Genomic DNA, 57,671 nt, shown 5'->3' on the forward strand with positions numbered 1-57,671 from the left:
TTCTAAATACTTATTCTTCCAATCGTGCAGAGTAGAGATATGCATACCTTCATTATCTGCAAACTCCCGCAAGGATAAACCACTTTCAACAAACCTGCGAATAGTTGCTTTCTTATGCTCTTCTGAATAACGCTTCACTTAATTAAACTTACCGCTCCCTGTTTTACTTTTATTGAGGATTAAGGGCGACAACTATCCTGACACAGGGGGTTGATGATGGTGATAAAGGCAAGAATGGCCATGAGAATCACCGAGATTGCTGCAGCAAGGTTCGGTTCTAAGAACAAATCGCCAGACACCAAACTCGCAATTCGTACCGTAATCACATTGTAGTTACCGGTTGTTAGTGCGTAGACGCTCGCATACGCGCCCATGGCATTGGCGACGAGAATAATGAAGGTGCCAAGTAGAGCTGGTGATAACACCGGAAGGGCTATTTGAGTCCAATATTGATGCGTTTTGGCACCGAGCAACGCAGATGCCGACTGCCAATCATCTTGCAGCGCATCAAAAGCAGGATAAAGCAGCAACACACCAAGTGGGACCTGGAAATAGATATAGATAGCCAGTAGTCCCCACCTGCCATACAGGTTGAAACCTTCAATCAACCCATATTGCTTCAGCAGCAGCGTGACGGCACCGTTAACCCCTAAAATAATAATGAACGCAAATGCCAACGGCACACCAGCGAAGTTGCTGCTCATATTAGTAAAAGCAATCACGCCATCACGAAGCTTGCTGTCCACTCGGCGCAGTGATGATACCAACAGAGCAGCGATAGCCAACCCTATGACACTCGACCAAATCGATAGCCAAATACTGTTGCTAAAGGCCTGCATCATAAAACTCGAATCGATGACCTCTGCATAGTTCTCAAACGAAAACACGCCATCATATTGAAAACTATTGAAGAAGACCCAAACCATGGGAGCAAGCTGAAACAGGTAGAAAAACAGCACAAATGGCGCAAGCCAGAGTAGCGGTTTGAACTTGTTCCACAGTGATTGTTTTCTGCTTATTCGCTGCTCATCTGAACAAGCAGGTGTTAATGCTGCGCCACTCATAATGCAATCAATTCCGGTGAGTAAGGCTTGCGATGTTCTAGTCCAAGCAACTGACAACAGATGCCACAAAGCTCCGTTTGATTCACATCCGTTGCGGCATGGGTAAACTGATCACCAATAACAAACAGTGGCACTTCGCGCTCTTCAGGCAAAATACCGCCATGCGACAAGTCATTATTCATACCGTGATCACTGGTGATCATCACTTGATAGCCCGCCTCTACCCACGTCGTAAGGTAGTTAGATAGAAAAATATCGGCGGCTCTCGCACTGTTTCGATACTGCCTAGAATCGAGACCATGCTTATGCCCAGTATTGTCGATGTTCATAGGATGTATCAGTAAAAAGTCGGGGTGATATTTCTGCCTCACGGATTCGGCATCAAGGAACAGAGCTTCGTCAGGATAATGATCCCAATGATAGAAACGACCATATTGAATGTTCAACGATTCATCATCAGTGAATCTATCGCGCACTGCATTATAGGGCGCACGGTTATAGAGTTCGCTAACCCAATGATACGCTGCGGCCGCGGTTACTTTGCCCTGAGATTTCGCCAAGCTGAATACCGATTCTTGATTCGACAAACGAACGATTTCATTATTTACGATGCCACTTATGACGGGAGGAACTCCGGTCAAAATGCACTCATAGAGTGGTCTAGACATGGAAGGGAGTTCGCATTGAATGGGGTACAACGTCGCTTTTTGTTGCTCGATTAAGCCATTCAAGTAGCCCATGCAATCACGGGCTACTTGATAATTGAGACCATCGAGGACAACAAGGATAACCTTATTGCTCATACTTACCTCTGTATAAAAGTCTCAAATTACTGTTGGTGAATCAGTACGTTTTCTTGCCACTGGCGAGGCAGACGACGCGCTGACTTTTCCCAAGCTTTAAAGTCTGTGACTGGATGAACGTTACCGTATTGGTCGTTGGCAATCAGTTTAGCTTGTACCGATTCAGGTAACTTGACGTTGGAACGAATTGGACGTGCGTAACCTTCAGCTAGGTTGATCTGTCCTCGGTCACTGAAGATGTATTCACGAGCTAATTTTGCAGCGTTAGGGTTTTTCGCATACTTGTTGATGATCGTGGTGTAACCGGAGATCACTGAGCCATCTTGCGGAATATTGACGCTAAAGCGTGAGCGGTCAATTTGGTCACGATAACTAAGCGCATTGAAATCCCAAAGGATTGCCACTTCTACTTCACCTTTCTCAAGGTTGGCAATACTAGGGTCAGTGAATGATAGACGCCCTTGCTTGGCAAGCTTAGAGAAAAAATCAATCGCTGGGCCAAGGTTAGACTCATCGCCACCGTTAGCGAAAGCTGCCGCCAATACGGCATTATTAGCCTGCGCTGCCACACCCACATCGCCGACCGTCACTTTGTAGTCGCCCTCAAGAAGGTCTTGCCAGGTTTTTGGGGCATCTTTGACCAAGTTGTTGTTTGAGATAAACGCGATAGTCCCTGTGTATGCCAGTGCCCAGTGGCCGTCTTTATCTTTAGCCCAATCAGGAATCTCGTCCCATGTGGTAGGCTTATACGCTTGCGTTACGCCCTTTTGAACCGCCACTCGAGCAAACGCAAAACCGACATCGCCAATATCGGCAGTTGCATTTTTCTTTTCCGCTTCAAACTTAGCAATTTCCTGTGCCGAGCTCATATCCGTATCTTGGTGCTTAAGTCCATAATCAGACTTAAGGTCGTTCCAAGTATCTTTCCAGTTTGCCCAACTATCAGGCATCCCCACACTGTAAACCGCACCTTCCTGCTTCGCCGCTTCTGTAAGAGCAGTGACGCTATCGTTAGAAAAAGCAGTGGAAGAAATCGCAGTGGCAATAAGTGTCACAGCACTGAGTTTTGCGGTGATACTTGCACGGTTAAGCAAAGTTTTCATTGTCTCTATCCCTCTGGACTAGGTCAGTAAGTTCACTTTTTATGCTATGTGGGGAATGTGACAATTTATGTGCCTGTATTTGACGTTTTTATTGAGGTTAGATGGCAGTTATGCGTCAACTTTATGAAAACCAGTGACTGATAAGTCAGTTTCTGCTGTCATGAAACTGTTACTCGCCTGTCGTATCTTGTTGATGCCGATGAATCATGGACTAGATCACTCAATGCCAATCCAAACCACACAGCTCAGTAAAATAAAGACGACCATTCGAGAACAAATCCAAAGTAATATCATGATTGCAGGCCAGAAACTGCCATCCGAGCGAGACCTTAGCGAGCTGTTTTCTACTACGCGTATTACCATTAAAGATGCGCTGACTTCACTAGAAACTGAAGGATTGATTTATCGAGAGGAACGTCGAGGTTGGTTTGTCTCTCCAGAACGTATTCGCTATAACCCATTGTCGCGCAGTCACTTTCATCAGATGATCCGCGAGCAGCATCGTATTGCGGAAACTAAGCTAGTCAGTGTAAGAAGTGAAATGGCGAGCGGAATGTACGCCAAGGCATTGGCCGTAGATACCATTACACCCATCCATATTGTGGAACGCTTAAGGTATATCGATGGTCGGGTCGTGCTGTTTGTAGAGAACTGTCTGATCGCCGCCCTATTCCCCAAAATATTGGAACAGAACCTGACACTATCGCTCACTAAGTGCTACCAAGAGAAATACCAATTTAAGACCCAACGTTCACACTTTGACGTCATCCCTACGTCCGCTCCAAGTCATGTGGCACGAGCCCTTAACTTGGTGGAGGGACAACCCGTTGTCAAAATCTGCCGAGTGAACTTTAACCAATATGGGGTATTAATGGATTGTGAGTTTGAGTATTGGCGGCCCGACGCCATGATGATTTGTATTGATAGCGAATCGCAATGATCAAGAAAAGCGCTTTCTATATTGTGAAGGGGAAACACCTTGTAGGCGTGAAAAGGCATGCGTAAAAGTGCTTTGTCCTGAAAAGCCCGTTAACTCAGCGACTTGACCAAGGTTTAAGTTGCCTTGCTCAATTAAGCGTTTTGCCGCATCGACACGTTTGTTCAATACATATTGATGAGGAGTAATACCAATTTGCTCTTTAAACAGCATATGAAATTGGCTTTCGCCTAAAAATACGCTTCCAGCTAATTGAGCCACAGAGATCTTATGACACAGGTGCTGTTCAATGTAACGATCGATCTGTTCAAGATCGAATCGTGAGTCGCGAAGTGATGTTTTAAGATCCGAGATATGGCGCTGCAATAATGCTACGACCGTGTCATTACATGCGCGACTTAACAGCAAATCATCAGGGCTGCTTTTCATTTCCGCCACTAACAGTTGTATCAGCTTTTGAATTTGGATATCCAACTGAAAATACGTTTGGGATTGAGATAACTCGTTGATTCTATGAAGAAGTATCGGATCGTCATTGTTAGGGAGAGGCATATTCAACACCAGAATATCAGGCTGATCAATCACCCCACCGAAAGCATGATCAAGGCCTGAGGTAACGACGCACCCTTGCCCCGGGCCAACAAGATTACCCAAACCACCGACTTCAAACTCCGATTTCCCCTTTAATCCAATCACCACTTGGGTGTATTGGTGTTCATGGGAGTCCATATGTGACGGCAACCGAACGATTTCGGCTGGTTTTGGGGAAGCATGATCAAGGATGTCATTGTTTCGTGTCACCATGTTTCCGGCCATCTTGTAAAATGAGATTCGATCCGCCGAGTATACCCATTTCAATAGCAATTGGAAAAAGTAATCACCACCAAGCTTCTGATAACGGGCACGGAGTGATGATTTTGTATCCCGCTTAGAACTGCGAAAAAGGATCTTTACTTGATCAAGCTTCCGGAACCATGATCATGAAGCGATAAGTTACGGTGGTTGTAATTTGTGCGATATCGATGATTGAGGCATAAAAAAAGCTGCGAAAACCGCAGCTTAGAAACAATATTTGCGCTAATGGTTACGGAGCGAGTCGTTCTGCATCCCATTGACCTTGACCATCTTTACTAAACAAGAAACGATCATGCAGTCGGTGTTCACCACCTTGCCAGAATTCAATAGATTCAGGACGAATACGGTACCCCCCCCAAAATGACGGTACCGGGATTTCGCCTTTAGCGAATTTCTGCTTTAGCTCAAGGAACTTACCTTCAAGTACTCCACGAGTTGAGATGCGGCTACTCTGCCTACTCGCAATGGCGGCTAATTGGCTTTCTTTAGGGCGAGAGGTGAAATACTTCATGTTTTCCATCGCCGTAAGTTTTTCCGCAACACCAGTAATATGCACTTGTCGTTCCAAAGGATGCCAAGGAAAGTGCAAACTCACCTTACTATTATGTTCAATGTGTTGCGCTTTGCGGCTGCCTAAATTGGTGTAAAAAACAAAACCTTCGTTATCTAAGTTTTTCAGCAGTACGATACGTTGAAACGGCATTCCGCGTTCGTCAACCGTTGCCACTGTCATCGCCGTAGGATCGGTCAATTTGGCGTCGACCGCTTGTTGCAACCAAAGATTAAATTGAACTATCGGATCGCTATTCAAGTCCTTTCGACGTAATCCCCCTTGAGAATACTCTCGGCGGATATCTTCAATTCCCATAACCACTCCTCACGTTTTTCTTAAATTCTGCGCTCTAAACTACGAGAAAACAACCCGCTAGCGGGATGTTATTATCGATTTTTGAATCCAATCCCCTAGTTTGTATCTATGCCCTCTGTTATCGGCAGCCAAATAGACAAATTTTCGATTATTCATTACGTTATATTCATGAGTCTACTGCTAAACTTCTGAATAGTATTAAAAATTAATGACCAGATACCATTCTTGAGATATTCGTTTATTGTGAAATGTGCAGAGTAGATCGACTCTTTGTTATTGAAAAGGTTACATTTCATTAACGATGGTAATAAAATCAGATTATTAGATAAGTCCTAGCCATTTGGGTTTCGAGTTAAACATGGATAAAAAAGAATACAAAAAGGTTTCTGACGCTGAACTCGACTACATCGACGATAAAACAGCAGCCTTACTCCTCAATACCCCTACCAGTGCTCGGATCATGTTGTGGGTCATGGTGCTCTTTTTTATCTGTGCAGCGGTCTGGGCATCCTGGGCTGAGATAGATAAAGTAACTGTCGGACAAGGTAAGGTGATTCCTTCGTCACAAGTTCAGGTAATTCAGAACCTTGAAGGTGGCTTGGTCAAAGAGATTTTGGTCAAAGAAGGCGACAACGTGAAAAAAGGCCAACAACTGTTGCTTATTGATGACACACGTTTCCGCTCAGATTACCGAGAACGCGAACAACAAGTTCTCAACTTAACCGCTAACGTTTTACAACTATCCGCATCATTAGACAGCGTTAATATCAATGAGAACGTCAAAGATGAAGATTGGCAAAAATCAGTGACTTTGGACTTCAACAAACTCACCTTTCAGCCGTCATTTGAAGAAGAAAATAAAGCACTGGTCGCTAGGCAACGAGCTGAATATCGCCAAGACCTTGATGAGCTAAGCAATGAACTTTCCGTTATTGACCAACAAGTTCGTCAAAAACAGCAGGACCTGATAGAAATCCAAGCACGAGTTAACAACCTCAGAGAAGGCTATAATCTTGCACGTGATGAGTTGAATATCACTAAGCCCCTTGCCGACGAGGGTGTTGTTCCCAAAGTCGAATTGTTAAAACTTCAGCGTCAGGTTAATGACACTCGACGTGAGTTAACCTCCACAGAACTGAAGGTCCCTGCTTTAAAATCCGCTATTCAAGAGTCCATGTTAGGTCGCATTGATATTGCACAAAAATTCCGTTCAGAACAACAAGAAAAGCTCAATCAAGCCCAAGATAAACTTTCTTCTATGACCGAATCAGCAATTGGCTTAGAAGATCGTGTGAACCGCACCGTTGTAGTCTCTCCCGTTAACGGCACGGTAAAAACCTTAAACGTCAATACTGTAGGTGGCGTTATTCAACCTGGAATGGATATCGTGGAGATTGTACCAACCGAGGACAGTTTGTTGGTGGAGGCAAAAATTGCGCCACAAGACATTGCTTTCTTGAGACCCGGCCTTCATGCCATCGTCAAGTTCAGTGCCTATGACTTCACCAAGTACGGTGGATTAGATGGCACTGTGGAGCATATCAGTGCCGACACGACTCAAGACGAAGAAGGTAACAGTTTCTATATCGTAAGAGTAAGAACCGACAAAACCAATTTCGGGCATGATGAACAACTTCCGATAATTCCAGGCATGACGGCTTCTGTCGACATTATTACGGGTAAGAGAACGGTTCTTGATTATCTACTCAAACCAATATTGAGTGCGCAAAATAACGCGCTGAAAGAATAAAGGATTGTAGTGTTACGAATCGAGCGGACGGGAGGTCTGCAAACTAAGTTCAAAACCGCACTGTTGGTATGCGGGGTAATCACAGCTATTTCTTTGGCTGGGCACAGTGACGCCTATACCAAGCAAGAGCAGCGTTGGATAAGCACCGTAGCAAAAACGTATGGGCCTCGAGCCGGTAAACGTGTCGAAACTTGGCGCACTGTTATCGAAGATTTACAGGGTAAATCGGAGAAAGAGCAACTTGCTGGAGTGAATCAGTTTTTCAATCAACTCAACTTTGTCGACGACATACATTTATGGGGTAAGAAAGACTACTGGGCCACACCACTAGAATTTTTGGGCAGTAATGCAGGTGATTGTGAAGACTTTACTATTGCTAAGTACTTCTCACTACTTGAACTCGGTATTCCAGACAAAAAACTGAGGCTTGTGTACGTCAAAGCCATCGAATTGAACCAATTTCACATGGTACTCGCTTACTACGAGACACCGCGTTCACAACCGCTGATTTTGGATAACCTGATTGGTGAGATTAAACCCGCTTCTAAGCGAGGCGATTTACTACCGATCTACAGCTTTAATGGTCGCAACTTGTGGACCATGAAAACCACCCAAGGCAAATTAGCCGGAAAGTCGTCGAGACTGAAATTATGGAATGATTTGCGAAGCCGAGAGCGTTCATTGACGTTAAGGAAACCTAAGGTAAATTACGACGAGTAAACAATTATGACACTATACAGACAGCTAGTGGTCGGCATGATAGCAGTATTTATTATGCTATTGACGTCGGTGTTTATCATCGAGTTCAACACGACTAAAAACTTCCTAGAGCAGCAACAACGCTCAGAGGTGAACAACACGATTAACACCGTGGGCTTAGCCTTAGCACCTTACTTGAAGACACAAGACAAGGTTGCGGTTGAATCTGTGATTAATGCGCTATTTGATGGCAGTACTTATTCCACGGTAAAACTCGTTTTCCTAGAGACCGATGAAAAGATTGTTCGCAGTTATCCAATCAAACCCAACGGAGTACCTGATTGGTTTACCAACCTGAACCTCTTTACGCCCATTCATGATTCTCGCGTGGTTACTAGCGGTTGGCTACAATTGGCGGAAGTCGAAATCATCAGTCACCCCGGCGAAGCTTACGCTCAGCTTTGGCAAGCGTTTGAGCGTCTTGCTGGCGCATTCGTTGTTATCTTTACCTTAGGTTTGTTATCTATAGCCCTTATCCTGAGACGAGCTCTCACACCACTTAGAGCTATCGTAACCAAAATGGAGCAGGTAGCGAATAAGCAATTTGGTGAACCTCTACTTCGCCCAAATACTAGAGACTTAATCGCGGTCGTTGATGGCATTAATAGCATGTCTGCTCATGTTGAAGAATCATTTAAACAACAAGCGAAAGAAGCACAGAAGCTCCGTGAACGCGCTTATATGGATCCAGTCTCTCAACTTGGTAACCGCGCCTTCTTTATGGGTCAGCTAAATCAGTGGCTTTCAGAATCTTCGCTAGGCGGTGTGGCTATCTTACACGCTGAATTCATTAAACAAACCTACAAAGCTGATGGCTACGAGGCTGGCGATGGATTAGTAAGAGAGCTGTCTGACCTGTTATCAATGACGATCAATATTCCAAACACTGTCATTTCCCGTATATCAACCGATGAGTTTGGTTTTGTATTCCCTAATATTGATGAAAGCGAATTGAAGTTCGCGGCAAATAGCATCATTACTTGTATTCAAGATCTAAACGCAGATCCTACAGGTCTGAGCAAAGCCAACGCATCGCTAGGCGTTGTCTTTAACGAAGAGCGTAAGAACTCAACGCAAATGCTCTCCGTGCTTGATAACGCATTGACCAAAGCGAAATCCAATCCGGAAATCGATTATGGTTATATCTCTAGTGAGCATACTGGCGTCATCATGGGTAAACAGCAATGGCGTTTACTGGTGGAAGAAGCAATCAGCAACGATGCAGTCACCTTTAGATTCCAAGCAGCAAACAGCAGTGGCGGCGAGACATATCACCGCGAGGTATTCTCCGCAATCGAAATGAATGGCGAACGCTATACAGCCAATCAATACCTACTCGCTTTAGAGCAGCTTGATGCCAGCCATATCTTTGATGAACACGTTATTATGTCGGTGATTAACAAGCTCGAACGAGAAGAAATGTCCGATTCAATGGCGATTAACATCACTCCAACTAGTATCGCTCAACCAAGCTTTATTCGCTGGATTAGCCAAGTGCTCGCCAAACATCGTGATATTAACGATAAACTACACTTTGAGATCCCAGAAAGCTGCTTTATCAATAATCCGCACCATACCGCACTTTTCTGTAACGCTATTCGCAATGAAGGTGCCAAGTTCGGTGTTGATAACTATGGTCGGAACTTCCAGTCACTGGAATATCTCAACGAGTTCAGACCGGATTATGTGAAACTGGATTATCTCTATACCCACCAGCTTGACGATGAGAAACAAAAATTTACGCTAACATCGATTTCGAGAACGGCGCACAATTTGGGTATTAAAGCTATTGCCTCACGAGTGGAAACACAAACTCAGCTCGACTTCTTGTCTGAGCACTTTGTGGATGTATTCCAAGGCTTTATCGTGGACAAATAATAGGTGCAGAATCCATGAAGGATCCGTTACTAAACTCGCTTATCTATATCAGCCGATACTACGGCTTAGCTAATTCTCCAGAAGCATTGGTGAATGGCTTACCCCTGTCGGAAGGTAAGCTCACACCGTTCTTACTTCCTCGCTCAGCCGAGCGCGCTGGATTGGTCGCGAAAGAGAACCGCTCTGATATAGAAAAAATCCCAAGCATAGTATTCCCTGTCATACTGCTTTTAAAAGGTGGCGATGCTTGTGTACTAAACAGCATTGACTCCGATGCCAATGAAGCGGAAGTGATCACACTCGAGTCCGGCATGGTCCCCATTTCCGTTCCGCTCGAGGATTTAAGAGAACAATTCACAGGCCGCTACTTCTTGGTTAAGAAGCAGTTCCGATATGACGAGCGCTCCCCGGAAGTTCTAAAAACTCGTGACGGTCACTGGTTCTGGGGCACTCTATGGGAATCGAAAAGCATCTACCGTGATGTGCTCATTGCCTCGCTACTGATCAATATATTTGCTGTAGCCGCACCACTGTTCACTCGTCTTGTTTATGACAAAGTAGTACCTAACCTTGCATTTGAAACACTATGGGTACTGGCGGCAGGGATATTTATTGTCTTCGGATTCGATTTAGTACTTAAGCTTATGCGTAGCTACTTCATTGATGTGGCTGGGAAAAAGTCGGATATTTTGATCTCATCAAAGCTCTTTAGCAAAGTCATGGGCATCAGAATGGAATCGCGTCCCCCATCTGTGGGGGCCTTTGCTCGTCACTTACAAGAGTTTGAATCGATTCGCGAATTCTTTACCTCTGCAACGATTGCTTCATTAATCGATTTGCCGTTTGCCTTGCTATTTTTGGTACTTATTTGGCTCATGGCGGGCAATTTAGTCATTATCCCAATCATCGGTGTGTTGATATTGATCATCTACTCGATGTTGATACAAGGCCCGCTGCGTAAAACGATTGAAGAAGGCTCACGCCTTGCTTCTCAAAAATACGCCAACCTGATTGAAAGTTTGGCTGGTCTGGAAACGGTAAAAATCTTCGGTGCCCAAAGCCAGTATCAGTATCGTTGGGAAGAAGCCGTCGCACACATGGCGAACTGGAATATCAAAAGCAAACGCATTACTGATGGAATCCAAAACACCGCAGGATTTGTTCAGCAATCAGCCAACATCGGTATGATTATTCTTGGGGTTTACCTTATAGCCGAAGGTGAACTCACCATGGGCGGCCTGATTGCCGCGACTATGCTAAGTAGTCGAGCTATTGGCCCTTTGGTTCAGCTTTCACTGCTTTCTACACGTTACAATCAAGCGAAATCGTCCATGACCATCATTGAACAAGTGATGGCAATGCCCGACGAACAAGAAGAAGGAAAACGCTATATTCATCGCCCAATTATCCACGGCAAAATCGAATTGGATCGCGTAACCTTCCACTACCCAGAGTCTCCAATGGCATCCATTCGAGATCTAAGCCTAACCATTGAACCTGGTGAAAAAGTGGCGATTATTGGACGTATTGGCTCAGGTAAAACCACGCTAGAGCGTCTCATAATGGGCCTCTATCAGCCAACAGAGGGTCATGTGCGAATTGATGACACAGACATCGCTCAATTGCATCACGTCGACGTACGACGCAATATAGGCTGTGTGCCGCAAGATTGTGCCTTATTCTATGGCTCTATTCGCGACAACATCACACTAGGACGACCATTGGTCGACGACCGTGATGTAATGGATGCTGCAAACCGTGCAGGGGTGACTGTATTTACTCAGCAAGATCCTGCGGGTCTTGAGCGTCAGGTTGGCGAGGGCGGTTTGCTGTTATCTGGCGGTCAACGTCAAGCCGTTGCTATTGCACGAGCGTTTTTAGCACGTCCACCGATATTGATTATGGACGAACCGACAAGTTCAATGGATAACCGCTCTGAGCTGCATATTAAGACCCAGCTAAAACAGCTCAAGGAATCTGAGACTCTTCTTTTAATCACTCACAAAACATCGATGCTGGATGTGGTGGATAGGGTGATTGTTATGGAGAAAGGAGCAATCATTGCAGATGGTCCTAAGGTGCAGGTGTTGAGTGATTTGAGACAAGGTAAAGTTCGCGCTGCAAGTTAACTAGCTATCGGCGGATAATAACGTTTATTGTTAATCCCCAAAGATGTAGAACTCATCTTAAATGGTTAATATCTAGGATTATGAGTTTAAGCAGAAAGGGAGCTCATTCAGCGCGTCGCGAAGATCAGGTCACTTAAGTGATTTAGTCGAATATTTTCAGTCATCCACATGCTGTGGGAGATCCTCACTTTCGTGAGGATAACGGTTAAATAAGGCATGTAAAAAACGAACGGACGTAGACAATTTCTGTCCAGTAGTTTGCAAGAAGTTGTTTAAATTTTTCGTAGTTTAAAAATCGCTTGAAAAGGCACATTTCATAAAAAGTTTACTATCCAATGACATCAAAAAAAGACCGCAGCTATCACTTCAAACTGCGGTCTCTCTATGGTTATTCGCTCAAATTAGCTATCGAGAACAATAATCTGGTTTAATTTGACCGCGTCCCAATTGTATATACCTGTGACACCCTCAAGTTCGATAGTCACATTTTTCTCACCCTTGGTGATATTAACTAAGGTGCTGGTGTTGTCATCGTTTTCCGTGAGTGTAATCTTGTCTCCGCCGCCGGCAACATTCTTTAACAGATCTTCTAATGACGTGTTGCTGCCTTCAAATACCTCTGACAAGTCGATTACATCTCGATTTCCTTCAACTTGAGAGAAATCAGTAATCACATCATGACTGCCGTCTAAGTCACCTTCACTCCATTTGAAGGTATCATCTCCAAGTCCACCAGTTAATACATCATTACCAAGTCCACCGGATAGAACATCGTCACCATCCGTACCATGGATAACTGTGACGCCACTGCCTCCTTGCACTGCATAATCGACTTCTTCAGACTCGTCCACATTACCATTTGGCATGATATTGACGTTAACGGTTGCCGTTTCTAGGCTTGGAAGTCCATCTGAATCGATAGCTCTATAATCAAATTGATCCGCTACCTCGCCACCTGTCACCTTCACACTCTGAAGCACAAAACCAGCCTCTTTGCCCTCTGCGTTAAATGGCATAATGCGCATTTCATCAAATGGTATATCCGATGCTACCTCAATAATTGCTTGATGGTCGGCGATAATGCCGTTATCCATCACGATTGGATTATCATCTAATAAAACACCACCAGCATATAGGTAAACAAAGACTTGAGCCGCACCATTACCGTTAGCCGCAGCACTAAATTGTCCAGTTAAGCTTCCTACGCCGACAAGAGCTCTTGTCATCATGCCTGCCGTAAATTTAATGGACATAAATTCACTTTGTTTGGCTTCCGTTTCTTTCCCCTGACCTCGCTCATCATCACGCTTGGTGTAGAAACCAGATTGCTTAGCTGCGCCTGCGCTATCAAAAGCTATCTCTTCCATTTCTACGCCAAGATGAGGTTTGTCACCATCGTATGTGCCTCCGGTAACAACAATGTCATTACCAAACGGCTCATCTCCTTGAGGATTATAGCCCAGCGCGGAAACATCAAAACCAACTTCTAGGTCGTAAAATATATCGACACTATCTTCCACCACATCGCCAACGTCTAAGTCGAAGCGCTCACCAGAATTGCTCAGGAAATAAAGCTGACCATACTCTGGCTCCTCAGTGATTTCTACAAGAGTTGCTTTTGTATTACTAGCATCATCTTCACTATCCGTAGCAAAGTCTGCAAAGTTGAGTGGAATAGTGTCATCCGGCGCAAAAAACTCAAAATCTATGACTTCAGGAGGTGTATTTGGTGCCGACGGCTCTGGGTTATCTAAGACGATAAGGTTAATCGATTCCGAGACAACCTCATCTACCGGAGAGTAGGTACCATCCAATTCAGAGGCAATCGCTTTGATTGTAATAGGATAGGTTCCAACATCAGCCACTTTAATCTGCAGATCATTCAGGTCACTCCAATCAGATATATCGATTTCTCCAGAAGGTCCTATGATCGAAGTTTGAGTGCCGTTGCTGACAAATGCACCTTGTGGTAGCCCTTGAATCAGTAAAGTCAGTACTTCTGAACCATCGGTATCATTTAGACTGGCAGAGATATCACTAATATCAATGAAGGTATCCTCATAGCCTACATTGCTTCGTGTCGAAAGCACTATATTATCAAGTAATGCCCCATAGCTATTCTGCTCAGGTGACTCAAAGACGACTCGATAATTAAAGCTATCCAGAGTTTGGAAGAAGAGCTGTTCATCTTCAGACCAGTCTTTTACCACTAGGTTATGATCTTCTCCACTGCCATAGGAACGCAAGGTTTCCACTTCAACCCAAACACCCGGTGAGGTCTCTTTTTCAAGCTTAATATCCATCGGTGAATCGCTACGTCTAGCCGCAGCATCGAAGTTTAACTCGTAGAATTGGCCTGGAGTCCCTGCAAAGCTAGTAAATAAAGAGTCTTGTTGGCCTCTACGCCCTTCTATTTCAAAGATCTGGTTTTGCTCACCATTCCCCAGATAAACGCCTTCTTTACCGACTTCGCCTCTATTTGTAATAACGCCCCAATCACCACTATTTAAGCCATCAGGAGTATCGACACTGAGTTGCGCTCCACTAATATTGCCTTTCCAGCTGCTATTACCCAGATTAACATTTTCAAAATTGATTGCAGAAACAATGTCCTCGCCGGACACAATTAATGTTGGGCTATCTGTTACTGGTCGGACTGTAACCGCTAAATCATGCTGCTCTACCACATTATCATTTGCATCACGACCGGACACCGACAAAGTGAAATCGACATCGCTATCTTGTGGTGGCTTAATGGATAAATTAGCTAATTGTGATGGCATAATATTTGCCGCATTGTTGGTCACGACTATCTCATCAGTACCTGAGAATAAGGTTGCTCCTTCAGGAATACCACTAATCACAACTTCTGTTGCATCACTGTTCGCAGGCAGTTGTATATCCAACGCAATCTTGTTGTCTTCATCACCAATCGCGGCGGCAACAACTAGATCAGCGATTGCAGTAAAGTTAATGGTAGAAACTGCTGTATTTGATGGTTGCATTGCATCATCAAATGTCGTGATTTCAATGACTCTGTCCTCATCATCCGGAGATTGTGAGGAGTTGGAGAATTCAATTAGCTGAATAGCAGCCTCATAATCGGCAGGTGTTGCTTCTCCGCTTAAAGTGATTTTAATTGCACCAGAATCGAGTACTTCTGTTGTATAACTAATCCCACTAAGCAGCGGGTTAGTCGCACCATCAATCCCAAAATTGTCACCCGCTTTTGGATTGGTAAAGACAATTTCGGCCTCATGAATGACATTTTTCTCGTCAAAAATGGTGATGTCACTATCGACAACCTCAATAGCACTATCACCTTCTTGGTAATTCGTATCGAAGCTTGTACCATCAGCACTCAAGTCAAGATCGAGCGTTGGTGGCATATTGTTTTCACGCTCATCAACGATGGTAACAATAGATTCAGGACTTTCACCTTCATCGGAGTCAACTGCTTTGTATTTAAAACTGTCGTTCAGGGCAGTTTCTAGATAGCGTAACTCCCAGTTACCTCGGCCATCAGTACCAACGCTTACTCCCGCAATTAAGGCTCCTTCTTCGACATCGCCTAAATAATCAATTGAGAAGCTCAGCTCATGGAATAAAACGTCATTTCCTGACGTATCTTTTTGTACATCAGGTGTGTAATTGACGGTATCGCCATTACTGAGTGTGACCTTAATCGTAACAGCCGATTCGTTTTGGCCACCTAAGCCACTATAGAAATAGCCTCCCATGCCATCTAAGCCAAGGGTGACGTGTGTGGCTGGACGATCCGCAAAGTTGATAGATAACAGCTCACCTTCATTAATACCTTGGCCGCCACCAATACCTAAGCCATGACCAACATGATTATCTTGGACATCACCTCGATACTGAGTGAGATTGCCTTTGTTACTGTTAATGGTGATATTGTCTGTGCTGCCGTCACTGTTAGAGAGCTCTAATACTCGATTCTTACCATCGACTTCAGTACCCCAGTTGTAAAACTCATCTTGAGTGCTTTCCATATCACTTGATGTTGGCACTACTTTGGTACCAAGGATAAAGCCTTGAGCATCTGAATCAGGCTCATAGGTTATCTTAGTTGGATCAAACGTATCACCGTTGGCGACATTTGTTTGAGTGATTTCCTCGCCATCATGATAGAGAGTACCGCCAATCGGAAGCTCCGTAATTTTGACTTGCACTTGCTGACCATTCATATCATCTTCGATGTCGGAGATATGATCAGTTCCATCGCCTTCAATAGAGCCCGTTCCGGTATCAAAAATGACGGAAACAGGATCGTTACCCGACACGCTAAAGCTAAAGTCTTCCGACTCAGGTAGCTCGTTGACTGGTACAACCGCTATTGTTGATGTTGCAGTGTTCGATCCCACACCTTGATCATCAAATACTTGAATGGTTATTGAGCGAGGATCGGTATTGGGGTCTTCGCTGTCATTACTAAATTCGAGAAGTTGGAGTGCTGCTTCGTAATCTTCCGCCGTCCCTTCACCACTTATGGTTAAGATTAGAGCCCCTGCAACAGTGCTAGAAATGTAGCTTAAGCCATTTGGTAATGTACTATTAACAACAAAAGAGTCATTCGCTTGAGGATTAGTGAGTTTAATTTCTGCACTGGTGATAACATCAATGTCATCAGTAATGTCCATATCACTATCAACGACTTTAATCGGAGCGTCCCCTTCCGTGAAAGTCGCGTCATAGCCAGTGCCGCTTTCACTCGTATCCAAATCTAGAATTGGAGCATCATTATCATTGTCACCACCAGGTTGCCCATCTATCTGACCATCGTCAGAGATAGTGGCATCAGCTGATACGCCAACGTTACCGTTGACGGTAACACCCGCTGGCTCTGTTACTTTTAACGTAAAGTTTTCATCCTGCTCATAGACATCGTTATCTGGGATACCTACTTGGATATTAACGTTGGTAACCCCAGCAGGAATGGTGATCTCGCCATTAATGATCGGCAGTCGAACATCAGTACTTCCATCGTTATAGCTCGCCGTCGTGGTAGAGAAATCATCATCTTCGGTATCTACATCGATTCGATCGAGCGCTACCGTAAGAGCAATATCAGAAGGATTACTTAAAGACAGAGTGAACGGAACACTTCCTGCGTCTTCGCTCACTTCCCCACCACCAGTCAGTGAAAGGGTAATTGGATCGTTATCTAGAATATCTCCAGCGGCAGATTGACCATCGACTACCAGAGTAAAGCCTTCATCACCATCATAACGATTATCGTCGATTGTCGGTAACGTAATCGTAAAGTTAGAAACATTAGCTGGAACTTCAAGTTCTCCGGTCACCTCGTTATAAGTGACCCCATTGCCGAAAGTCATAGTCGATGGGTCAACATCATTAGCTGAAGCCTCATCGCCATTAGCACCAAACTCAATGTCAAAGAAAGTCTTCACATTGGTAGAACCGTCCAGAGTCACGTTATAGGAGAAGCTCTCCCCTTCTTCAACACTAGCCGTACCTATCTCAAACCCGCTGACTGAAATCGGTCCAGGGTTGACCAGAACATTCACTGTTGCAGTGTCAAAGCCACCTTTATCGTCGGTAATTTGGTACTGGAACTCAGTGCGACCCGCAAAGCCTTCAGGCAAATCGAAAATGACATTACCACCTTCAATACGCGCATCACCTTGTGTCTCACCGAACACGTAAGTGATACGAATATCATCACCATCCACAGCATCGTCGTTAGATAAAAGCTCTGAAAGCGGAATGACGACAGGTTCATCATGGTCAAAGACATAAGCGCCCGCACCGACCACTTCAATGCCCTGAAGGAAATAATCATAAGAGTCAGTGCCACGTGCAGGGCCACCTGTAAAATCAACAGACTCAAATACCAATTTGTCGTAGGCAAAACCGCCCGTTTCAATATCAAACGTGCCTTTATTACCTGACTCATTATGGAAATAATCACTGGCAACCAGAGTATCGCCTAAATAAGCGCTCCACTTACCTTGTTCATGACTACCTGCCCCGCCCTCATTAGCGAACAAGTTGGTTACAGAAAAAGCCCCATCTACAGCTGGCTCTTTGAGCGTAATAATGAGCTGCTCAGACTCTTCTTCATTTCGGTTATATTGAATTTGAGATTCAGGGCCACCGTTGGTAGTGCCGTCAGGAATACCAATACGGTCAGTACCGTCGATATTGTAGTTAACAGTTTGGCCATCATATTTCGCCTGAATGCTGTCAACCATATCCCAACCTTGATCGCCCGCTCCCATATCACCTTGAACAAGGCTATAAGACTCTGGATCATCAATCGCATCGGGTGCTAGGTTGGTACGTTGATCATCGATAGTCACTGTTGATTCATCACTATATGCGCCATCAGAATCAAGTGCTTTATAATCAAAGGAGTCTTCTAAACTCGTCTCTAGGTATCTTAGTTCCCAGTTTCCATTACCTTCAGTTCCAACCGTGACACCATATATTTGTAACCCTTCCACGTCAGAAAGATCATCGATTGATATCGTAATGTCTAAATCAAGATCGCTATTACCAGACGTCGTCTTTTGAATCGGATCTAGAACTCTCGTTGAACCATCGCTTAAGGTAACGGTAACTAGTACTGATGACTCGTTGGCATTGTTGATATTTTCATCAAAATAGCCACCTAGACCATCTAGCCCTAATGTCACTGAAGTGGCTGGTCTCTCGGAGAAATCAATCGAAATAGTCTCTCCCTCATTGATGCCTTGTCCACCACCGACACCAAGACCAAATCCAACGTGGTTAGCGTCTCCTCGGTACTGAGTGAGATCCCCACCGATTGAGGTAATCCTGATCGAGTCATCACCCAAAGTTAAAATGCGCTCTCCAGGGTTATCACCAGGAGAGCCCCAGTTTAAGAAATCGGTTTGCGAACTGGCTTCGCTGTCCAACCCTTGCGAATCTTTAACACCTAAAACAAAGCCTTGAGCACTTTCATCAGGTAGATAGGAAATATTATCTGGATTAAACGATGTGCCGTTAGCCCCTCCTTCGACATGGAGGTCAGCTTCAACAATCGCTCGAGTTTCACCGTTTTCAGTGTAGAGAAGTGTACCGCCTAAAGGCAGCTCAGTGATTACAACTGACAGTGACTTTCCATCCGTGGTACTACGATCATCTTCATAGTCGGAGATATGGTCGGTTCCATCACCCTCAATAGAACCTTCTCCAGTATCAAAAATAACTGGAATCGCATCATCTCCGGAGAGTGTAATTGAGAAGTCTTCGGAGTCAGGTCTATCATTGGTACCGTTGATAGTAATTGTTACCACTTCAGTGTCAGTTGCTCCCCACTCATCTTCAACGATGACGTCAAAGGTAATTGGCAATGTCTCACCTTGAGCCAGCTTCTGAACGGCGTCTGATTCGTTATCTAAAACAAATTTCCACTCCCCCGTTTTTGGGTCAGTGATAACGAACTGACCGTACTGTGAGGTACCATCAGTAACTGAGAAAGTAAGGTCGTGCCCAGTATCTACATCATTAGCAACTATGGTCCCCGTTGCTTCAGGTGACCCTACATTGATGCCACCAGACTCAGTAACTGCACCCGTAAGGTCGCTTTCGTCTTCGTCAATTACTGGTGCATCATTGCTGCCTTTAACAACAATTCGAATCGTCTGCTCAACACTGGCACCATGTTCATCTTCCACGACTACCGTGTATTCAAGACGTTTCTTCTCACCTTCTGCCAACGCATCGGTCGCAGGCAGATCATCCTTCAGCTCGTAGCGCCAGTCACCGGTTTCTTCATCAACACTGAATGTGCCGTAAGTGGTGTCTGCTGGCTCTTTGAGTGTGAAACTCAGCTCCGCTCCATTATCGACATCCGACGCATCAATAAAACCTGTTGTGACAGCTTTACCATTGTCATCATCACCTGCTTCACGAACTCGACCTTTACTGTCAACATCGTCTATGACTGGTACATCATTCGTCCCTTTAACAGTCACCGAGATAATTTGAGTAACCACTGCGCCCTGTTCGTCTTCAACTTGAACGGTAAAACTCAGAGGAACTTCGTCACCTTCAGCTAACGATTCAACTGCATCAGCTTCGTTATCAATTACAAAACTCCACAAGCCATCACTAGTGATATTGAATGTACCGTACGGGTTGCTAACATCCCCTACTGAGCTCCACGTTAAGTTAGAAGAATCCACATCCGTCGCTGAAAGTTGACCGCCTGTACTTGGTGCTCCGGCATCCTCAGTACCATTGTCAAAATGCCCAGACTCTCTGACTTCGCCTTCCGTTATCAATTCGGAGTCAATTACTGGCTTGTCATTCGTACCTTGGATATTGACAACAATCGTTTGAAAGACATCGACGCCTTGGTCGTCAGTGACTTTGACTTTGAATTCAAGAGAAGTTGATTGCCCTTCTCGTAAGGCTTGAACTTCATCTGCAGTGTTATCAAGTTCAAATGTCCAAAGGCCAGCTTCTGTAATCGAAAAATCTCCATATGCAGAAGACATATCGCCGTCTTCCGACCAAACCAAACTTTCGATTGGAGAGTCTACATCTGTGGCATTCAACTGTCCGCTCACCGATGCCGTTCCTATGTTCTCTGAACCGTCATCATTGTGTCCAGCTTCGACAACGTCACCACTGATTTCGCTATTTGCACTGATAACAGGTTTATCGTTAGTGCCACTAATAATGATTACCAATGGCTGTGACGTAGAGGAATTTAGGGGGTCGGTGACTTGGACGGTAAAGGAGAGTGTCACAGTATCATTGACGTTTAAAGCTTGTGTGGCATCGGAATCGTTATTTAAACGGAAAGTCCATTCTCCATTGTCGGAGAGCTCAAACTCGCCGTAGTCAGAAAGATTTTCCGGAGTAAAAGTCACACTCCAAGTCAAAGTTCCATCGTCAAATTCAAGGTCGGTGGCTGAAAGCTGGCCGGTCAGCTCAGCAGTACCATCAAAATCGCTACCGTCAGAGTTATGACCTGCTTCCACAACGTTTCCAGCTAAGGCTTCACTAAGAATTTGCGGAGCTGAGTTAACGAGTACCTGAAGAAGAGTATTAGATTGCGTCGCGGTTAGTCCTTGCGCCTCAAGGGCAGAAGTATCAAACTGTGTTTTAGCTAGCGTTTGCGAGCCATCACGCTCGATAGCGCCTGTCGCCGTTGGGCTTGAACCATTCGAATTACCCGCAGCGGTAGCTTGTTCTTGGTTCTGGGTCGGGTCTTCACCCGCCTCAATGGCAGCGATGATTTCTTCGGCATCTATATCAGAAACATCAATCTCTTGGCTTTTACCCTCTTCTTGAATCAATACAAGGTCTAAATCCTCGCCCACTTCTGTATCGTTCAAAACATTGATGACAACGTCTCCCGGTCTAGGTTCACTTCCCTCCGGAAGAATGGTGAGTTTTCCTTGAGCATCTATTACTAACGTACCAGACACTTTTGCTAACCCAAATAGAGACAACGCACTCATGATTTACTCCTTGAATTGCTCCCGACGCCAGGAAGCAATATCTTTTATCAGTTCTAGCCAGCCTTGCTTGCGCGAATGGACATATTAGCCCAAGCTCGAAATTTTACTTTTATTTTACATTTAGATATCAGATAAATTGACGAAATGAAACTTTTTGGGGAAGTATTTTTAGTTTGTCTCAAAAACGAAAAAAGTCTCGCAAATACGAGACTTTTCGGGAAGAGTTTTAAGCTTAATCTTAGCCGATTACTGTGATAAATCCTTGTAGGATGATTAGGTTCACAATGTCGATGAAAAATGCCCCAACAATAGGCACGACCATAAAGGCTTGAGGAGATGGTCCGAATCGATTAACGATGGACCCCATATTCATAACTGCAGTCGGCGTAGCCCCTAAACCAAACCCACAGTGCCCACCGGCTATGACGGCTCCATCGTAGTTTTTGCCCATTACTCTAAACGTAATGTAATAAGCAAACAGCCCCAAAATAACAGACTGCACGGCGAGTATGATTAAGAAAGGAATCGCCAGATCAAAGATGTTCCAGAGCTGAAGGCTCATCAATGCCATTGCTAAGAAAAGCGATAATGACACCGTACCGAGAATATCGACCGTTTCTGCATCCACTTTATAACTTTTGGTCACTTCGCAGATGTTGGTAATGAAAACACCGATAAATAACGCATAAACGAAGTCAGGAATCATTAACCAAGATATTTCAAATGTATTAACCCACGCATGTAAATACTTCGCTCCAGTCACACAGATGAGTAAGATAAACAGAACTTCAATAACCTTTTTAGCAGTCACGCGATCTCTTTCGTACTCGTTATAAGTTACCAATTCAGGGAAGCGCTCATGAGTATCATTGCCTCGGCCATACTCTGACTCAAAGTTATTCTTATCAATGAGTCGTTGTGCAACCGGACTACCAATAATACCGCCGATAATTAGACCAAAGGTTGCAGAAGCCATCGCAATTTCTAGTGTGTTGCTGATGCCGTAAGTCTCAGTAAAGGTTTGAGCCCAAGCAGCCCCAGTACCGTGTCCGCCCGACAAGGTAATAGAGCCCGCAATTAACCCCATTAACGGCTCTAAGCCGAGCATGGTGGCTAATCCAACTCCGACACTATTCTGGATAATAATATATACCGATGCGACCGCTAAAAAGACAAAGACTTTAGCGCCACCTTTCATTAGTTGGGTGTAGTTAGCTGCCAATCCTACGGTGCTAAAAAACATCAACATAAATGTTTTCTGCAAGGGCAACGAGAACTCAAGATTAACGTTGTTAAAGTGTAAAACCGTAATGATAAGGGCAACGATTAATCCACCAACGATGGGTTCAGGGATGTTGTATTTTTTTAGAACAGGGAGCTTACTATTAATGATGTGTCCCAGAAAAAGAACGCTGATAGCGATCAAAAAAGATTCTAACGTGCCAACAGAGATGGTGTTGTTCATATAACCTCTTTTTTTGCTTTATCGCTCATCTTCCTTAATGAGGTTCGACTAAATTGTAAAGTGTAGTAGAAATAGAATAGATGGCGACTCATGGTAAGCAGACACCAAACGACCTTGTTAAGACTATCTATCACTTCTTAGAATGCCGGGAAGAGTCGGCAAAATATGCGACCGAAGACGATTAATAAAGATGTTATTAACCAATTGGTTACATTGAGTTTATGGTTTTAAAAAGAAGCACTACACTAAATTAATCGCGCAGTGTACCACAGACAGGCCATTGCGACTAATTGAAGCACTGAATGGGTGGAAAATGGCATGAAATCGATACTAAAAAAGGCTGTGTTTTCAGTCGCTCTATTGGCCTCATATACCGCATCGGGTAACGTCAAGATTAGTTATGATGACGCAGATTCAACCGTAGAAAGGCAAGCCCAACTCGCCATAGAACAGAGCAAAATAAACGATCTCGTGGTGCAACTTTCCAAAGCTTACTTCCCTTTTGAGCGCGATCTAACGATTCAATACGGCGGAGATGATGGCCCGCTTTATGACCCACAATCTCATACTGTCCACATTCCCTATGAGTTTTACATCGACTCTCTTAACTACTTCTTAAACAATGACTATCAAGAAAAATTTGGTAAGCCAGCCAAAGAAGGCGCGTTAGATACCTTACTCCACACATTACTGCATGAAGCAGGACATGCTTACATTGCCGACCAGAAGATACCTATTTTGGGTAAAGAGGAAGATGCCGTTGATAACTTTGCGGCAGTACTTATGATCAATTATGTAGAAAATGGCGCTGACGCCACCATCAGTGCAGCAGATATGTTTTCATTCGAATCTGAAGACAGACCTGATTACTACGACTTTGCCGAGTATATTGGTGAGCACAGTTTTGATCTTCAACGCTACTTCAGTACGTTATGTCTTGTATATGGGAGTGACCCTGAACGTTACACAACGCTTCTAGATGAAATAGAAGAAGGCTACCGAGAAGAGCAAAAAGAAAAATGTGAAATGACATTCCAACAGATCGATATGAACTGGAAACAGGTATTAAGAGTAGATCAAGACAAACACTGATAGCATCCCAAGGAAACACTATGTCGGTTCGACTCACATTATTTTATGACGCCACTTGTCCGCTGTGTGTGAGAGAAATGCGATCGCTACAGTCTCATGACACAGAGAAGTACATCAAACTGGTCGACATTTTCTCTCCCGAGTTTGCGGCATACCCTGAAATCGACCCTAAAGCAGCATCGGACCGCCTGCACGCTTATGATGCCGATGGGAACTTGCTACTGGGTTTAGACGTTACTCACCGAGCTTGGAGTCTCGTTGGGAAACCCTACCTATATGCATTCACTCGTTGGCCGATTATGAAAACTCTTTGTGACTGGGCTTACCTGAAGTTCGCTAAGAATCGCTACCACATTTCAGGGTGGTTAACGGGTAAGAAACGCTGTGAGCGGTGTCGGCTGGAGTAACGCAACACCACAAAACTTGTATTTACAGTGTAAACATTATGATTTGGCGTCTTGACGTACCGCTTTGAAAAGCACGGAGGTATCAGAGCGGTTCTCACCTTGTGTTGCAAGCGCCTGATAGCGATCAATTGTCTGTTCTGTTAATGGTAGTCGAATCCCCTGACGTGAAGCCTCATCCAAACAAAAACCTAGATCTTTAATCATCCAATCAATAGCAAAGCCGAAATCGTATTTGCTTTCAGCCATCGTCTTCGCTCGATTTTCCATCTGCCAAGACCCAGCGGCGCCATTTTTTAAGCAGTCCACCAACGATGGTATATCTAGACCACTTTTTTGGGCCAGTAACAGTCCTTCAGACAGTCCAGTGAGCACTCCTGCGATACAAACCTGATTGACCATTTTTGCTCGTTGACCTTGACCAATAGTGCCCATCAATACCGATGATTTACCATAAGCATTAAAAACGGGTTGTAACGCCGTGAACGTCTCTTGTTCTCCACCACACATAATAGTCAGAACCCCATTCTCTGCTCCAGCTTGGCCGCCAGAGACAGGCGCATCCATAAATCGAAGACCAACCTTATCGCAAGCCGCTCCCAGCTCTTCCGCTAATAACGCAGAGGTTGTTGTATGATCGACAAGAATAGCACCAGGTTTCATGCTGGCAATCGCCCCTGAAACAGAAGTTGTCATCTCCCTTACGTCATCGTCATTGCCCACACATACAGCCACAACATCAGCATCTTTCACACATTCAGCCACAGTTTCACTATAGTGACCATCATTTTCATCCGCCCAGAGTTTGGCTTTTTCTGTTGTACGGTTAAAAACGCACACCTCAAACCCTTCTTTTACCAAATGAGCAGCCATTGGGTATCCCATTACACCCAATCCAATAAAACTAACTTTCATTTGTACTCCTTTTCTTGCTGGTGGGGTTTACCGCAGCATCCATCTTATTTGCGCTAGATAAAATAGCGTCTATGAGCGATTTAACAGCTTTCGGTTGATATTTCCTATCTTTGTACACCAAAAACGCTTGTCGGTCACTACGATAGTGTTCAGGCAGCAGATGAATCAAATTTGAGTTGGTTTGCACATGTCGCAATGGGAGCGAGGCAACACCGAGTCCTCTTTCTACAGCATCTAACAGAGCTTGGATATCATTCACAACCAATCTAGGTTTAACATGAATGCTCTCCTCAAGGCGTTCGTTGCGATAAATAGCCAAAGTTTGATTATTATCTATCGCTAGCCAATCTAACTGGGGAAGTTGTGAGATGTCAGTGATTTTTGGACGAGTCGCCAAATATTCACTACTGGCAAAAAAACCATGACGAGCGGTAAACAAAGGACGGGCGATTAGATCCTCCATATCACTAATATCAAATGTGATAAGCAACTCGCGATTAGTCTGAGGTTTTATCTGGTCATGGTTCAAACCAAGATCAATATGGACGTTTGGATACCGCTTTAAGTAGCTTTCCACAACAGGAGCAACAAAAGAATGGTAGAAACTGTGCGGTACCGACAAGCGCACGGTGCCCGCGACTTGCTCCATTTGTTCCGTGATGTTGGCTAAGCCTATTTCTACCTGCTCTATCCCACTGCTTAGTTGCTCGAAAACGAGTCTGCCAACTTCAGTAGCTGTTAACTCCCTTCCCTTCTTTTCTAGCAAACGAAGACCTAAACGTTCTTCGAGAGATGAGATACGTCTAGATACCGTCGACTGCGGAACACCAAGAAGATTGGCCGTTTTTAATACGGAACCGTGCTCAACTACCTTACAAAACAAGTAAGCGTCATCTATATACCCAAATATGGAATCCACAATTCTATTTCACCCAATATTATCTATTTATGAATAGGTTTATACTTCTGATAACAAAAATCAACAGGAGAATAACAATGAGTAAAAAACAATTTTGGGTTTCCGCCCTACTTTCCTCTCTTACTATGGGTATCATGATGTCGGGCATTATATCAGGATACAAAATGGGCTTTAACAGCGCTTGGCCTCCTATCTGGTTGCAGAGTTTTCTTATTGCCTGGCCATGTGCGCTAGTACTAAATCTAACCGTCTTGCCGCAAGTAAGAAACTTTTCCGCTTGGCTGTGCGCCCCAAAAAAGATCAAAACAGAGGAAGCATGATCATGGACAATCACCTTGATCATGCTTCTGAGACACTGCCTCCAGACTCGATACTGATAAGGAACTCTGAAAGTAGAAATAAAAAAAGAGCCGACCTTGTCGACTCTTTTTTTCATAACACAAGCGTATTATTGCTCTGCGTTGTGATAAACCTGCTGAACATCATCACAGTCATCTAGCATGTCGAGGAATTTTTGGAATTTCTCAGCATCTTCGCCAGCAATGGCAGTATGAGTTTGTGGTACAAACGTAATTTCTTCCACATCAACCGTTAGACCTGGGTATTCAGCGTTCAAGGCTGTTTTCGCTTTGAAGAACTCAGTATGTGGGGCAAATACTGTGATTACGCCCTCTTCTAGCTCAATATCTGTTACGTCTACATCAGCCATCATTAGAGCTTCAAGTACAGCTTCTTCGTCGTCACCTTTGAATTGGAATACCGCTTGGTGATCGAACATGTGAGCAACAGTACCAGGGCTACCAATTTTAGCACCCGTCTTAACGAAGCATTGGCGAACATCTTGGAAAGTACGGTTGCCGTTATCGGTCAAACAGTCAACGATAACGCTAACGCCACCCGGACCAAAACCTTCGTAACGCGCTGGCTGGTAGTCTTCACCACCACCACCGTTAGCTTTGTCTAGTGCTTTTTCAATAACGTGAGCAGGAACTTGATCTTTTTTTGCTTTAGCAATCAGGTGCTTAAGCGACAAGTTCATCTCTGGATCTGCGCCGCCGTTTTTCGCTGCTACGTAGATCTCTTTACCATACTTGGAATAAACTTTAATTTTTGCGCCCTGAGTCTTGGCCATAGAGGCTTTGCGCACTTCAAAACTTCTTCCCATCGGGATGTTCTCTCTAATTCATTTTAACGCGGAGGATTTTATCAAATCGTCAATACAATTCAATTGTCAACACCATGAATGGCACTTACATCACTCCCATCATTCTCTTGTATTTGTCGACACACTGCTCAAACCATGCTTGTTCAGCCTCGTCTGCTATCTTTTCGAGTTGCTCTCGTATAGCTTCCGGTCCCGCTTTGGCCTCTTTCATTTGCCACACAACAAAGGAAGCTTGTTTATCAAGTTCAACTTTATTCTTTTCAGAAGGTGGGAGAAGAGACAAATTATGAGACATGGTATTTAGTCAGTTGATGTTGGCAAGGGTGCTGAATATAGCATTGATGAAGTATTAAACTCAAATGAAAGGATGTATTTTGACAACAGTTAAAATACAAAGGGTGGCCAACGCCACCCTATCTGGTTATCCAAAACTAATGAATCAAGCCAAGCTCTCGTGCTTCTTCTAGAGTTAGACCACTTTCTCTGATTTCCCTTAACGCTTCGATGCGGCGTCTAGCTTCTGCGGATTTGCCCTGCTTCGCTGGACGGATGTTTTCCTGAACTTCTTCAGAGTGATCCCATTTAGTTGTGATGGATGTCATTTCGTCATGGTCGATTGAATTAATGGACATTGTTACCTCCTGATGAACCATGTCTGAACACCTAATCTGTAGCAAACGACAAATTTGTTGTTAAGAAAAACTGATTCAGAATGTGATAGGGGCAATAGATCTAAACAGAAGTTTTAGAAAGCGGTTTTTAAACTTTGAAATCCATGTGTTCAAGGATTACATTTAGGAGATTCCACCTCAAAAAATCAGCTTGATCGAGATCTCCTTTTTCTCACTCCAATCCCTTAATCAATATAGATTTCAGACCGGTAACTGTTAATACCTTGAGCCAAATTTTAGACAAAAAAAAGCGAGTCCAAATTGAACTCGCCAAAAATATATCAGAATGAATGTAACAATATGAGCCAATCTACTTATTTCATTAGAAAGGACAAAAGGTTGTCTATTCGGGATAAATATTAGCCAACCCCACCCGCCACATTGTCAGCACATTGTCAGCATTATGTGTAATTCCTAACAACTTCATTCAGGTTGTAACAAAGAGTTAATCTGAACTAAATCGCCACCTCATCGAGCACTCGGAACACCGTTTCATCAATATGCCCTTCATGTACCTGTTTGCATACTTTTTTACGGACCGCGAGAGCAGAGATAAGTCGTTCTATCGACAAGTGTTTGTTTTCTTGTCTCGAGTTATAAAGTTCAACAACTCGGCTCAATACCTCGTAAGGAATGACCTGATCATCCACTCGCAGCCAATCAAGCTTCTCCATGAGCTCTGAGCACTCTTGTTTAATTGATGCTACCGAATGACCTGTCATGGCAGATAGAGCTGTTACACTGCGTTCTAGCGCTTCTGAAGAGGTATATTTAGATAGAATAATGGTGATTTCATCAGCATTGATCTCCACCAAGTGTTTACGCTGTTTCACTCGACGGCCTAAGTTACCTCTTGGGGACGGTGCTTTGCGTTGGATTGGCTCAAATTCACCATCAATGATGGTTGACAGTTCGTCTAACTGTTTACGAGTGACCAACTCATTTCGCAATGGGTTCGGTAACGTTGGCGCCATGTTTCGCTTACCAGCATTCGTCGTTCTAGCTCTTGAATAACGTAACACCTCTTCCACATCACAGCGAATATCAACCTGGAAATCTGGCAGTTTCGCGTTAGGATCCATACATTGCAGCGAGAGATGATAACCCCAAAGGTTAACATCGAAACGATCATTGCTCATTGATCCTTCAGCAAGCTTTCGTAGCTCTCGCAAAAGATCCATCGAAAAACGTCGCCATTCGATGTTACGCGCTAACTTTTGATTCAATTCTGACAGCAACAATGTGTCAGTATGACGGCGTGCCATTCGACTTCTAAAATAAGAATACAGTTGGAACACCAAAGTATGCTGCTTCAGAATTTCTGGTGGGAACAAGAAAAAATAATCTCTTGTCAGCAGCTCCTCATAAAATGATGGCTCCCAAACTAAGATGTATAGATTGGGTTTGATCTTGATCTCACCATCAGCTCCTTCACGAGGCGCTTCTTCAGAAGCGGTGATGGTTCTTGCTAAAAATCGAAAACGATCACTTTTAAAGCCTTCAGGCATGTTTTCACTGAGCCAACGACCCGTAAGCTCATGCAACTGAAAATCTGTAAACTCAATGCGGTCAATACTATCGCGGATCGAGTCACGTGCGGGCCCGCTATCTTTCTTGCCACGAAGTGACAGAATATCGGTGATGTATAACGGCGTTTTATTTGGCACATGCTTGGCATCAAGATGATATTCTTCATGATGATGATCATGGTATTGCACCGTCAGAGTAAACAACGCAAACAGCGTCATAAGATCATCAACCGTCATAATATTCTTGGACGACCGAGTCTCAATCACCGCTTTGGTTCCCGAAATAGAAACCATCGACTTTTGATAACTTTTCCGCGTTCGAGGAGGGGCAAGTGCTTGGTCGATAATGCCTGCCCAATTCGTTGGAGATACCACAAACTGGTCAGCTTCATCGCGCATTGCTGGTGGCGTATAGAGACCGTGCTCGTTCAGCAAGCGCTTATTAACTTGCGTTTGTGCGAGTGCTTTTGATTTTTTCTGTTTTTCTGATTGTTTAACCGACTCAGTCACTAAGCTCGTTGCACCAAGTACAGACACCAACTTGTTGGGGTTAATAAATCGATGAAGCATCGTCTTGCCAGCAAGACCTTCTTCAAACTTAACACCATGCTGGCTAAACAAACCGATATTGACTGCCGCTCTCAACCGCTGCTGAATGGCCGCTCGAGTAAGCTTGCCATCAGTTGCATCAATTAGCTCTGTCGTTGACACATACCCGTCTTTAGAACTGAATCCACGTAAGGAAATGAGGTTCAGCAGTTCTAAAATACTTTTGGTGACCCCTTTGAAATGCTGATACTGCTCGATCCAATCGACAGCGGTTTCTGTTACTTCAAATAGATGGCCGTCTTTGTGATCTCTAGGAGATCGGATCAATAATTTTTCGTCGCTACTCATGATTGGATCTATATCACACTATCCGTAATTTCGATATTGTTCCATAGAATAAAGAATAATGATGAATAAATAAAGATCTATTTTATTGCTCTTAATAAACTGATCTTTACTGTTAATGCTGATCTAATATGATTAAGTGATCTTATGATCTGGCGTTTTTGATCAATCTAACCTTTTGTTTTTAAAAGTAAAGTTTTCGTCGCTCATCGGACGCATGATCATGGCATTTCTGAAACGATGATCATTATATTGTGAAAACATGATCATAAATCTCAGGAGACATGATCATCAGCAAAGCGAAAACATGATCAATAGATGTTTGGATAGATGATCATGTAGGCATCACAACTTATCCACAGAAAAAGTAGACAAGCTGTGAATAGGTTTATCTAAATACTTTTAAAAACATCAATTTATATCGAAAACATGATCAAGGAATGCATAAAATGGCCGTAATAAAGCATTGTTCGGTTATTTATCACTCATTTGTTAATCAAAGTTTAAAGCGTAATTAATCTTCCTGCCTTTCAGAGCACTCCGAGGCATGTAGACCTCAATGTGGAAACATGATCAAGTTGTTGTATTGAAATGATTGATGCATTTTGATTTTGAGACAGAATAGCTGAAAATGACTACTATCCCTTTCTCTATCGGGCATTGACCGTAGTTTGGTCGACATTTTACATGCTTCCGAAGCGCAAAACCACTTGATCATTCTTCCCGGTTAATAGATCGACCGAATTGAGTAAATCGGCGATCCAATAGGGTAATATTTGCCTTGATCATGCTTCTTACTATTCGGAACGATGATCAAGACTCGTATCAAGCAAGAGCGTGGTTATTAAAACTCTGTTTACAATAAATCACTCATGACTGTCGATTTAAGAAAAATAACCGTCACGTATTGGATAGAAATGACACTGTCCGTAAGTTATCCAGAATTTATAATCGTTCCGACTAAATTTCCATTTACACTGTAAATAAGTGACATGGTAACACTTTTAATATGGTTTAGTTTACCTGCAATTCCTCTAACAAAGATTGCTGCATTTTTCATCAGCTTTGTAGACGAAATCACGATTTGGCTTTGATGTAGTCAATTTATTGTAAAAATAATACCTAAGTGAGTGGACAGCTTTTTGATGTGAATGTACGATATAGCTGTACATTAATTCATTAGGTTACTTGGTTGGAACTTAGGTATGAAAAGAGAACAAACAATAGATAATCTCTACCAACTTGCAGAACAGACTCAGCAAGTACAAGCAGATCGCATCGAAATCGTCTTAGAAGAGCGAAGTGACGATCATTTTCCAGCAATGTCGAAAGCAATGATGGAAACTCGTTCTGGGTTGACTCGTCGTAAACTAGATGATGCCATCAGTAAGATGGAAGCAAATGGTCATCAATTTACTAAAAATAACGCGAACCATTATTCTATTTCGTTGCAAGAAGCACATATGTTGATGGATGCAGCTGCGGTACCTAAATTTCATCAACGTAAGCAAAGTGCTAATAACAAGCCGTGGATTATCAACGTTCAAAACCAAAAGGGTGGTACGGGCAAATCGATGAGCGCTGTGCATTTAGCGGCTTGCCTGGCATTAAATTTGGACAAGCGTTATCGCATTTGTTTAATCGACTTGGATCCACAAGGCTCACTTCGTTTGTTCTTGAACCCACAAATCAGTATCTCTGAACATGAAAATATCTATTCTGCGGTAGATGTCATGCTAGAGAATGTGCCTGAAGGTACGGATATCGATATCGAGTTTTTGCGCCGTAATGTTTTACTGTCAACGCAGTACCCGAACTTAAAAACAATTTCAGCTTTCCCTGAAGATGCAATGTTTAATGCCGAAGCATGGCAAAATCTTTCTCAAAACCAGTCTCTCGATATCGTTAAGTTGTTAAAAGAGAAGTTGATCGACAAAATCGCAGACGATTTTGATGTCATCATGATAGATACTGGTCCTCACGTTGATCCGCTGGTTTGGAACGCTATGTATGCCTCAAATGCACTGCTTATCCCGTGTGCAGCAAAACGTTTGGACTGGGCTTCAACGGTCAATTTCTTCCAGCATTTGCCAACAGTGTATGAGATGTTCCCTGAGGATTGGAAAGGATTGGAGTTCGTTCGCTTAATGCCGACGATGTTCGAAGATGACAACAAGAAGCAAGTGTCGGTTTTAACTGAGATGAATTATCTACTTGGCGATCAAGTAATGATGGCAACCATTCCTCGAAGTAGGGCATTCGAAACCTGTGCAGATACGTATAGCACAGTGTTTGATTTAACGATTTCAGATTTTGAAGGCGGTAAGAAAACACTAGCCACAGCACAAGACGCAGTACACAAAAGTGCACTAGAGTTAGAAAGAGTGCTTCACAGCAACTGGTCATCATTAAATCAAGGGTAACGTTATATGGCTATTAAAACTTCTGAACTTAACGCTAAACTTTTCGGAAAGGCTAATAAGAGACGTGCCACCACGCCTCAAGAAGCGCAAACTGCAGCCAAAGAGCAAGCCCAGTATATTGAGCTATCAGTAGCAGGCGAAGAACTGGTTTCATTTGAACTTGTTCGCATTCCGCCAAACGAGGTGGAGTCGAAGACATTTGTATTTGAAGAAAATGCACGTGAACAGTCGTTCTTGAACGAGCACGCCCTATCAGACGTATTGGCAACGTTGCGTGACAAAGGACAGCAATATCCTGCCGTTGGTCGCCGCCAAAAAGATGGCTCCATTGAAGTACTGGATGGTAGCCGCCGTCGTATGTCATGTATTTTGGCTCAAAAAGAGTTCTTGATTTACGTTGCTGAGAATATTAACGGTGACCACGCTAAATTCCTCTCTGATGTCGCTAATGCTCATAAACCGCTGTCTTTATATGAAAAAGGTAAAGAGATGCTGGCTAAGCTCGACAGTGGCGAAGCAGAAGACCAAAAAGCGCTTGCGAAAATGTTCCAGTGTAGTGAGGCATTGGTAAGCGGTGCATTGAAAGCCGCGGACTTACCATTGGAATTACTTCAGGCATACCCTAACGTCAGTGATCTGGGGCGTCCGACGATTGTTCGCTTGCACAAGCAATTTAGCGAACTCGACAGTGATAAACAGAGTCAACTGATTGAACGTTGTCATCACAATGAGGGTTATGTGTGGCAGAAGAGTCGTGCGCAAGGTGTTGCTCGTATCACGAAAGAGGTGTCAGAAACACTAGAAAATTGGATGCACGAGCTCGCGCCGCCAAAGCGAGCTAAAGTCGCAAAAATTGATCTCGTTAAAGGACGTGCAAGTTACACTCGCAAGGGGCCAAATTTAGCGCTGAATCTTAAGAAAGTCGATGACCAAACCATGGATGAAATTCTTGAGTTCATAAAAACTAAGATTAACTAAATCGTCTTCAAAATACCTCGCCATGGCGAGGTATTTTTTTGTGTTAATATTGTGGTAAGTCCACCAAGTAATAATAACCATGACGGCGATACTTTCCTCACAACTTCATCTTCTCGAACATCAACATGCAATAGCAATAGCTCGCTTTCAACGCGGCGCGGTTGTTCTTGATGGCTCCTTAGCTTGGCAAAATGAACTTATCGAGCAATTCGCAGCTCGCTTTCCTATCGGTTCTGCGTTTCAGTTGGGAGGAGAACCCTACGGCTTTTTAGAAACCATTCCAAGCAAGCAAGGAAAATGTTTGTTAGGAAGAGAAGTTAATCTACTAGTCGTAACGCTAACTCAGGATTTTGATGCCAATAGTTTTAATGCTGCGCTTGGCGCCTTGGTTGGCGGTGGAGTACTTTTGCTGCTTTGCAATGACACAAAATTTCATCCATGGTTAGAACGACACCTTTCTTTGTTGCCTAAGCTTAATCAGGCAAGTCATCAGCTCGTTAACGATCAAAGCTATTGGCAACCCCATCCCGATTATCTGGAAAATAACGACATTTATGCAGAGCAAAATTCCGCTATTGACGCCATTGAACGTGTGCTCACTGGGCGTAGAAAACGGCCTTTGGTGATTACCGCTGATAGAGGACGCGGTAAGAGCAGTGCGTTGGGACTGGCCGCGGCAAGAATCGCTCGCTCACGTTGTTGTCGCATTTTGATTACCGCGCCAAGTAAAGCTGCGGTTCAACCTGTGTTTGATTTCAGTCAGGTCGATCAGGATTCTCTGTCATGTATCGAATTCATTTCGCCAGATGAGCTGATAAGCGCTATGCCTAACTGTGATTTATTGTTTGTCGATGAAGCTGCTGCGATACCTGTCCCTTTATTGAAAACCATTGTCGCCCATTACCATCGGCTTGTTATCAGTTCGACAGTACATGGTTACGAAGGATGTGGAAGAGGATTTAGTCTTAAATTCTTACCTTGGCTTCAAGCAGAGCGCAAAGGAATGAAACTGCATCATATGCAGCAACCTATTCGGTGGGCGCAAAACGATGCTTTGGAAACATGGTGCGCTGGAGCGTTTCTGTTGCAAGCAGAGCTGACGCCGATTGCCCATCAGATCGCGTTAGAGCCGTTCGAATCGTCCCGTTGGTCTTTTTCTCGTGTCGTTACGCAGGAGGACGGCATCAATGAGCCGGTGTTATCTGAAGCGTTCGCGTTACTCGTTAACGCCCATTACCAAACTTCGCCCAACGATCTTATGCTGTTGCTAACGTCGAAAACAATGTCGCTCTATACCATGAATTACGATGGTCAGATCGTTGGTAGTGTTCTCGTTAATAGGGAAGGGGAGTTGTCATCGGAAGTCGTAGAACGAGTACAATTAGGTCAAGCTCGTCCGCCTGGTAACTTGGCTGCCGTAGAGTTGGCCAATCATTTAGCGCTCTCAGAACCTGCAACGCAACGTTGTGGACGAGTGATGCGAATTGCGGTTCATCCACTATTGCAATCAACCGGTATCGGGTCTGAAATGTTACGCCGTCTAAAACACCAACTCAGTGCTCAATTGGATTATCTTGCCACCAGCTTTGGTGTGACAGAAGAACTGTTTGGCTTTTGGCAAAATAGTGAGTTTGCGCCACTTAAATTGGGTAGTACTAAGGATAAGGCAAGTGGCACGTATAGTCTTACGTTAGCGGTATCAACATCAGACAATAGCCAAGAATGGCTGGCATTAGCAAAACAACAGTTCAGTCGAAATCTTATCTCTCAACTGCGAACCGTCAATCAAGATATTCATCCAATGTTAGCATGGATGTTATTTTCGACGTCTATTGCAAAGGAGAGCGGAGCCATCCCGTCAAAGCTTGTAACCCTATACATACGAGGTGGCAACTCCTTAGTTTCTAGCCGTAGCGATTTGTTCGAGTTCATCACGTCGCTAGCTAAATTTTCGATTGATATTGACAGTCCAATAGTGACGGCCGTTGTATTACAAGAATGGACCTGGGAGCAAGTCGTTGAACAGTTTAGTCTGGTTGGACGTAAACAAGCAGAAGCTCAATTCCGAGGGGAACTGAGTTTACTCATGGAGCGTTTACAGTGTAAATTGGCTTAGATGTCGATCATTGGTGAATTTACACTGTAAACAAGGCAATCATCCTTTACAGTGTAAATCGGAACATTCCGCGTTTACACTGTAAATTCAAATCAAAGCGCAAGTTAACTATCTAATGGTGAGCTACTAAGGCGTTGTTCAACCAGATTCAAACAACCTACCCAATTACCGTGACGCCAAGCGGAGTTTTCGATATTGCACATAGTCTCACAACTGAGACTACATTAAGATAATTAGAATTGTTCAAGCATGATCACATTGTTCAATCCGAACTTGTGTACTGAGCATAAGGAAGTGTCTAGCCATCATGTGGAAAAGTGTTCTTAAATTATCGTCAAACGGCAATGAAGTTATCGCCCAACTACCGAGTGAGTTTAGTAAAGGGCTCGCCCTAGAAAAGGCGTTGTTGAACAAGATGTTGGTCGAGCTCAATGCTCAATCTTTCTTTGTTGACGATTCCGCAGTGGCTCAATTCATAAAGTGTGCTGCAAGTGCAAAAGGAGAAGCGTTCTCCGGTATAACTATCGCTGCGATTAAGGATGCCACATCGGAAGTAATACTTACTGAGCGAGATATGATTGCCAGTATTAAAGTCACTGGCGCCTACGGTGGCAGTCCACTGCAGCCTCACGACATTATCAAGTCACTTACCCAGTCAAGAGTGATTAAAGGTCTTAATAAGAAAGCATTAAAGAAAGTGTTGCTGCTTAGCCGTCAACTCCAAGCCGGAGAAAGCTATGTTCAGCCGGTGGCAATTGGGAGGCGTCCTAAAGAAGGTAAAGATGCTCAGTTTATTCCACTGGTTACCGACCCTAAAAAACGAGTGTTGATGCCCCAAGCCTCGGGCGAGAGCGATAAGGTAGACATGCGTGATTTAGGCGATATTGTCACCGTTGGTGAAAACGAGCAAGTAATGAAACGGATACCAGCACTAAAAGGAGAAAACGGCTTCACAGTAACGGGCGCTGTCATCCCACCTAAACCCGTCAAAGACCATCCACTTAAACCCGGAACGGGAACCAAGTTTTCACCTGATAACCCCAATACACTATTATCGACAATGTCAGGAATGCCCATCATTAAATCTTCGGGCGTTGAAATTGATGAAGCACTCTGCTTAAGTCAAGTGGATATATCAACAGGCCATATCAAATTTAAAGGCTGCGTGGTGATTTCTGGAAATATTGAGCCCAATATGGAAGTGATAGCCACAGGTAGCATTACTGTGGGTGGCTTCGTTGAGTCTGCGACATTAAAGTCGAAAGGGGATATCATCGTTAGTAAAGGCATTATCGGTCACAATGTTGACGATGGGGAGCCTAAATCGTGTGTTATTGAATCTGGTGGTGATGTTGTCGCGAACTATGCTCAGTTTGCTAAAGTTAGTTCGCAAGGAGATATTCATTTTAAGGTACATAGCTTAAATAACGATATTGTATGTGGCGGTGATTTACTGGTGACCGGCTCTGGCAAGAAACAAGGGATATTGAGTGGCGGCGAAGCGGTTGTCGGAGGAAAGGTTGTCTGTAACCAACTTGGTGTCGAAGGTGATACCGCCACTTACATTAAAGCCTTTGCGCAATATCAAACCTATCAAGATGGTTTAAATACGCTTCAGCAACGTTATAAGGCACTTCAAGAAAGCAAAATGAAAGCCATCCGTCGAGAAATTGAGCTGAAAAAGATACCTAAGTCAGCCCGGACTGAAGAGCAGAACAAAGAACTTGAAGTATTGAACAGTTCCAACACCGAAGCATTGGATGCACTAAACACTGAGAAAGAGAGGCTGGAGTTGGAGCTGTTTGCAAAGCTAGAACTTAATACCGTAGCGTCTTTGGTTCAAACTCACACTCGTGTGACGGTCGTTTTTGACGAAGAGAAGATCACGACAAAAAATACTCACGGTCCCGCATCATTTAGTTTTAACAAGCACATGATCCACTTTGCCCCAAAACTGAAAGAAGAAGACTTAACGGTATAAAAGAAAGTCGAGGCGTTACTCGCCAAAACGAATAGCTAGGTGTTTTGCTTCCAAAGCAAAGCACCATTTCCTTGTTGAGCCAATATGTCTTCAGGATTTCTTAGTCGACAACGATTTAGCGACAAGCAACCACAGCCTATGCAATCTCCAAGCTCATCTCTGAGTTTGGTCATTAACCGTATTTTTTCATTTAATATTTGTTTCCAGTTCTGTCCCATGGATTCCCACTCCTCTTGAGAGGGGGCTCTATCAATGGGCAGTACCGATAATGCCTGTTTGATCTCCTCCAAACTTAAACCTAGTTGCTGACCAGTTTTAATGACAGCGAGGCGTCTTAATACTGAACGATCGTATCGACGTTGATTTCCTTGATTACGCCAACTCGTGATCATTCCTTTTTGTTCGTAAAAATGCAGAGCGGATACAGCGACTTCCGCTCGCTTTGCTACCTGACCAACGGTTAATTCCATTTCGTTCTCCTTTTGCAATTAAGTATAGCTTGACCTCAAGTAATGTTGAGGTTTTAGCATTGAAGCCAGTCACAAAGATAAAGGAATAATGATGAAAAGGACTTCAATACAACACCTTTTAGCGCTTCTGTTCGATGGTATTGCTTCGGGGATGATGTTGATGGCACTCCCATGGAGCATTCTGTCGCAAGGCAATAATAGTACATTTTTAGCCATACTGACGTTGTGCTGCACAGCATCATCGTTTGTCGCAACCCCTTTGTTTGCAACGGCCATTGACCGTTATTCACGAAAACAGATCTTAGCGCTGGCCCAACTGTTACAGGCGCTGGCTGCGTTGATGGTTGTGTGTGCTTGGTATATTGAACCTAATGCTCTCTGGTCTCTTGCGATTGCTCAGTTGGTCTTTTGGCTGACCAGCGATCTCGCGTGGGGAACAAATGGTGCATTTACCCAAGAGATCTACAAAAAATCAGCTTATGCGAAAATCTCGGGGCAACAAGAGATAGTCTTGCAGATGACGACATTGACTGCGGGTGGCTTAGGCGTGCTGTTACTGGAGTTGTGGCGAATTGAGTACTTCGCCCTTTTGGCCACACTACTTTCTGTTAGCTCGATGGTTTGCTATGCCAGCATTCATTACACACCAAAACAACGAGAAAATAAGCGTGTGTCTTTTGTGTCGCAATTAAGCGAATCCAAAGCCATATTTTCGCGCTCACCGATGTTTTTCTCGTTTGTCGCTCTCTCTTGCTTGAGCTACCCGATGATGACTTATTTATCTAAGTTAGTGCCTATCTATTTTTCCGAGCAAAATATTGAGGGTTATTGGTTTGCTTGGTGGCAAATCAATTATGGGTTAGGTGCAATACTATGCGGGGTAATGATTACTTATTTACTGTCACGGATTCCGCATGAACACCTGATGATGGCTAGTGTTATTGTTTTGGCATTGCTGTTGATTATCTTAGCGATCTCAACGTCCGCACTTAGTATCGTCATTGTTGCACTGTTTATCGGCTTATTTAACGCGACCAACCGAATCGCCAGAGTAAACAAGTTACATGAAGTCATTGATAATGCCGTTCGAGGCAGAGTAGATGGGGGAATGAAGTTATTCTCGACTCTTGTTCAAAGCATGAGTTATGTGCTTATCGCTTATTTGACTTACTACGATATGACAGAGTTTGGTTTTACCGTGGCTGCTGTGGTCATGGCACTAGCAGCCTTTGGTATGTGGCTATTGCATCGAGATAAAAAGGCAATCTGTATGATGCAAAATTATTGAGGTTTGGCTGGCAATGGTGTTGGGACGGGTTTCACCGCTTCATCAGATTTAGAAACAGTAATACTGCGAATAAATCGGCTGAAGTACAGCTCTCGAAGCAGTTCATCGCAGCGTTCGGTTGATAAACGTCGTTTCCATTGCTCGCTACTGACGGCTATTCGCGTTTGATTGGTTTTTCGATAGCCATTTGCAACTTCGCACAACTCGATGGTGTCCATGTAATTAGGGTAGGTGTTAACTGATGATGAGCGAAGCCCAAGCTGATTCATTTGATATGACGAGCAGCCCGTCATAATGAGCATGATGAAAGATAACAGTGCTTTTAATCTCATAACAGTAGTGATTTGTCCTAGTTTTGTGGGCGAGCGCTCATACTAAACACTATTTGTGACAGTTAAAGAGAAGTTTTAAACACATGTCACCTAACGGCAAAAATTAACACTGCTCAGACATTTAGACGATCTATACTGGGCTCAGTTTACCGTGTTGCAGTAATGACGTTTCTGATTATTGAGGAGAAGTGGGATGGTGGATGCTATCAACGTAGATATAGTAGTACTCGGTGGTGGACCCGGTGGTTATACCGCTGCCTTTCGTGCAGCAGACCTTGGACTGTCAGTGTGTCTTGTTGAGAAGCAAGATACGCTGGGCGGAGTGTGTGTTAACGTAGGGTGCATACCATCTAAAACCTTATTACATGCGGCTGCATTGATCGAACATGCTAAGCATGGAGAGAAAATGGGTATCGCATTTGGCACTCCAAGCATCGATATGGACAGGTTACGAGCTCACAAAGAAAACACGATATCAGAGCTGACCAAAGGAATTGCTAACCTCGCAAAAGCTCGCAAGATCACACGGGTTCAAGGAGCTGGTCAGTTCACTTCACACAATACACTATCAGTCGTCGGTGAATCCGACACACAAATCTTGTTCAAACACGCCATCATCGCAACTGGTTCACATTCAATATCACTTCCCATCGCTCCAAATGACCCGAGGATTTGGGACTCGACTGATGCGCTCGCCCTGCGTTCGATCCCTAACAAACTGCTGGTAATTGGCGGTGGGATTATTGGTTTAGAAATGGCTCAGGTGTATTCTGCATTAGGATCGCAGATCACAATCGTTGAAGCGCAAGACCAAGTGATCCCCGCAGCAGACAAAGACATCGTCCAACCTTTAGTTAAGTCCGTTAAAAAGCGCTATCAAATACTGACGAAGACGCTGGTGACTGCCATGGAAGCTGACTCTGACGCTATCACAGTATTTTTTGACGGTAAGAACGCACCTGAAAGCGAGCGTTTTGATGCTGTTTTAGTTGCTGTTGGACGTAGGCCAAATACCGCTAACTTAGGACTGGATATACTCAATATTGAGCTTGATAAACAGGGGCTGATTCCTGTGAACGAAAGGATGCAGACTAGCGTGCCTAATGTTTTTGCTATCGGTGATATCGTTAAAGGGCTTATGTTGGCTCACAAGGCAACACATGAAGGTAAGGTGGCCTCCGAGGTTATTGCCGGTATGGATTCAGCCTTCCATCCTGTTGCAATACCATCGGTAGCCTACACTAGCCCAGAGATCGCTTGGGTCGGTTTGACAGAGAAAGAAGCGAAGCAGCAAGGTTTGGCGTTCCAAACCGGCAAAGTACCTTGGTTGGTAAGTGGACGAGCCCAGAGTGCAGGGGCGACGAACGGTGTCACCAAAGCGATTTTCTGTTCTGATACTGGTACGCTTCTAGGCGCTGGGATTTGTGGTGAAAATGCTGGAGAACTTATTCATGAAGCGTGTGCAATGTTAGAGCTAGGTGGCCGAGCTAAAGACATCGCGCACACAGTGCATGCTCATCCGACATTAGCTGAAACCTTTGCTTTTACGGCGGAGTTGGTTGAAGGTTCGATGATCGACATGCTGCCTCCTCGCAAGAAATAACCGGTATAGAACATATCGTCAATAAGACATGTGGCTCCCTTTGTTAAGGTAAAGGGAGCTTGACTTGAGATAAGGTTATTCTGAGGTTTACCCTTGTGTCATTTGCAACACAATTTTGCCGATATGACTTTTCTCAACAAATTCCTGTTGTGCCTGTTTGATATCTGACAATGTAAACACTTTCGCGACCAGAGGTCGTATTTTTGAATGCTCGATTCGGCGAATTAGGTTTGGAAACACCTCATTTTCTAGCCCAGTACAGCCAAAAAACGACAGATCTTTTAGATAGAGTGTTCGTACGTCGAGTTCGGCCATTGCACCCCCTATAGCGCCAGAGACGGCATAGCGGCCTTTTGGTTGCATCACTTCAAGTAACTCTGGCCCCTGAGGGCCCGCTACGAGATCGACGACAACACTAACGCTGTTTTTGCCCAATACATCCACCAAGCTTTCCCCGCGTGATACCGTTGTATCGGCGCCAATATCCAGTAAGGCTGATGCCTTCGATTTGCTGGTGACTGCTATCACCTTTGCACCACGAGCTTTAGCCAATTGCACGGCTGCAGATCCTACACCACCAGATGCGCCTGTAACTAACACAGTATCACTCGCAGTAACGGATGCTCGGGTTAACATGTTTTCTGCGGTTGAGTAGGAGCATGGAAAAGAGGCCAGTTCGATATCGCTATAGCTTGAATTTACACTGTAAGCCTGACGAGAATCCACGACGGTGTATTCTGCGAAACCGCCGTCACATTCAGATCCGAAGTACCAGAAATGATTAAGGTCTTCGCCGTTGGCGTAGCGAAGGCAAGGATCAATGAGAACGCGTTCACCGATTCGAGCATCATCAATATGATCACCCACAGCGACAATGTAGCCGCAAACATCAGCACCTTGAATTCTTGGCAATACAAGTGCATTGCCGGACCATCCTGCATCGTCACTATCGTTATCACCCTTAGAATACCAGCCAATACGAGTGCTGATATCGGTATTGTTTATACCTGCGGCGCTCACTTTAATCAGCACTTCATTAGCGGCTGGTTTAGGAACGGCGATGTCTGATTTGATAACAAGTTGCTCTAGGTCACCGTGGCCGATGAGTTGGACGCCAGTCATAGTTGAACTCATATGGGGTTTCCTTTTAGTTGTGTGATGTTGTAGTGGTAAATAGAGCGCTGACGGAGTCTTTGGCTGCACTAACCGCGGCTTCCCCAAGGAAAGGGTAAGCCGCGGTAATACCCTCATGAAGGACATACAGCGCCTGACTTAGGTCTTCACGACCGCTAATCTGAGCCAAATGTTGTATTACCTTGTGTTTGTAGGTTTCTACAGCAAAGTGGATTTCTGTGTTGTCGGGAAAAGCCGCTAGCGCATTGGCAGAAAGACATCCTTTTGGTGCGTGTTGCTTCATCCAGTGACTAAGCGTGTCAAAAGCCGATAAAGTCGCCGTTAAGCCTGGCTCATCATGGCAGCTTTCGAGTAACAATAGATAACGCTGGTGACGATAATTCAGCGCGCCTACGACCATGCTCTCCTTTGATGGAAAAATATTTATACAGCGTCCGCATACTGACACCAGACAGTGCTTTCAGCTCCGCGACGCTTGGTTCAGCAAACCCTTTCTGCGCAAAAGCACGTTCCAGATTCTCTGCAATTTGTTGTTGGGACATCATACAACCTATGGGGTAGAATAGTTATTCTATATTCGTCAACAGTTATTATAATTAACAAATCGTGTTTGTTTTCATAACAAATATGACATTGGTTATAGAAAAATAAGGCTTGTGTTGATTTATCTAATCCGACCAGTTATGTTTTAACTAACAAGCTGTTAACATGAGGTGGTCGGCATGCATTTTGATGGATTATTAGAAAAAGCTAAGCAATGCGCTCAAACTGGTGAGCATATGGCTATTCCATCCTCATGGGGTCAAGGTAGAACGGTATTTGGCGGTTTATCTGCTTCCTTGTTGTATACCGTCATGCAGTCTTCGGTGAATGGTGAGCGCGTATTGCGTTCACTGAACACTAACTTTGTTGGACCCTTGCTTGTCGATGTCCCGTTCACGTTTGAAGTAGAAGTGTTGCGTGAGGGTAAAAGTGTATCTCAGATGAGCGCTCGATTGATTCAAAATGGTCAGGTTGCTGTCTTTCAACAAGGCTGTTTTGGGGCAGATCGTGATTCGAATATCAGTGTTAATAATAATGATAACCACATCATGCCGTTGCCGGATGAGTTACCTAGATTTCCAGATGTAGCTCAAGGCGCGCCCAATTACACTTCGCACATCGACCTTGCTTTGGCTCGAGGTCATCTGCCATTTTCTGGAAGTAAAGATTCACATACGTGGGGGTGGATGCGATTCAAGCAAGCGCCTAAACAGATTTCCGATGCTCACCTTATCTGCTTGGTTGATGCATGGCCGCCAGGCGTGCTGCAAATGATGTCAACACCTGCACCAGCGAGCAGCATGATGTGGAACTTAGAATTTATCCATCCTCATCAATCGGTCGAACCAGAAGATTGGTTTGCTTACCAATCTCATACTCGCCAAGCTGCTCAGGGGTATGCACATGCACAGGCCAACATATGGAACAATCGAGGTCAATTGGTGGCAGTCAGTCGCCAGAGCATCGCCATCTTCGATTGAGAGAGCAAATGGTAGTTAAGAAGAACACGCTCTATCTAGAGCTAACAAATCACCTTGAACACTTCAACAATAGCACGTTGATCATTTGAAGCTTTCGTCACCACATCCGCACAGTTTTTCAATTTTTCCGTCGCATTATTTACCGCAATGCCAAGCCGTACACATTGCAATACGGGTACATCGTTGTCGCTATCGCCGATCGCGACAGCACCCTTAAGGTCAATTGCAGCACTTGATGCTAATACGTGATGGTGCTGGGGAGATGACCGTTACTCACTTGGTGAGGTTATAAACCAATCGCTGCTACGGCATTGGATTAATGCGTTCATCGTCACGAATACGTGGGTAGTAGGGGCCGCCCTGTTTCTATCGAGCAGCTAATCAAGAGACACACAATAATGTTGTTCAAGGCATGAAGTAAGCAGTAAGCCGGAGCTTATTCACAGTCTTGTACCCAGCGAAACACCAGATCTTCAAGTCCTTCTGCATTGTCACTATTACCAGCGTGTTCGCTAAAACCAAGTCGGCGATAGAAGTTGCACGCACTTTGGTTGATCTGGAATGTTCTCAAGGACAACTCTCCTAAACTGCGAGATTGCGCTTCTTCGACCAATAACCGACCGATGCCTTTTCTTTGAAACTCAGGAGCGACGTATAGTTGGTTAATTTCTTTCCGATCGATTGCCATAAACGCGATGGGACGTTGAGATTCTATGGTAAGGACCACCCAAATATCATGACTGTGAGGCAAAATATTCGTTAAGAAGTATTGTTGCGCCTCCTCTGAATGAATAGGCTCTATTCCCAATGCTTGCGCAAATGCCCGGCGCCAAAGCTTCACCACATCTTTGGCATATTTGGGTTTAAAACGCTCGAGAGTGAAGGGCGGTTCGTGCATCACATAACCTTAACTGTGCTTTACACTGTAAAAACGATGTCTAAAGTGTAGCGTAAAATTCTTTTTGACCTGTCTAAAGTGTAGCGTAAAATTCTTTTTGACCTGTCTACTGGTATAGGGTTTAAGGTTGCGCCCCTTGAACTTCATTGTCAGGCTGCTATTCTTTGCCGCCCTTTTTTATGTTGAGGTAATCAATGGCTATTGGTTTTGACTACGGAACGGCCAACTGTTCTGTCGCTCATCTTGTGAACAATGCAATCGAGCAGATCCCGCTCGTGGGTGATAACTGCTATATCTCCTCAACACTTTGTGCACCAACGGCAGAGACGGTTTCCGAATACTTGTTCCGCTGTTTGGATATCCGACCCTCCAATGAGGTGGGAGAGGCAGTGCTTCGTCGTGCGGTAAAACTCAATCGAGAAGAAGGGATTGAGGTGGTTCCAACGGATGTATCGTTTGGCGAGGCGGCGTTGGATTTATACCTCGAAGATCCTAAAGACGTGTATTACATTAAGTCACCGAAGTCTTTCTTAGGTGCTATGGGGCTTCGAGATATGCAGCTGTCGTTTTTTGAAGACTTGGTGTGTGCCATGATGAGCAATGTAAAACGTCAGGCAGAAACGCATTTGGGGCAAAGTATCACTCAAACCGTGATTGGCAGGCCAGTCAATTTCCTGGGCCGTGGCGGTGATGCGTCAAACCGACAGGCGGAAGGCATTTTATCTCGAGCGGCAACGCGAGCTGGGTTTAAAGATGTCGAGTTTCAATTCGAACCGGTTGCCGCAGGGCTTGAATATGAGTCATCACTAACCGAAGACAAAAATGTCTTGGTGGTAGATATCGGCGGAGGTACGACAGACTGTTCGTTCATTCAAATGGGCCCAAGTTGGGTAGGTAAAGCCGATAGAGAATCGTCGCTTATTGCTCATACGGGTCAGCTGGTGGGTGGCAACGATTTGGATATTTATATTGCATTTCGCCGCTTTATGCACGCATTCGGAATGGGGACAAAACGCCACTCAGGGCTTGATATTCCTGTGACGCAATTTTGGAACCCGATCGCGATTAATGATGTCCAAGCTCAACGTAAGTTCTACGCTCATGACAATTTAAAAGAGTTACAGCTTCTTGCTAAAGAAGCCGTGGAACAGGACAAAGTATCGAGATTGGTTACCTTGCACAAAGATACACTAGGCTATGCCGTGATTCGCGAAGCTGAGAAAGCAAAAATCGCTCTAGAATCATCAGCAGAATACCGAGCAATGATTGACCTGTTTTCTGAGCAAGTTGGCATTGATATTAGCCATGATCAAATGGCACAAGCGATAGATAACCCGACGAGAAAGATTCAGGCGCTAGTCAAAGAAGCCATAGAGCAATCTGCCACCTTGCCTGACGTCATTTATATGACCGGTGGGTCGGCACGCTCTTCAGTGTTGCGTAATGCAGTACAAGAAGTGCTACCCAATATTCCAGTGGTGTCTGGTAACTACTTTGGCTCGGTAACGGCAGGGTTAGCGCGTTGGGCTAACGTTTGTTTTCGATAACGGCTAGAACGTCAAAGGCGCTCAATATAGAGCGCCTTTGAACAATGTACCGATGTCGGTCAGTTAAACGCTGGCAACGGCCAGCTTTTGTCGGCGAAGAAACATCGACAACAAAAACAAACTAATGATTGCCGACATGCCTTCTGCGAAAAGAATACTGGCCCAAATCCCATTTTTTGGGAAGAGGTTGGGTAGCAGTATGATACCAAGTGCTACAAACACAAACCCTCTCGCAAGAGAGATGAGTGTCGCTTGATTAGGTTTAGCAATGGCCTGAAATAAGTTCGCAACCACAAGATTAAGCCCCATCAATGGTGTTGCATAAAAGAAAAACAGCAGCGCTGTCGCCGACAGTTCCACTAATTCGTTATTCTCTCCAAGGTAGAGAGGAGCGACGGTTTCCGAGAGTAACCCAATGACAGTAAGAAACAGTAAGCCACTACCAATAGAAGTAACAAGTCCAAGCTTTAGAGTCGATCTGACGCGTTCAGGCAGGTTCGCACCATGATTAAAGCTAATGATTGGTTGGCATGCCTGATTAATCCCGACGATGACAAACAGAGCAAACACACCAACGTTGGCTGTCAAACCATAGGCAATGATATAGCTCTCTCCAAATTGGCTCAGAAGCACGTAGTTGAACAAAAGAATCGTCAGTGCCGACGTAATTTCAATAAAGAATGTTGTAGTACCTATTTTTAGTATCTAGCTTACTTTATCGAACCCAAAACCTTGCCAAGTGAGCCTCAGTTGTCCTTTCGCTTGCCAAAAATGAGTAAGAAGAATCAGTGCAATGACAGCTTGAGAAATAGCAGTCGCGTAAGCGGCACCTTTCATTCCCCAACCAAATTCAAGTACAAAGAAATAGTCTAAAACGAGGTTGGTAACCGCCCCCGCAGACATGGCATACATCGCGAGTTTAGGATTGGTATCGTTGCGAACAAAGCAGGACATAACCCAAGCAAGAGTATATAGGACGAAGAATTTTAGCATGACAGCTAAATAGTCATGAGCCAGCTGTGCCATATAGCCATTTGCGCCCATCAACGCAATGATCTCATCTAACCAAAGTAGGGAGAGTGAGACGGTTATGGTCGTAATGACAGCGGTAGCCAGTATCGACTGATTAAACAGGGTTTGTCCAACGCCGAGGTTACCTTTCCATATTCAATCGACATTAACGCGGCACCACCAATGCCAATCATCATTGCGATGGCGGTAAATAGTGAGAAAGCAGGGATGGTCAACGAGATGGCTCCCAGACCTTCCGCACCGACACCTTTACCAACGAACCAAGCATTACCCATAATAAAGGTGGACTTTATGACCATCCCGGAGAGTGCTGGCAATAGATATTGAATGAACGACTTTTGAATAGGGTCAGACTTGAGGTTTATACTCATTGGTTACACGAAATGCCTAAAAATGATGAATAAAGATAATGGTATTATCCTTACCTAATTTAGGATTAAAAAGGGAATATCTGCCCTTAATGTGGCACTATTTGAACGTTCTTTTGCGAAACTCTGCTGGGGACTCCCCCATGTTCGTGCGGTACAACCGGCCAAAATAGGCAGGGTCTTCAAAGCCTAATTGTAAGGCGATGGCTTTGACAGTTTTTGTTGAAAACACAAGTTCACGGTTTGCTTCTAATAAGATTCGATCATGAAGTAACTTTGTGACGGTTTTACCTAAGTGCATTTTGCTCAACTCATTGAGGCGTTTGCTGGTGATAGAAAGCTTATTGATATAAAACGCAACATGTCGTTCACTATGATAATGCGCTTCGATAAGCGCAATGACTTGCGAGATTCGTTTATCACGTACAGTTATGGCCTCACTCTTACAGGCTGTAAATCTGATCAGGTAACGCAGAAAACTAGTAAGCAAAGACTCAACAAGATCCCAATCGGTGTTGTTGTATTGATATTCTTCGAGCATGAGATCGAATAGGGAGTTCAGTTGTGTGGCACCACGCCCATCGGTGTCTAGGTACGGGTGCTGATTTTGATGAACAGAAAAGAGTGCATCAAACATCAATTGATGGCGATATCTCTGCTCAAAAAAGTCTGTCGAGAAGATCAGCATTTTGACATTGTTGCCTAGCGAGTTTGCTCATGGACCTGACCAGGTGCTATGGTGAAAACACGCCCCGGTTTACTGCCATAATCGACAAAGTCGATACGTTGAGAGCCTGCATCATCTAGACACCAGATGATTTCAAAATAGTTGTGTCGGTGAGGCTCCAAGAGGACGTTTTGTGAATCGGCTCGGCAGTCGACAATTTGGCATGAATGACCCTTGGGAAGCGTTACAAAGTTGATTTTCTCTTTCATGCTTGATGTAGGCAGCAACATTGGAACATCTAGTATGACATTGATTACTCGACGATTCGAGATACGAATTGGCTCAAAAAGTAAGAATTAACTGACGTCAGACAGAGCCTGAAACATCGGCACACTAACCATAAAGTAGTAAATAAATTTGGATTGGCGATAAGTTGCTGTGATGTAAATCCAATAGTATATAAATAGCTGATATAAATAGCAATTGTCTCTTGAATTTATCTCAGTGATGAATCTAGAATGATTTGACCCTCTGATTTAAGGGTCACCTAGCCAACTGACGTTGTTAGTGAACACCTCTTGTTCACATGTTATATAGCCAATCGCCTTGTTTTTGCGATTGGCTTTTTTCTTTCCTCTCTCGCGGCAATGTTAGGCGATAAAAAAGCTCGCCGAAGTGAGCTTGATAAGTTGATACAATTGACCATATCGAATGCGTGTTATACCTTGAACTGCTCCACTGTGGTAAGCAGCTCTTGATTTCGTCCTTTTAGATCATTGGCGTTTTGGGTCGCAAGTTCACCATTGTGGACCAATGTACGCACCATATCTTGAATGGTGACCATATTCTTGTTGATCTCTTCTGAAACAGTACTTTGTTCTCTGGCAGATGAGGCGATTTGGGCAACAAGCTCATTAATTTCATCGGTAAAAGTCATCATAGAATCGAGAGAATTTGTCACACCGCTGGTTTGCTCCTCATAGAGCTTACAGCGATGCTTAGTTGACTCCATGTTGGCAACAACGGCCTCATTACCTGAGTGCAGCTTAGAAAGCATATCATTGATTTCTCTGTACTTTGACGAGTGCGAGAAGCCAGAGCTCTTACTTCATCTGCCACAACAGCAAATCCACGGCCTTGCTCTCCTGCTCGTGCGGCTTCTATCGCTGCGTTAAGTGCTAAGAGATTGGTTTGCTCTGCAATATCGCCAATGACTGCCAGTGTATCGCCAATTTTCTGAGTATCGGCACTCATTGCAATGACTGCATGCGACGTATTTTCAACCTCAGTGACCAATGCTTGAAGACTTGATATGGCTTCTTCAACAATGAGCTTTGAGTTGGCGCTCGCTTTATTGGCCGTGTCGGTGTTATGAGATGCTTGTTGTGCATCGCTTGCTACCGTGTCGGAAGAGGCGCTCATTTCATGAATCGAGGTGACTATCTGATCCATTTCATTCTGGTGTGATTGGAATAACAGCTGATTTTCCTTTGCTTGTTGCTCGAGATGTAAGATAGAGCGACTGGTCTCATTACAGGACTGGATAACGTTTCCGATTAAGGTTTGCAATTGTGCGACAAAGGTATTGATATCTTGCGATATTTTTCCGAATTCATCATTAGAATCTACGGCAAGTCTTTGTGTCAGGTCACCTTTACCGGTTGCTAGATTTCTGACCACGCTTTGTAGTAATGTAATCGGCTTCAATAACAACGCGATAATGATCATGCTTAATGGAACAATGATGACGGCAGCGACCAACAGAGCTTGTGTTATTTGAGTACTGATGGTTGCAGCATTTGCTTCTGTTAGCGCGCTATCTAGGTACGCGGTAAGGGTCCAGGTCTCATCAAGCACTGGAATGGTTGATTTGAATTCGATATGTTGACCAGGCGCGGTATTAGAAAATAGGATATTGCCAGCACCATCTTTTAGCGTCAGATAGTCGCCGTGGCCACTGGTTTCAGCGAGTGGCTGAGTAATAAAACCTAGATTGAGCTCAAAGATGGTTAATTCTTTTCTAAGCATATCTGGGACGACAATATTCAACAAAAGCTTGTCACCTTCTGAAGTGACGTCATGAGCGACCACCTGTCCATCTGTTTTAGCTAAGGTGTCTTCGAAAGTCGCGATTATTGTTTTGTCTTCTACAATGCCAGATTTATCGAATACTAAACCAGATGACATTTTAGTGATGTTGTCGAATTCGGTGTTATCGACCATATCTTTCACATCGATAAAACTGACTTTGAGAGATTGGGCTTGCTGGAAACTTTAGTTGAGTTTATCAGTGACACTTTGGTTGAGAAGAGTAAGTTTATCTTGTATTGCAGAAGAACCGCTACGTTCAATATAGGTTTCTACGAAGCTATTCGCAGCAAAATAGCTAGTGCCAATGGTGGTGAAAATAATTGCTATGACGATTGAATAGAGTTTAAGTTTAAACGAGAGGTTCTTCATTGCTAGTAGGTCCATTTGCCAAAGTTATTGATTCATATAGTAATATTTTCATCATCAAGGTGACGTGACAAAGGTAATAGTTATGAATCTTATTAACACCTCCTCTTAACTATTGTTGGTCATTTATATTGTCAACGATACAAAAAAGCCAGCGTATATATCGCTGGCTTAATAAAAACGATTTCTAAACACTGAAAGTGTTAGACAAATAGTGAAGAAATAATACCGATTGCACCACCGAATACGCCTCCCCAAACAACGAGCCAGCCTAAGTGCTCTTTAATCATCTTGTGAATAATTTCTTTGACTAACTTTGGTGTTAATTCACTGAGTCGTTGATCGATGATTGCTTCGACATTACCTTTAACTTCGTTAAGCATCTTCGGTGACTCTAACTGCTCTACCAACGCTTGTTTTACTGAATCACTTTGGCTAATTTCAATCACCGACCGTTGCATCTTCTCAACAAAAGGTTGCTTCATCGGCTCTAGCGCCTCAGCACCTCCGAGCATTGCCAGCATGCCGCCAAATTGAGAGTTTGCGATGACTTCAACGAGCGAATCAAAAGCAGGGTTAAAGTCCACTTTTTCTAATATTGGCTCTAAGTCAAGTGGGATGCCTGAGCTCATTTCCTTACTGAGGAAGCGGTCGATGTTCTCGTTGGTGAAGAACTGCTCCATCATTAAGTTTTTTATGGCCAGTTTGAACTCTTCGAAACGCGCAGGGATAACACCAGATCCGTACAGTCCAGGAACTTTTTCAAACAACATATGAATGGCAAGCCAGTTAGTGACTGCACCGGAAAAAGCAAACAGGCCAGCATAAAGCACTAAAGTATTGTCGAATTGATAACCCACAGCAAGCAGCGCCAAGGCGATAAAATTGGTAACGAAACTCTTATTCATAATGTCTTGTTTGATTAATAATGATGCGCTGATTCTATTGAAAAAAAGCCGTTATAAAAAGCCACTTTTTGTCGATAATTGGTCAGTTCGTTCTCTAATAGTTTTTATTTTTTCAAGTAAGACGGTTTTGTTAAATGGTTTTGACACGTAATCATCCATGCCACTCTCAGTACAACGCCGAATGTCGTCATCAAGCACACCGGCAGTGAGTGCGATAATAGGTGTTCGCACTTTATTGTATTGCTGTTCGTAAAGTCGGAATTCTTGTGACGCAGTGAAACCATCTTTTACTGGCATCATACAATCCATCAATACGACGTGATACTGATTAGATTCATCACATAGAAGATGTAATGCTTCTTGGCCATTGCTTGCAATATCTACCTCATAACCTGACTTTTTCAGTAGTAAGCTCGCGACTTTTTGATTCACTAAGTTGTCCTCAACAAGGAGGATGGATTGGGTATCGGGATGATTTATTGAACTACGTAAAGAACTGGAACGGGTAATATCAGCGTGAATAGGATCTGGATAGCGGCGTACATGATGTTCAGAGGTCATGGATATAGGACCGTTATACAGGTTTTGAGCGTGTTTCAAGGTATCAATCAGTCGAGATCCTAATAGAGGGAAGGTAACTAAACCAGCAATGAGCTGTGAATACTGAGAAGAAACCGAGTTTCCCGATTGAACAAGAACAATAGGACTGTCTGGATAACGATGGGATATCGCAGTTAACGCTGTTCTTATATCTTGTTTTTCATTGGTACAATAGAGAATGGTGGCATGTTGATTAGCTGTAACGTCGCGATAGCTATTGTAGGTAGCGTGATTTGTGAGTCCAAAGTAGTGCAGCTCTTGACTCAGTTGAGGCACATAATCTTGCTCATTGCTGATGATGATAAAAGAGACAGCTTCTAACTCCCTTATATGTGGCGCTTTAGCTTGATTGATGCTGGATTCAATGCTGAAAAAAAAGCGACTACCTTTATTTTTTTGTGAATCTATTTCAATGCGGCCTCCCATCAGTTCAACGAGCTGGGACGAAATAGCCAGTCCCAAACCGGTACCGCCATATTGTCGTGTGACTGAGCTGTCTTCTTGGGTAAAGGGTTCAAAAATCGTGTCTTGTTTGTCTTTTTCGATACCAATACCTGTGTCGATAATGGCAAAGCAAATAGTGCAGCGCTGTTCATCAATCTCACTGACGTTGATCTCCATGGTTACGTGACCGTGATTAGTAAACTTCACGGCATTAGACATCAAGTTCATTAAGATCTGGCGTAAACGGTGATCGTCGATGATCAGCATATGCGGCATATGAAGTGAGAACTGTATTTGAAGTTGGAGATCTTTTTCCTTAGCCTTGGACATCACGATCGCTATCGTATCGTAAGCGATCTCCCTTAAGTTTGAGCTATGTAAAGAAATCAATAGGTTGCCTGACTCGATCTTGGAAATATCCAATATGTCGTTGATCAATATCAGCAACGTTTGGGATGAGGTATCTATGGTGTTGAGGTAGTCACGCTGAATGGGATCGAGGTTGGATTCCGACAGAATGCCAGACATGCCAATAATGCCGTTCAAAGGGGTTCTGATCTCATGAGACATATTGGCGAGGAAAGCGCTTTTCGCCAGATTCGCTCTCTCTGCTTCCTCTTTGGCCGCCAGTATTCGATGCTCATTTTCTCTGCGCTCGTGAATCAGCTTATTCATTTTCTTGCCAAAGTGGCTGAATTCATCTTGTCCTTCAGTAGAAGCCAAAATATCGGCTTCATCTTGTGTTTCTAGTCTTTCGAATGTCTCCAACGTGTTGTTTAGGAAAAAGATGATTCGACGAGTAATATTGATACTCAGGATAAACAGCGCCGCCATAATGGCAACCGTAAGCCCGATGGTTAACCAAAGTCGCTGCTCCAAATCCTTAATGTTGTGAGCCATTTCTTCTGTTAACTGTGCATTAATTTGGTCGGTTGCTTGTTGGATGAGTTCAAGTCGCTTGTCGAGGGCAGCGATACCTAATGTAATGTCTTGTTTCGAAAGCGCTGTTTGGCTTTCATCTAAAACGCGATCTCGAAAAACGATGCTTTCGACAAAAGAGTCATCAGAAAAGGTTTTTAGAAGTAAGCTGACTTGTGAAGCATCCGCGCTAATATTGAGGAATCGTTCTATCAGATATTGTTGACGCTCAAATAGCGTTGCCAACTGATCATGAGGTGCGTGAGAGTTGTTATGTGCCTTTGCATGTCCTTCAACAATAGCAATATGAATTAACCAGTTTTCTTCGGTAGCCCACAGGCGAATCCACTCTAGAGTAAACAGCGCGTTTAAATGGGATTCTAGCTTTATGGTTCCAGTATCGACTTTGGTACTTTCTAACTGTGCGATAAGTTGATTAATAAGGTCGTTGGTCCATGAACTCCACTCTTCTAACTCATCCATTTGGGTAACAAGTTGCAATTCATTTTGAGCATCTCTTAGCTCATCAAGGGGTGTATTTACAGCTGAAAGTGCATTATCAGAATAAATATCTTTTATGGTGTTGGCTATTTTATCTAAGCATTCATTGAGCTGAATAAATATGACATTTTTATTGCCATTAAATGTGTTTTCCAGCTTTTCCAATCGAGCTTTATGGAGTGATGTGCTGTATCTGGAAATATCACTAATTGCGATAACTTCTTTCGATAAAACAGATATTTGTTGTAAGCTTTGTTGTGTTCTAAATGCTTCCCAAACAGAAAAAATTAAGATAACGGTTAAGGGCAAAATAGCGAGTAGTATGATCCTGCTTTTTATAGACATCTTATTTAGCAAATTCATATCACTATTCCTTGATAATAATCTTGAACATCATCTTTGTTGAACTAATCTATTGATAGTTTAGGAAAGGATTTCGCCTGAGTGTAATAAAATGAGTCAAAATTTGCTGAACAATATAGGCATACGAATAGGGGTCTTTCGTGGCAGTGCCGTAATAGCCTTAGGTTTGGTGTTAACCTTTTCATTCGAAAGTAGAGCATTTGCTGCTAATGAATACGCCATATTTACCTTAGATGGTAATTTTGATGAGTTGAGTCGGAGTAAAGCTCGAATGCTTTATCGAGGTAAAACCAAATCGTTGCAAGGTAAGCGGATAGAATTGTCAGACTGGCCTGAAAGCTCCTCAGAGCGCTCTGAATTTTACCAATCATTATTAGGAAAAGATGTCGCACAAATGAATGCCTACTGGGCCAGTTTGTCTTTTTCTGGTAAGGCCCGTCCCCCTAAAGAAATGGACAGCGCCAGTGTCAGCAGTCTGGTGATCTGGCTTGCAGAAAAGTCTAACCGTATTGGCTATGCCCCTCTCTCCGAGATCCCGGCTGAGGCTAACGTCCTTTATGTTGTTGGTAAGGAGCAATAATAATGAGAAAACAACTTGTTGTGTTATGTGCTGCCTTCATGACGTTACCTGCTTTGGCTGCGATTGATATTACCGACAACTTTTCTGTGAGCGGTTTTGGCTCAACATCATGGGCGCGCTCGGATAACAGTACCCCTCTATTGGTGAATCGAGAAATTGCCAATGAAAACTGTTGGGATTGCGATACGGTGTTTGGGATCCAGGCAGATTACTATCAGGGTGGATTACATGCTTCTGCTCAGGTAGTGAAACGACCTCAAAAGCATTGGAGTGAGCCCCATCTTGAGTGGGCGTATTTAGGGTATTCTTTTTCGGACTGGCAGGCTACCGTTGGGCGTCAACGCCTTCCTTATGGTCTTGCCTCTGAATATTTCTATGTGGGCCATGCCTATACCACTGCCAGATTGCAACAAGACTATTATAACTCGCTGTTAGGCATTACTTCATATGATGGTGTGAGTCTGAAATGGAATTCGTCATTAAATGACTCAACGCTAATTTCACTGGTGCCATTCTATGGGATGGGGACCGACGGAGAGTTTATTCGTTACACTTCTCAACTATCACTCAAGTTCAAATCTGATTATACCTATGGGGTCAATGGAACACTTGAAGGCGATCAGTACAAACTGAATCTGGTTTACTTCCGCTCAAAATATCAGGAAATTGCTCGATTTGATCAACTTGGTTTAGTTATTGATGACACGCCGAAAGTGCATTTTGAACTCTATTCTCTTGGGTTTGAGTATGATTTCCAGCCGGTCAAAGTGACCATAGAGGGGCAGAAAAACGACGAGAACGCGGCGTGGTATCTGCAAGCCGATTATCGACTTCAGTCATTCGTGCCTTATGTGAGTTACGGGCAATCATTTAACGGCGACTATGACATGACCAATGATACTTATACGGTAGGACTTCGCTATGATCTGATCTACAACGTGTCACTGAACGCCGAGTGGAACAGGCTGCAGTCTCAGCAGAATGAAAATGGCACTTATTATCGCGGGGCTTTTCTTGATGCTCCAAGCGAACCTTCAGCCAACTTATATACCGTGATGGTGAACTTTGTGTTCTAACACCAGTTATTGTTGGAGTGGTCTGCGTTTAGAACCAAAAAAGAGGGCGACTGATATCAGTCGCCCTCTTTTCAGACTAGCGGGTGATGCAGTTATTCACCATTTTTCGCCACCTTTTCAAGTGCCAGAACCAGGCCAATTGCTGCCAGCATCAATACGACTGCAATCGCCAGTTGTGATGGTTGACCCGTTACTGACTCAAAGTTGAACGGCGACAGGTTCTCCTGAATTAGCGGTACTTGCTCACCTTTAGAGTTAATGCGCCAAGAGATGGTCTCTTTCCATGGCCAAAGCTTAGGTAGCGTACCTAGCATCAGGCCTGTCAGGAACACCAGAGCAAAATCGCGGTAACGCTTAAGCAGCCACGATAATACATGCGAGAACGACAGCAGACCAATCAGACAGCCTGTAGCAAATAGGGCCATAACATCGAGTTGTAGGCCCTTTACCGCTCCCAGAACTGGTGTGTACATACCAAGAAGCAGCAGGATAAAGCTACCCGAAATACCCGGAAGAATCATTGCACAAATGGCGATACAACCGGCAAAAAAGATATTGATAGAGGTTGGATCCATTTGTAGCGGTTTTAGCACTGTGATGCTGTAAGCAAACACCGCTCCGAGGAGAAGAAAGACAAAACGAGACAGTGTTTTGTGTTCCACTTGTCTCATCATGTGATAAACAGACACCATGATCAGGCCGAAGAAGAAAGACCACACAGGAACTGGATGGGTTTCTAATGCCCACGAGATGAATTTTGCCAGTGACAGAATGGAGGTCAG

The 57,671-nt window shown here is 43.9% G+C and carries 42 protein-coding genes and 4 pseudogenes (1 of these 46 running past the window's edge); 18 read left to right on the forward strand and 28 right to left on the reverse strand.

Features of this window, described 5'->3' with window-relative positions; all coding sequences use genetic code 11:
* The 4 genes from VTH8203_RS25550 to VTH8203_RS15990 form a co-directional block, all read right to left on the reverse strand.
* Positions 1 to 138: transposase (locus tag VTH8203_RS25550; RefSeq protein WP_158296062.1), on the reverse strand; the 138-nt coding region annotated here is incomplete at its 3' end.
* A gap of 41 nt (positions 139 to 179) precedes the next feature.
* Positions 180 to 1,064, reverse strand: coding sequence for an ABC transporter permease (locus tag VTH8203_RS15980; protein WP_096994564.1), 885 nt, complete (start codon positions 1,062 to 1,064; stop codon positions 180 to 182).
* Entirely contained in the window at positions 1,061 to 1,867 is an 807-nt protein-coding gene (locus VTH8203_RS15985) for an alkaline phosphatase family protein (protein ID WP_096994565.1), read from the reverse strand. The genes VTH8203_RS15980 and VTH8203_RS15985 overlap by 4 nt, the downstream gene beginning before the upstream one ends.
* A gap of 26 nt (positions 1,868 to 1,893) precedes the next feature.
* Complete coding sequence (locus tag VTH8203_RS15990; protein WP_096994566.1) at positions 1,894 to 2,970, reverse strand: ABC transporter substrate-binding protein; 1,077 nt, start codon at positions 2,968 to 2,970, stop codon at positions 1,894 to 1,896.
* Positions 2,971 to 3,193: 223 nt separating this feature from the next.
* Here VTH8203_RS15990 and VTH8203_RS15995 point away from each other — a divergent pair, with 223 nt between their 5' ends.
* The gene (locus tag VTH8203_RS15995) at positions 3,194 to 3,910 is read left to right on the forward strand and encodes a UTRA domain-containing protein (protein ID WP_096994661.1); all 717 of its coding nucleotides are present in this window, start codon (positions 3,194 to 3,196) and stop codon (positions 3,908 to 3,910) included.
* Here VTH8203_RS15995 and VTH8203_RS16000 read toward each other — a convergent pair whose 3' ends face one another.
* Together VTH8203_RS16000 and pdxH are read right to left on the reverse strand one after the other, a co-directional pair.
* Positions 3,911 to 4,711 (reverse strand): AraC family transcriptional regulator, encoded by an 801-nt coding sequence (locus VTH8203_RS16000; RefSeq protein ID WP_096994567.1) that lies wholly within the window; start codon positions 4,709 to 4,711, stop codon positions 3,911 to 3,913.
* A 280-nt stretch (positions 4,712 to 4,991) separates the two neighbouring features.
* Entirely contained in the window at positions 4,992 to 5,630 is a 639-nt protein-coding gene (gene pdxH, locus VTH8203_RS16005; protein ID WP_096994568.1) for a pyridoxamine 5'-phosphate oxidase, read from the reverse strand.
* A 358-nt stretch (positions 5,631 to 5,988) separates the two neighbouring features.
* On the opposite strand from pdxH, the gene VTH8203_RS16010 reads away from it, so the two are divergent.
* Genes VTH8203_RS16010 through VTH8203_RS16025 form a run of 4 tightly spaced genes read left to right on the forward strand, consistent with a single transcriptional unit; the run spans position 5,989 to position 12,146 of the window.
* A complete protein-coding gene (locus tag VTH8203_RS16010; protein WP_096994569.1) occupies positions 5,989 to 7,380 on the forward strand; it encodes an HlyD family type I secretion periplasmic adaptor subunit in 1,392 nt (463 codons plus the stop codon).
* 60 nt (positions 7,381 to 7,440) lie between these two features.
* Entirely contained in the window at positions 7,441 to 8,100 is a 660-nt protein-coding gene (locus VTH8203_RS16015) for a transglutaminase-like cysteine peptidase (protein ID WP_096994662.1), read from the forward strand.
* Between the two features lie 6 nt (positions 8,101 to 8,106).
* Positions 8,107 to 10,017, forward strand: a complete 1,911-nt coding sequence (locus tag VTH8203_RS16020) for a bifunctional diguanylate cyclase/phosphodiesterase (RefSeq protein ID WP_096994570.1) — start codon at positions 8,107 to 8,109, stop codon at positions 10,015 to 10,017.
* Between the two features lie 14 nt (positions 10,018 to 10,031).
* The gene (locus tag VTH8203_RS16025) at positions 10,032 to 12,146 is read left to right on the forward strand and encodes a type I secretion system permease/ATPase (protein ID WP_096994571.1); all 2,115 of its coding nucleotides are present in this window, start codon (positions 10,032 to 10,034) and stop codon (positions 12,144 to 12,146) included.
* A 401-nt stretch (positions 12,147 to 12,547) separates the two neighbouring features.
* Here the strand turns inward: VTH8203_RS16025 and VTH8203_RS16030 are convergent, their stop codons facing one another.
* Positions 12,548 to 21,628, reverse strand: a complete 9,081-nt coding sequence (locus VTH8203_RS16030; RefSeq protein ID WP_096994572.1) for a VCBS domain-containing protein — start codon at positions 21,626 to 21,628, stop codon at positions 12,548 to 12,550.
* A 238-nt stretch (positions 21,629 to 21,866) separates the two neighbouring features.
* Positions 21,867 to 23,093: a sodium/glutamate symporter gene (gene gltS, locus VTH8203_RS16035; RefSeq protein WP_063602854.1), complete on the reverse strand. Its 1,227-nt coding sequence runs from the start codon at positions 23,091 to 23,093 to the stop codon at positions 21,867 to 21,869.
* Positions 23,094 to 23,411: 318 nt separating this feature from the next.
* Here gltS and VTH8203_RS16040 point away from each other — a divergent pair, with 318 nt between their 5' ends.
* Both VTH8203_RS16040 and VTH8203_RS16045 read left to right on the forward strand, forming a co-directional pair.
* The gene (locus VTH8203_RS16040) at positions 23,412 to 24,185 is read left to right on the forward strand and encodes a DUF4344 domain-containing metallopeptidase (RefSeq protein ID WP_096994573.1); all 774 of its coding nucleotides are present in this window, start codon (positions 23,412 to 23,414) and stop codon (positions 24,183 to 24,185) included.
* Between the two features lie 20 nt (positions 24,186 to 24,205).
* Positions 24,206 to 24,592, forward strand: a complete 387-nt coding sequence (locus VTH8203_RS16045) for a thiol-disulfide oxidoreductase DCC family protein (protein WP_096994574.1) — start codon at positions 24,206 to 24,208, stop codon at positions 24,590 to 24,592.
* Between the two features lie 36 nt (positions 24,593 to 24,628).
* Here VTH8203_RS16045 and VTH8203_RS16050 read toward each other — a convergent pair whose 3' ends face one another.
* A complete protein-coding gene (locus VTH8203_RS16050) occupies positions 24,629 to 25,504 on the reverse strand; it encodes an NAD(P)-dependent oxidoreductase (RefSeq protein ID WP_096994575.1) in 876 nt (291 codons plus the stop codon).
* Positions 25,494 to 26,423, reverse strand: a complete 930-nt coding sequence (locus VTH8203_RS16055) for a LysR family transcriptional regulator (protein WP_096994576.1) — start codon at positions 26,421 to 26,423, stop codon at positions 25,494 to 25,496. The genes VTH8203_RS16050 and VTH8203_RS16055 overlap by 11 nt, the downstream gene beginning before the upstream one ends.
* 77 nt (positions 26,424 to 26,500) lie before the next feature.
* Here VTH8203_RS16055 and VTH8203_RS16060 point away from each other — a divergent pair, with 77 nt between their 5' ends.
* Complete coding sequence (locus VTH8203_RS16060) at positions 26,501 to 26,743, forward strand: DUF2798 domain-containing protein (RefSeq protein ID WP_096994577.1); 243 nt, start codon at positions 26,501 to 26,503, stop codon at positions 26,741 to 26,743.
* A gap of 128 nt (positions 26,744 to 26,871) precedes the next feature.
* On the opposite strand, the gene VTH8203_RS16065 is transcribed toward VTH8203_RS16060, so the two are convergent.
* The 4 genes from VTH8203_RS16065 to VTH8203_RS16080 form a co-directional block, all read right to left on the reverse strand.
* Positions 26,872 to 27,588 carry a YebC/PmpR family DNA-binding transcriptional regulator gene (locus VTH8203_RS16065; protein WP_096994578.1) on the reverse strand — a complete coding sequence of 239 codons (717 nt, stop codon included), beginning with the start codon at positions 27,586 to 27,588 and terminating at the stop codon, positions 26,872 to 26,874.
* Positions 27,589 to 27,673: 85 nt separating this feature from the next.
* Positions 27,674 to 27,883, reverse strand: a complete 210-nt coding sequence (locus VTH8203_RS16070; protein WP_096994579.1) for a DUF3283 family protein — start codon at positions 27,881 to 27,883, stop codon at positions 27,674 to 27,676.
* Positions 27,884 to 28,019: 136 nt separating this feature from the next.
* Positions 28,020 to 28,220, reverse strand: coding sequence for a PA3496 family putative envelope integrity protein (locus tag VTH8203_RS16075; RefSeq protein WP_096994580.1), 201 nt, complete (start codon positions 28,218 to 28,220; stop codon positions 28,020 to 28,022).
* A gap of 494 nt (positions 28,221 to 28,714) precedes the next feature.
* Entirely contained in the window at positions 28,715 to 30,685 is a 1,971-nt protein-coding gene (locus VTH8203_RS16080) for a replication initiator protein RctB domain-containing protein (protein ID WP_096994581.1), read from the reverse strand.
* A gap of 1,202 nt (positions 30,686 to 31,887) precedes the next feature.
* On the opposite strand from VTH8203_RS16080, the gene VTH8203_RS16085 reads away from it, so the two are divergent.
* From VTH8203_RS16085 to VTH8203_RS16100, 4 genes are all read left to right on the forward strand, one after another.
* Positions 31,888 to 33,105: an AAA family ATPase gene (locus tag VTH8203_RS16085; protein ID WP_096994582.1), complete on the forward strand. Its 1,218-nt coding sequence runs from the start codon at positions 31,888 to 31,890 to the stop codon at positions 33,103 to 33,105.
* A gap of 6 nt (positions 33,106 to 33,111) precedes the next feature.
* The gene (locus tag VTH8203_RS16090; RefSeq protein WP_096994583.1) at positions 33,112 to 34,083 is read left to right on the forward strand and encodes a ParB/RepB/Spo0J family partition protein; all 972 of its coding nucleotides are present in this window, start codon (positions 33,112 to 33,114) and stop codon (positions 34,081 to 34,083) included.
* Between the two features lie 79 nt (positions 34,084 to 34,162).
* On the forward strand, positions 34,163 to 36,199 hold the full coding sequence (locus tag VTH8203_RS16095) for a tRNA(Met) cytidine acetyltransferase TmcA domain-containing protein (protein WP_096994584.1): 2,037 nt from the start codon (positions 34,163 to 34,165) through the stop codon (positions 36,197 to 36,199).
* A 307-nt stretch (positions 36,200 to 36,506) separates the two neighbouring features.
* Positions 36,507 to 38,180, forward strand: a complete 1,674-nt coding sequence (locus VTH8203_RS16100; RefSeq protein ID WP_096994585.1) for a FapA family protein — start codon at positions 36,507 to 36,509, stop codon at positions 38,178 to 38,180.
* 35 nt (positions 38,181 to 38,215) lie between these two features.
* Here the strand turns inward: VTH8203_RS16100 and soxR are convergent, their stop codons facing one another.
* Complete coding sequence (gene soxR, locus VTH8203_RS16105) at positions 38,216 to 38,650, reverse strand: redox-sensitive transcriptional activator SoxR (RefSeq protein ID WP_096994586.1); 435 nt, start codon at positions 38,648 to 38,650, stop codon at positions 38,216 to 38,218.
* 88 nt (positions 38,651 to 38,738) lie between these two features.
* On the opposite strand from soxR, the gene VTH8203_RS16110 reads away from it, so the two are divergent.
* Positions 38,739 to 39,938 (forward strand): MFS transporter, encoded by a 1,200-nt coding sequence (locus VTH8203_RS16110; RefSeq protein ID WP_244181237.1) that lies wholly within the window; start codon positions 38,739 to 38,741, stop codon positions 39,936 to 39,938.
* Here the strand turns inward: VTH8203_RS16110 and VTH8203_RS16115 are convergent.
* Complete coding sequence (locus VTH8203_RS16115) at positions 39,932 to 40,270, reverse strand: hypothetical protein (RefSeq protein ID WP_096994588.1); 339 nt, start codon at positions 40,268 to 40,270, stop codon at positions 39,932 to 39,934. The genes VTH8203_RS16110 and VTH8203_RS16115 overlap by 7 nt on opposite strands.
* A 193-nt stretch (positions 40,271 to 40,463) precedes the next feature.
* Between VTH8203_RS16115 and lpdA the strand changes: the two genes are divergently transcribed.
* Positions 40,464 to 41,873 (forward strand): dihydrolipoyl dehydrogenase, encoded by a 1,410-nt coding sequence (lpdA, locus tag VTH8203_RS16120; RefSeq protein WP_096994589.1) that lies wholly within the window; start codon positions 40,464 to 40,466, stop codon positions 41,871 to 41,873.
* Positions 41,874 to 41,960: 87 nt separating this feature from the next.
* On the opposite strand, the gene VTH8203_RS16125 is transcribed toward lpdA, so the two are convergent.
* Both VTH8203_RS16125 and VTH8203_RS16130 read right to left on the reverse strand, forming a co-directional pair.
* Complete coding sequence (locus VTH8203_RS16125) at positions 41,961 to 43,007, reverse strand: alcohol dehydrogenase family protein (protein WP_096994590.1); 1,047 nt, start codon at positions 43,005 to 43,007, stop codon at positions 41,961 to 41,963.
* A gap of 13 nt (positions 43,008 to 43,020) precedes the next feature.
* Positions 43,021 to 43,549, reverse strand: a pseudogene (locus tag VTH8203_RS16130) (TetR/AcrR family transcriptional regulator).
* A 180-nt stretch (positions 43,550 to 43,729) separates the two neighbouring features.
* Between VTH8203_RS16130 and VTH8203_RS16135 the strand changes: the two are divergent.
* A complete protein-coding gene (locus VTH8203_RS16135) occupies positions 43,730 to 44,530 on the forward strand; it encodes an acyl-CoA thioesterase (RefSeq protein ID WP_096994591.1) in 801 nt (266 codons plus the stop codon).
* 41 nt (positions 44,531 to 44,571) lie between these two features.
* On the opposite strand, the pseudogene VTH8203_RS25555 reads toward VTH8203_RS16135, so the two are convergent.
* A pseudogene (locus tag VTH8203_RS25555) lies at positions 44,572 to 44,760 on the reverse strand (HAD family hydrolase); the annotation flags it as partial.
* 206 nt (positions 44,761 to 44,966) lie between these two features.
* A complete protein-coding gene (locus VTH8203_RS16145; RefSeq protein WP_096994593.1) occupies positions 44,967 to 45,428 on the reverse strand; it encodes a GNAT family N-acetyltransferase in 462 nt (153 codons plus the stop codon).
* Positions 45,429 to 45,622: 194 nt separating this feature from the next.
* Between VTH8203_RS16145 and yegD the strand changes: the two genes are divergently transcribed.
* Entirely contained in the window at positions 45,623 to 46,975 is a 1,353-nt protein-coding gene (yegD, locus tag VTH8203_RS16150) for a molecular chaperone (RefSeq protein ID WP_096994594.1), read from the forward strand.
* 63 nt (positions 46,976 to 47,038) lie between these two features.
* On the opposite strand, the pseudogene VTH8203_RS16155 reads toward yegD, so the two are convergent.
* From VTH8203_RS16155 to VTH8203_RS16185, 7 genes and pseudogenes are all read right to left on the reverse strand, one after another.
* Positions 47,039 to 48,378: pseudogene (locus VTH8203_RS16155) on the reverse strand (MATE family efflux transporter).
* Positions 48,379 to 48,475: 97 nt separating this feature from the next.
* Positions 48,476 to 49,311 (reverse strand): annotated as a pseudogene (locus VTH8203_RS16160) (helix-turn-helix domain-containing protein).
* Between the two features lie 449 nt (positions 49,312 to 49,760).
* Complete coding sequence (locus VTH8203_RS16165; protein WP_158296163.1) at positions 49,761 to 50,003, reverse strand: hypothetical protein; 243 nt, start codon at positions 50,001 to 50,003, stop codon at positions 49,761 to 49,763.
* Positions 50,000 to 51,265, reverse strand: a complete 1,266-nt coding sequence (locus VTH8203_RS16170; protein ID WP_096994596.1) for a methyl-accepting chemotaxis protein — start codon at positions 51,263 to 51,265, stop codon at positions 50,000 to 50,002. Before VTH8203_RS16170 ends, VTH8203_RS16165 begins: the two co-directional genes overlap by 4 nt.
* Positions 51,266 to 51,316: 51 nt before the next feature.
* Positions 51,317 to 51,502, reverse strand: a complete 186-nt coding sequence (locus tag VTH8203_RS16175; RefSeq protein ID WP_158296164.1) for a hypothetical protein — start codon at positions 51,500 to 51,502, stop codon at positions 51,317 to 51,319.
* 200 nt (positions 51,503 to 51,702) lie between these two features.
* On the reverse strand, positions 51,703 to 52,407 hold the full coding sequence (locus tag VTH8203_RS16180) for a DUF445 domain-containing protein (RefSeq protein ID WP_096994598.1): 705 nt from the start codon (positions 52,405 to 52,407) through the stop codon (positions 51,703 to 51,705).
* Positions 52,408 to 52,458: 51 nt separating this feature from the next.
* Complete coding sequence (locus tag VTH8203_RS16185) at positions 52,459 to 55,233, reverse strand: hybrid sensor histidine kinase/response regulator (RefSeq protein WP_096994599.1); 2,775 nt, start codon at positions 55,231 to 55,233, stop codon at positions 52,459 to 52,461.
* 91 nt (positions 55,234 to 55,324) lie between these two features.
* Between VTH8203_RS16185 and VTH8203_RS16190 the strand changes: the two genes are divergently transcribed.
* Positions 55,325 to 55,813: a hypothetical protein gene (locus VTH8203_RS16190; protein WP_096994600.1), complete on the forward strand. Its 489-nt coding sequence runs from the start codon at positions 55,325 to 55,327 to the stop codon at positions 55,811 to 55,813.
* 2 nt (positions 55,814 to 55,815) lie between these two features.
* Positions 55,816 to 56,889, forward strand: a complete 1,074-nt coding sequence (locus VTH8203_RS16195; protein ID WP_096994601.1) for a porin family protein — start codon at positions 55,816 to 55,818, stop codon at positions 56,887 to 56,889.
* Between the two features lie 92 nt (positions 56,890 to 56,981).
* On the opposite strand, the gene VTH8203_RS16200 is transcribed toward VTH8203_RS16195, so the two are convergent.
* Positions 56,982 to 57,671, reverse strand: partial view of a polyprenyl-phosphate transporter gene (locus VTH8203_RS16200; RefSeq protein ID WP_096994602.1) — the 3' portion only. 231 nt of this gene lie beyond the right edge of the window; 690 of the gene's 921 nt are visible here — the last part of the coding sequence; its start codon lies beyond the right edge, outside the window; it ends in the stop codon at positions 56,982 to 56,984.

The organism is Vibrio thalassae (assembly GCF_900089835.1).
In the GTDB taxonomy this organism is placed as follows: Bacteria; Pseudomonadota; Gammaproteobacteria; order Enterobacterales; family Vibrionaceae; genus Vibrio; species Vibrio thalassae.

Excerpts from the sequence above, each read along its gene's own strand:
- VTH8203_RS16080 (WP_096994581.1), bottom strand. The coding sequence starts at position 30,685 with ATGAGTAGCGACGAAAAATTATTGATCCGATCTCCTAGAGATCACAAA.
- VTH8203_RS16050 (WP_096994575.1), bottom strand. The coding sequence starts at position 25,504 with ATGAAAGTTAGTTTTATTGGATTGGGTGTAATGGGATACCCAATGGCT.
- VTH8203_RS15980 (WP_096994564.1), bottom strand. The coding sequence starts at position 1,064 with ATGAGTGGCGCAGCATTAACACCTGCTTGTTCAGATGAGCAGCGAATA.
- VTH8203_RS16125 (WP_096994590.1), bottom strand. The coding sequence starts at position 43,007 with ATGAGTTCAACTATGACTGGCGTCCAACTCATCGGCCACGGTGACCTA.
- VTH8203_RS16110 (WP_244181237.1), top strand. The coding sequence starts at position 38,739 with ATGATGAAAAGGACTTCAATACAACACCTTTTAGCGCTTCTGTTCGAT.
- VTH8203_RS16090 (WP_096994583.1), top strand. The coding sequence starts at position 33,112 with ATGGCTATTAAAACTTCTGAACTTAACGCTAAACTTTTCGGAAAGGCT.
- VTH8203_RS16045 (WP_096994574.1), top strand. The coding sequence starts at position 24,206 with ATGTCGGTTCGACTCACATTATTTTATGACGCCACTTGTCCGCTGTGT.
- VTH8203_RS16060 (WP_096994577.1), top strand. The coding sequence starts at position 26,501 with ATGAGTAAAAAACAATTTTGGGTTTCCGCCCTACTTTCCTCTCTTACT.
- VTH8203_RS16195 (WP_096994601.1), top strand. The coding sequence starts at position 55,816 with ATGAGAAAACAACTTGTTGTGTTATGTGCTGCCTTCATGACGTTACCT.
- VTH8203_RS15985 (WP_096994565.1), bottom strand. The coding sequence starts at position 1,867 with ATGAGCAATAAGGTTATCCTTGTTGTCCTCGATGGTCTCAATTATCAA.
- VTH8203_RS16010 (WP_096994569.1), top strand. The coding sequence starts at position 5,989 with ATGGATAAAAAAGAATACAAAAAGGTTTCTGACGCTGAACTCGACTAC.
- VTH8203_RS16030 (WP_096994572.1), bottom strand. The coding sequence starts at position 21,628 with ATGAGTGCGTTGTCTCTATTTGGGTTAGCAAAAGTGTCTGGTACGTTA.
- VTH8203_RS16100 (WP_096994585.1), top strand. The coding sequence starts at position 36,507 with ATGTGGAAAAGTGTTCTTAAATTATCGTCAAACGGCAATGAAGTTATC.
- VTH8203_RS16190 (WP_096994600.1), top strand. The coding sequence starts at position 55,325 with ATGAGTCAAAATTTGCTGAACAATATAGGCATACGAATAGGGGTCTTT.
- gltS (WP_063602854.1), bottom strand. The coding sequence starts at position 23,093 with ATGAACAACACCATCTCTGTTGGCACGTTAGAATCTTTTTTGATCGCT.
- VTH8203_RS15995 (WP_096994661.1), top strand. The coding sequence starts at position 3,194 with ATGCCAATCCAAACCACACAGCTCAGTAAAATAAAGACGACCATTCGA.
- VTH8203_RS15990 (WP_096994566.1), bottom strand. The coding sequence starts at position 2,970 with ATGAAAACTTTGCTTAACCGTGCAAGTATCACCGCAAAACTCAGTGCT.
- pdxH (WP_096994568.1), bottom strand. The coding sequence starts at position 5,630 with ATGGGAATTGAAGATATCCGCCGAGAGTATTCTCAAGGGGGATTACGT.
- VTH8203_RS16020 (WP_096994570.1), top strand. The coding sequence starts at position 8,107 with ATGACACTATACAGACAGCTAGTGGTCGGCATGATAGCAGTATTTATT.
- VTH8203_RS16040 (WP_096994573.1), top strand. The coding sequence starts at position 23,412 with ATGAAATCGATACTAAAAAAGGCTGTGTTTTCAGTCGCTCTATTGGCC.
- VTH8203_RS16175 (WP_158296164.1), bottom strand. The coding sequence starts at position 51,502 with ATGAAGAACCTCTCGTTTAAACTTAAACTCTATTCAATCGTCATAGCA.
- VTH8203_RS16085 (WP_096994582.1), top strand. The coding sequence starts at position 31,888 with ATGAAAAGAGAACAAACAATAGATAATCTCTACCAACTTGCAGAACAG.
- VTH8203_RS16025 (WP_096994571.1), top strand. The coding sequence starts at position 10,032 with ATGAAGGATCCGTTACTAAACTCGCTTATCTATATCAGCCGATACTAC.
- VTH8203_RS16185 (WP_096994599.1), bottom strand. The coding sequence starts at position 55,233 with ATGAATTTGCTAAATAAGATGTCTATAAAAAGCAGGATCATACTACTC.
- VTH8203_RS16115 (WP_096994588.1), bottom strand. The coding sequence starts at position 40,270 with ATGAGATTAAAAGCACTGTTATCTTTCATCATGCTCATTATGACGGGC.
- VTH8203_RS16075 (WP_096994580.1), bottom strand. The coding sequence starts at position 28,220 with ATGTCCATTAATTCAATCGACCATGACGAAATGACATCCATCACAACT.
- VTH8203_RS16070 (WP_096994579.1), bottom strand. The coding sequence starts at position 27,883 with ATGTCTCATAATTTGTCTCTTCTCCCACCTTCTGAAAAGAATAAAGTT.
- VTH8203_RS16095 (WP_096994584.1), top strand. The coding sequence starts at position 34,163 with ATGACGGCGATACTTTCCTCACAACTTCATCTTCTCGAACATCAACAT.
- VTH8203_RS16000 (WP_096994567.1), bottom strand. The coding sequence starts at position 4,711 with ATGGTGACACGAAACAATGACATCCTTGATCATGCTTCCCCAAAACCA.
- yegD (WP_096994594.1), top strand. The coding sequence starts at position 45,623 with ATGGCTATTGGTTTTGACTACGGAACGGCCAACTGTTCTGTCGCTCAT.
- soxR (WP_096994586.1), bottom strand. The coding sequence starts at position 38,650 with ATGGAATTAACCGTTGGTCAGGTAGCAAAGCGAGCGGAAGTCGCTGTA.
- lpdA (WP_096994589.1), top strand. The coding sequence starts at position 40,464 with ATGGTGGATGCTATCAACGTAGATATAGTAGTACTCGGTGGTGGACCC.
- VTH8203_RS16145 (WP_096994593.1), bottom strand. The coding sequence starts at position 45,428 with ATGCACGAACCGCCCTTCACTCTCGAGCGTTTTAAACCCAAATATGCC.
- VTH8203_RS16065 (WP_096994578.1), bottom strand. The coding sequence starts at position 27,588 with ATGGGAAGAAGTTTTGAAGTGCGCAAAGCCTCTATGGCCAAGACTCAG.
- VTH8203_RS16180 (WP_096994598.1), bottom strand. The coding sequence starts at position 52,407 with ATGAATAAGAGTTTCGTTACCAATTTTATCGCCTTGGCGCTGCTTGCT.
- VTH8203_RS16135 (WP_096994591.1), top strand. The coding sequence starts at position 43,730 with ATGCATTTTGATGGATTATTAGAAAAAGCTAAGCAATGCGCTCAAACT.
- VTH8203_RS16170 (WP_096994596.1), bottom strand. The coding sequence starts at position 51,265 with ATGGTCGATAACACCGAATTCGACAACATCACTAAAATGTCATCTGGT.